General features: G+C 70.5%; 56 protein-coding genes (2 of these 56 cut by a window edge). 30 read left to right on the top strand and 26 right to left on the bottom strand.

What is annotated here, in order from left to right:
* From OWR29_RS08605 to OWR29_RS08595, 3 genes are all read right to left on the bottom strand, one after another.
* On the bottom strand, positions 1 to 1010 hold the 5' portion of the coding sequence (locus OWR29_RS08605; protein ID WP_267562028.1) for a sugar ABC transporter substrate-binding protein. The gene continues 112 nt to the left of window position 1, outside the view; only the first 1010 of its 1122 coding nucleotides appear in the window; it begins with the start codon at positions 1008 to 1010; its stop codon lies off the left edge, out of view.
* Positions 1011 to 1021: 11 nt separating this feature from the next.
* Positions 1022 to 2176: an aldose epimerase family protein gene (locus tag OWR29_RS08600; protein ID WP_267562027.1), complete on the bottom strand. Its 1155-nt coding sequence runs from the start codon at positions 2174 to 2176 to the stop codon at positions 1022 to 1024.
* Between the two features lie 224 nt (positions 2177 to 2400).
* Positions 2401 to 2691 (bottom strand): YiaA/YiaB family inner membrane protein, encoded by a 291-nt coding sequence (locus tag OWR29_RS08595; RefSeq protein WP_267562026.1) that lies wholly within the window; start codon positions 2689 to 2691, stop codon positions 2401 to 2403.
* A gap of 91 nt (positions 2692 to 2782) precedes the next feature.
* Between OWR29_RS08595 and OWR29_RS08590 the strand changes: the two genes are divergently transcribed.
* Genes OWR29_RS08590 through OWR29_RS08580 form a run of 3 tightly spaced genes read left to right on the top strand, consistent with a single transcriptional unit; the run spans position 2783 to position 5056 of the window.
* Positions 2783 to 3964, top strand: coding sequence for an MFS transporter (locus OWR29_RS08590; RefSeq protein ID WP_267562025.1), 1182 nt, complete (start codon positions 2783 to 2785; stop codon positions 3962 to 3964).
* A gap of 10 nt (positions 3965 to 3974) precedes the next feature.
* Positions 3975 to 4640 carry a FadR/GntR family transcriptional regulator gene (locus OWR29_RS08585; RefSeq protein ID WP_267562024.1) on the top strand — a complete coding sequence of 222 codons (666 nt, stop codon included), beginning with the start codon at positions 3975 to 3977 and terminating at the stop codon, positions 4638 to 4640.
* Positions 4641 to 4642: 2 nt separating this feature from the next.
* The gene (locus tag OWR29_RS08580) at positions 4643 to 5056 is read left to right on the top strand and encodes a GNAT family N-acetyltransferase (protein ID WP_267562023.1); all 414 of its coding nucleotides are present in this window, start codon (positions 4643 to 4645) and stop codon (positions 5054 to 5056) included.
* On the opposite strand, the gene OWR29_RS08575 is transcribed toward OWR29_RS08580, so the two are convergent.
* A complete protein-coding gene (locus OWR29_RS08575; RefSeq protein WP_267562022.1) occupies positions 5013 to 5933 on the bottom strand; it encodes a pyridoxamine 5'-phosphate oxidase family protein in 921 nt (306 codons plus the stop codon). The two genes, OWR29_RS08580 and OWR29_RS08575, sit on opposite strands and share 44 nt — an antisense overlap.
* A 99-nt stretch (positions 5934 to 6032) precedes the next feature.
* Between OWR29_RS08575 and OWR29_RS08570 the strand changes: the two genes are divergently transcribed.
* Entirely contained in the window at positions 6033 to 6605 is a 573-nt protein-coding gene (locus tag OWR29_RS08570; protein WP_267562021.1) for a CGNR zinc finger domain-containing protein, read from the top strand.
* A 59-nt stretch (positions 6606 to 6664) separates the two neighbouring features.
* Positions 6665 to 8368: a ThuA domain-containing protein gene (locus tag OWR29_RS08565; protein ID WP_267562020.1), complete on the top strand. Its 1704-nt coding sequence runs from the start codon at positions 6665 to 6667 to the stop codon at positions 8366 to 8368.
* Here OWR29_RS08565 and OWR29_RS08560 read toward each other — a convergent pair.
* Both OWR29_RS08560 and OWR29_RS08555 read right to left on the bottom strand, forming a co-directional pair.
* Positions 8349 to 11321 (bottom strand): alpha-mannosidase, encoded by a 2973-nt coding sequence (locus OWR29_RS08560; protein ID WP_267562019.1) that lies wholly within the window; start codon positions 11319 to 11321, stop codon positions 8349 to 8351. The two genes, OWR29_RS08565 and OWR29_RS08560, sit on opposite strands and share 20 nt — an antisense overlap.
* A 46-nt stretch (positions 11322 to 11367) precedes the next feature.
* On the bottom strand, positions 11368 to 11541 hold the full coding sequence (locus OWR29_RS08555; RefSeq protein ID WP_267562018.1) for a hypothetical protein: 174 nt from the start codon (positions 11539 to 11541) through the stop codon (positions 11368 to 11370).
* Between OWR29_RS08555 and OWR29_RS08550 the strand changes: the two genes are divergently transcribed.
* From OWR29_RS08550 to OWR29_RS08540, 3 genes are all read left to right on the top strand, one after another.
* Positions 11525 to 11770, top strand: a complete 246-nt coding sequence (locus OWR29_RS08550) for a response regulator transcription factor (protein WP_267562017.1) — start codon at positions 11525 to 11527, stop codon at positions 11768 to 11770. The two genes, OWR29_RS08555 and OWR29_RS08550, sit on opposite strands and share 17 nt — an antisense overlap.
* A 64-nt stretch (positions 11771 to 11834) precedes the next feature.
* Complete coding sequence (locus OWR29_RS08545; protein WP_267562016.1) at positions 11835 to 12824, top strand: SGNH/GDSL hydrolase family protein; 990 nt, start codon at positions 11835 to 11837, stop codon at positions 12822 to 12824.
* Complete coding sequence (locus OWR29_RS08540; RefSeq protein WP_267562015.1) at positions 12824 to 13651, top strand: GDSL-type esterase/lipase family protein; 828 nt, start codon at positions 12824 to 12826, stop codon at positions 13649 to 13651. The genes OWR29_RS08545 and OWR29_RS08540 overlap by 1 nt, the downstream gene beginning before the upstream one ends.
* On the opposite strand, the gene OWR29_RS08535 is transcribed toward OWR29_RS08540, so the two are convergent.
* Positions 13644 to 14261: a DUF2461 family protein gene (locus tag OWR29_RS08535; protein ID WP_267562014.1), complete on the bottom strand. Its 618-nt coding sequence runs from the start codon at positions 14259 to 14261 to the stop codon at positions 13644 to 13646. The two genes, OWR29_RS08540 and OWR29_RS08535, sit on opposite strands and share 8 nt — an antisense overlap.
* A gap of 110 nt (positions 14262 to 14371) precedes the next feature.
* On the opposite strand from OWR29_RS08535, the gene OWR29_RS08530 reads away from it, so the two are divergent.
* The 4 genes from OWR29_RS08530 to OWR29_RS08515 all read left to right on the top strand — a co-directional run bounded on the left by OWR29_RS08530 (position 14372) and on the right by OWR29_RS08515 (position 17900).
* A complete protein-coding gene (locus tag OWR29_RS08530) occupies positions 14372 to 15268 on the top strand; it encodes an ABC transporter ATP-binding protein (protein ID WP_267562013.1) in 897 nt (298 codons plus the stop codon).
* Positions 15265 to 16014, top strand: coding sequence for an ABC transporter permease (locus tag OWR29_RS08525; protein WP_267562012.1), 750 nt, complete (start codon positions 15265 to 15267; stop codon positions 16012 to 16014). Before OWR29_RS08530 ends, OWR29_RS08525 begins: the two co-directional genes overlap by 4 nt.
* A gap of 81 nt (positions 16015 to 16095) precedes the next feature.
* Positions 16096 to 17250, top strand: coding sequence for a sensor histidine kinase (locus OWR29_RS08520; RefSeq protein ID WP_267562011.1), 1155 nt, complete (start codon positions 16096 to 16098; stop codon positions 17248 to 17250).
* Positions 17247 to 17900, top strand: coding sequence for a response regulator (locus tag OWR29_RS08515; RefSeq protein WP_267562010.1), 654 nt, complete (start codon positions 17247 to 17249; stop codon positions 17898 to 17900). The genes OWR29_RS08520 and OWR29_RS08515 overlap by 4 nt, the downstream gene beginning before the upstream one ends.
* 63 nt (positions 17901 to 17963) lie before the next feature.
* Here OWR29_RS08515 and OWR29_RS08510 read toward each other — a convergent pair whose 3' ends face one another.
* The 7 genes from OWR29_RS08510 to OWR29_RS08480 form a co-directional block, all read right to left on the bottom strand.
* A complete protein-coding gene (locus OWR29_RS08510) occupies positions 17964 to 19076 on the bottom strand; it encodes a hypothetical protein (protein WP_267562009.1) in 1113 nt (370 codons plus the stop codon).
* The gene (locus OWR29_RS08505; RefSeq protein ID WP_267562008.1) at positions 19073 to 20137 is read right to left on the bottom strand and encodes a helix-turn-helix transcriptional regulator; all 1065 of its coding nucleotides are present in this window, start codon (positions 20135 to 20137) and stop codon (positions 19073 to 19075) included. The genes OWR29_RS08510 and OWR29_RS08505 overlap by 4 nt, the downstream gene beginning before the upstream one ends.
* Positions 20127 to 20342 carry a helix-turn-helix domain-containing protein gene (locus OWR29_RS08500; RefSeq protein WP_267562007.1) on the bottom strand — a complete coding sequence of 72 codons (216 nt, stop codon included), beginning with the start codon at positions 20340 to 20342 and terminating at the stop codon, positions 20127 to 20129. Before OWR29_RS08500 ends, OWR29_RS08505 begins: the two co-directional genes overlap by 11 nt.
* A gap of 119 nt (positions 20343 to 20461) precedes the next feature.
* The gene (locus OWR29_RS08495; protein ID WP_267562006.1) at positions 20462 to 20758 is read right to left on the bottom strand and encodes a TM2 domain-containing protein; all 297 of its coding nucleotides are present in this window, start codon (positions 20756 to 20758) and stop codon (positions 20462 to 20464) included.
* Positions 20755 to 21384, bottom strand: coding sequence for a phosphate signaling complex PhoU family protein (locus OWR29_RS08490; RefSeq protein WP_267562004.1), 630 nt, complete (start codon positions 21382 to 21384; stop codon positions 20755 to 20757). The genes OWR29_RS08495 and OWR29_RS08490 overlap by 4 nt, the downstream gene beginning before the upstream one ends.
* A 93-nt stretch (positions 21385 to 21477) precedes the next feature.
* Positions 21478 to 23760, bottom strand: a complete 2283-nt coding sequence (locus OWR29_RS08485; protein ID WP_267562003.1) for an ABC transporter permease — start codon at positions 23758 to 23760, stop codon at positions 21478 to 21480.
* Complete coding sequence (locus tag OWR29_RS08480) at positions 23757 to 24449, bottom strand: ABC transporter ATP-binding protein (protein WP_267562002.1); 693 nt, start codon at positions 24447 to 24449, stop codon at positions 23757 to 23759. The genes OWR29_RS08485 and OWR29_RS08480 overlap by 4 nt, the downstream gene beginning before the upstream one ends.
* 132 nt (positions 24450 to 24581) lie before the next feature.
* Here OWR29_RS08480 and OWR29_RS08475 point away from each other — a divergent pair, with 132 nt between their 5' ends.
* The gene (locus OWR29_RS08475) at positions 24582 to 25874 is read left to right on the top strand and encodes a sensor histidine kinase (RefSeq protein WP_267562000.1); all 1293 of its coding nucleotides are present in this window, start codon (positions 24582 to 24584) and stop codon (positions 25872 to 25874) included.
* The gene (locus OWR29_RS08470) at positions 25871 to 26530 is read left to right on the top strand and encodes a response regulator (RefSeq protein WP_267561999.1); all 660 of its coding nucleotides are present in this window, start codon (positions 25871 to 25873) and stop codon (positions 26528 to 26530) included. Before OWR29_RS08475 ends, OWR29_RS08470 begins: the two co-directional genes overlap by 4 nt.
* A 1-nt stretch (position 26531) precedes the next feature.
* Here the strand turns inward: OWR29_RS08470 and pdxY are convergent, their stop codons facing one another.
* Complete coding sequence (gene pdxY / locus OWR29_RS08465; RefSeq protein WP_267561998.1) at positions 26532 to 27383, bottom strand: pyridoxal kinase PdxY; 852 nt, start codon at positions 27381 to 27383, stop codon at positions 26532 to 26534.
* Positions 27384 to 27441: 58 nt separating this feature from the next.
* Here pdxY and OWR29_RS08460 point away from each other — a divergent pair, with 58 nt between their 5' ends.
* Positions 27442 to 29025 carry a peptide chain release factor 3 gene (locus tag OWR29_RS08460; RefSeq protein WP_267561997.1) on the top strand — a complete coding sequence of 528 codons (1584 nt, stop codon included), beginning with the start codon at positions 27442 to 27444 and terminating at the stop codon, positions 29023 to 29025.
* Between the two features lie 20 nt (positions 29026 to 29045).
* Here the strand turns inward: OWR29_RS08460 and OWR29_RS08455 are convergent, their stop codons facing one another.
* Positions 29046 to 29723 (bottom strand): DivIVA domain-containing protein, encoded by a 678-nt coding sequence (locus OWR29_RS08455; protein ID WP_267561996.1) that lies wholly within the window; start codon positions 29721 to 29723, stop codon positions 29046 to 29048.
* A gap of 304 nt (positions 29724 to 30027) precedes the next feature.
* Here OWR29_RS08455 and OWR29_RS08450 point away from each other — a divergent pair, with 304 nt between their 5' ends.
* From OWR29_RS08450 to OWR29_RS08430, 5 genes are all read left to right on the top strand, one after another.
* Complete coding sequence (locus OWR29_RS08450; RefSeq protein ID WP_267561995.1) at positions 30028 to 30231, top strand: cold-shock protein; 204 nt, start codon at positions 30028 to 30030, stop codon at positions 30229 to 30231.
* 134 nt (positions 30232 to 30365) lie between these two features.
* The gene (locus OWR29_RS08445; RefSeq protein WP_267561994.1) at positions 30366 to 31877 is read left to right on the top strand and encodes an FAD-dependent oxidoreductase; all 1512 of its coding nucleotides are present in this window, start codon (positions 30366 to 30368) and stop codon (positions 31875 to 31877) included.
* Positions 31878 to 32022: 145 nt separating this feature from the next.
* Positions 32023 to 34278 (top strand): ATP-binding protein, encoded by a 2256-nt coding sequence (locus OWR29_RS08440; protein ID WP_267561993.1) that lies wholly within the window; start codon positions 32023 to 32025, stop codon positions 34276 to 34278.
* Between the two features lie 9 nt (positions 34279 to 34287).
* Positions 34288 to 34668, top strand: coding sequence for a hypothetical protein (locus tag OWR29_RS08435; RefSeq protein ID WP_267561992.1), 381 nt, complete (start codon positions 34288 to 34290; stop codon positions 34666 to 34668).
* Positions 34669 to 34710: 42 nt separating this feature from the next.
* On the top strand, positions 34711 to 36708 hold the full coding sequence (locus tag OWR29_RS08430) for a M6 family metalloprotease domain-containing protein (protein ID WP_267561991.1): 1998 nt from the start codon (positions 34711 to 34713) through the stop codon (positions 36706 to 36708).
* Here the strand turns inward: OWR29_RS08430 and OWR29_RS08425 are convergent.
* From OWR29_RS08425 to OWR29_RS08415, 3 genes are read right to left on the bottom strand one after another with little or no spacing between them, the layout of a single operon-like run.
* Positions 36698 to 37066 (bottom strand): trimeric intracellular cation channel family protein, encoded by a 369-nt coding sequence (locus tag OWR29_RS08425; protein ID WP_267561990.1) that lies wholly within the window; start codon positions 37064 to 37066, stop codon positions 36698 to 36700. The two genes, OWR29_RS08430 and OWR29_RS08425, sit on opposite strands and share 11 nt — an antisense overlap.
* Positions 37042 to 37329 (bottom strand): TRIC cation channel family protein, encoded by a 288-nt coding sequence (locus OWR29_RS08420; RefSeq protein ID WP_267561989.1) that lies wholly within the window; start codon positions 37327 to 37329, stop codon positions 37042 to 37044. The genes OWR29_RS08425 and OWR29_RS08420 overlap by 25 nt, the downstream gene beginning before the upstream one ends.
* Before the next feature lie 5 nt (positions 37330 to 37334).
* Complete coding sequence (locus OWR29_RS08415) at positions 37335 to 38018, bottom strand: alpha/beta fold hydrolase (RefSeq protein WP_267561988.1); 684 nt, start codon at positions 38016 to 38018, stop codon at positions 37335 to 37337.
* Between the two features lie 112 nt (positions 38019 to 38130).
* Here OWR29_RS08415 and OWR29_RS08410 point away from each other — a divergent pair, with 112 nt between their 5' ends.
* The gene (locus OWR29_RS08410; protein ID WP_267561987.1) at positions 38131 to 38775 is read left to right on the top strand and encodes a GntR family transcriptional regulator; all 645 of its coding nucleotides are present in this window, start codon (positions 38131 to 38133) and stop codon (positions 38773 to 38775) included.
* Here OWR29_RS08410 and OWR29_RS08405 read toward each other — a convergent pair.
* Positions 38772 to 39812, bottom strand: a complete 1041-nt coding sequence (locus tag OWR29_RS08405; RefSeq protein WP_267561986.1) for a LacI family DNA-binding transcriptional regulator — start codon at positions 39810 to 39812, stop codon at positions 38772 to 38774. The two genes, OWR29_RS08410 and OWR29_RS08405, sit on opposite strands and share 4 nt — an antisense overlap.
* A 192-nt stretch (positions 39813 to 40004) precedes the next feature.
* On the opposite strand from OWR29_RS08405, the gene OWR29_RS08400 reads away from it, so the two are divergent.
* From OWR29_RS08400 to OWR29_RS08380, 5 genes are read left to right on the top strand one after another with little or no spacing between them, the layout of a single operon-like run.
* Positions 40005 to 40889 (top strand): nucleoside hydrolase, encoded by an 885-nt coding sequence (locus tag OWR29_RS08400; RefSeq protein ID WP_267561985.1) that lies wholly within the window; start codon positions 40005 to 40007, stop codon positions 40887 to 40889.
* A gap of 30 nt (positions 40890 to 40919) precedes the next feature.
* The gene (locus tag OWR29_RS08395) at positions 40920 to 42227 is read left to right on the top strand and encodes an ABC transporter substrate-binding protein (RefSeq protein WP_267561984.1); all 1308 of its coding nucleotides are present in this window, start codon (positions 40920 to 40922) and stop codon (positions 42225 to 42227) included.
* Positions 42228 to 42231: 4 nt separating this feature from the next.
* Complete coding sequence (locus tag OWR29_RS08390) at positions 42232 to 43143, top strand: carbohydrate ABC transporter permease (protein WP_267561983.1); 912 nt, start codon at positions 42232 to 42234, stop codon at positions 43141 to 43143.
* Positions 43140 to 44018 (top strand): carbohydrate ABC transporter permease, encoded by an 879-nt coding sequence (locus OWR29_RS08385; RefSeq protein ID WP_267561982.1) that lies wholly within the window; start codon positions 43140 to 43142, stop codon positions 44016 to 44018. The genes OWR29_RS08390 and OWR29_RS08385 overlap by 4 nt, the downstream gene beginning before the upstream one ends.
* Positions 44015 to 45544: a glycoside hydrolase family 140 protein gene (locus OWR29_RS08380; RefSeq protein ID WP_267561981.1), complete on the top strand. Its 1530-nt coding sequence runs from the start codon at positions 44015 to 44017 to the stop codon at positions 45542 to 45544. Before OWR29_RS08385 ends, OWR29_RS08380 begins: the two co-directional genes overlap by 4 nt.
* On the opposite strand, the gene OWR29_RS08375 is transcribed toward OWR29_RS08380, so the two are convergent.
* The 5 genes from OWR29_RS08375 to OWR29_RS08355 are packed head-to-tail and all read right to left on the bottom strand — an operon-like array spanning position 45541 to position 47753.
* The gene (locus OWR29_RS08375) at positions 45541 to 45984 is read right to left on the bottom strand and encodes a hypothetical protein (protein ID WP_267561979.1); all 444 of its coding nucleotides are present in this window, start codon (positions 45982 to 45984) and stop codon (positions 45541 to 45543) included. The two genes, OWR29_RS08380 and OWR29_RS08375, sit on opposite strands and share 4 nt — an antisense overlap.
* 18 nt (positions 45985 to 46002) lie before the next feature.
* The gene (locus tag OWR29_RS08370; protein WP_267561978.1) at positions 46003 to 46497 is read right to left on the bottom strand and encodes an EndoU domain-containing protein; all 495 of its coding nucleotides are present in this window, start codon (positions 46495 to 46497) and stop codon (positions 46003 to 46005) included.
* 6 nt (positions 46498 to 46503) lie between these two features.
* Positions 46504 to 46998, bottom strand: a complete 495-nt coding sequence (locus tag OWR29_RS08365; RefSeq protein ID WP_267561977.1) for a WXG100-like domain-containing protein — start codon at positions 46996 to 46998, stop codon at positions 46504 to 46506.
* Between the two features lie 3 nt (positions 46999 to 47001).
* Positions 47002 to 47328: a WXG100 family type VII secretion target gene (locus OWR29_RS08360; protein WP_267561976.1), complete on the bottom strand. Its 327-nt coding sequence runs from the start codon at positions 47326 to 47328 to the stop codon at positions 47002 to 47004.
* Positions 47328 to 47753, bottom strand: coding sequence for a YbaB/EbfC family nucleoid-associated protein (locus OWR29_RS08355; protein WP_267561975.1), 426 nt, complete (start codon positions 47751 to 47753; stop codon positions 47328 to 47330). The genes OWR29_RS08360 and OWR29_RS08355 overlap by 1 nt, the downstream gene beginning before the upstream one ends.
* Before the next feature lie 126 nt (positions 47754 to 47879).
* On the opposite strand from OWR29_RS08355, the gene OWR29_RS08350 reads away from it, so the two are divergent.
* Complete coding sequence (locus OWR29_RS08350; protein WP_267561974.1) at positions 47880 to 50111, top strand: putative bifunctional diguanylate cyclase/phosphodiesterase; 2232 nt, start codon at positions 47880 to 47882, stop codon at positions 50109 to 50111.
* A 3-nt stretch (positions 50112 to 50114) separates the two neighbouring features.
* Here OWR29_RS08350 and OWR29_RS08345 read toward each other — a convergent pair whose 3' ends face one another.
* The gene (locus tag OWR29_RS08345) at positions 50115 to 50459 is read right to left on the bottom strand and encodes a hypothetical protein (protein ID WP_267561973.1); all 345 of its coding nucleotides are present in this window, start codon (positions 50457 to 50459) and stop codon (positions 50115 to 50117) included.
* A gap of 229 nt (positions 50460 to 50688) precedes the next feature.
* Here OWR29_RS08345 and OWR29_RS48010 point away from each other — a divergent pair, with 229 nt between their 5' ends.
* From OWR29_RS48010 to OWR29_RS08330, 3 genes are all read left to right on the top strand, one after another.
* Entirely contained in the window at positions 50689 to 53289 is a 2601-nt protein-coding gene (locus tag OWR29_RS48010) for a helix-turn-helix transcriptional regulator (protein ID WP_324291229.1), read from the top strand.
* Between the two features lie 105 nt (positions 53290 to 53394).
* Positions 53395 to 54444, top strand: a complete 1050-nt coding sequence (locus OWR29_RS08335) for an AI-2E family transporter (RefSeq protein ID WP_267561972.1) — start codon at positions 53395 to 53397, stop codon at positions 54442 to 54444.
* A 55-nt stretch (positions 54445 to 54499) separates the two neighbouring features.
* A protein-coding gene (locus OWR29_RS08330; RefSeq protein ID WP_267561971.1) for a DUF1269 domain-containing protein crosses the window boundary here: on the top strand, positions 54500 to 54968 show its 5' portion. The gene runs 17 nt beyond the window's last position; the window shows 469 of its 486 coding nt (coding positions 1-469); the start codon lies at positions 54500 to 54502; its stop codon lies off the right edge, out of view.

Genomic DNA, 54968 nt, shown 5'->3' with positions numbered 1-54968 from the left:
AGCAGCCCGGTGTTCGTCTCGCTGGGCGCGATCAGCCCGCCCGACACCTTGTAGAAGTAGAGCGCGAGCACCGGCAGGAAGCCCTGCAGGTACGGCTGCTGGTCGATGGTGTAGTCGAGGTTGCCGTCCTTGACCCCGGCCAGGCTCTCCGGGATCAGGTCGAAGCCGCCGGCCACCTTGAGGCTCTTCGAGCGCATGTTGTACTTCTTCACGGTCTGCCCGACCGAGGCGGTGGATCCGGCGTCCACGGCTAGCATCCCGCTCACATTCGCATGCCCCACGGCGTACGCGTCAATTATGGAAAGCCCTTTCGTCACGTCGGCGTTGGTGGCCACCGGTGTGAAGGTGATGGGCTTGCCGCTGTCCTGGAACGCCTGCTGGGCGCCGTCGATCCGCGGCTGGATGTTGAGCGCGCCCGGCGTCGCGATGAACCCGGCCACCTCGCCTCCGCTGACGGTTTCCAGCGCTCGCTTGCCGAGCTCGTAGCCCGACTCGTAAAGACCTTGTCCGATGTACGCGAGACGGTTGGTGCCCGGGTCGCCGCGCGCGCCGTCGGCGTTGTACGACACGACCGGGATGCCCGCGTCGAGCGCCTGGTCGACCGGTGCGCGGAAGGCGTCCTTGTCGACCACGGCCACCGCCAGGCCGTCCACCTTGCCGCTGATCGCGGTGTTGAGCGCGTTGACCATCTCGCCCACGATCGAGTTCTGCGAGCCGGTCCACTGCGGCTTCTCGATGCCGAGCAGGGCGGCCGCGTCCTCCATCCCGTACTGCGTCGGGGTGAAGAAGGGGTTGGTGGTCACGTGGTTGACGAAGGTGAACTTCCACTTCGGGGTCTCCGGGAAGTTGCCCATGGCCCCGGCCGCCTCGGCCTTGTCGTCGCTGCACGCGCTGAGCAGGGCGCCGGCGGCCAGCGACGCGCTGAACAAGCCCGCGCCGGAGAGCAGCCGGCGGCGCGACGCGCGCGGCAGATCCAGGGTGGAGACGGCCTCCTCGACTTTCTCATCCATGACAAGCCTCGCTACAAAGTGCCGAATTGGTAGACGGTCGTCGACCGCAGGACCTGGCCCGGCCGCAGCACGGTCGACGGGAAGTTCGCGTGGTTGGGCGAGTCCGGGAAGTGCTGCGTCTCCAGCGCGAGGCCGTCACCCTGGCGGTACGCCTTGCCGCTGGTGCCGTACAAGGTGCCGTCCAGGAAGTTGCCGCCGTAGAACTGGATGCCCGGCTCGGTGGTGCTGATGGTCAGCGTGCGGCCGCTGGCGGCGTCGCTGACCCGGGCCGCGACCTCGAGTCCCTTGGTACGCCGGTCGAGCACCCAGTTGTGGTCGTAGCCACGCCCGTACACGATCTGCTGGAAGTTGCTGCGGTTGCGCGCGCCGATGGCCGTGGGCCGGCGGAAGTCCATGGGCGTGCCGGCGACCCGGTCGAGCTTGCCGGTCGGGATCAGCGTGGAGTCGACCGGCGTGTACCGCGACGCCTTGAGCTGCAGCTTGTGGTCGTCGATGGTGCCGGTGCCCTCGCCGCCGAGGTTCCAGTAGGCGTGGTTGGTGAGGTTCACGACCGTCGCCTTGCCGGTGGTGGCGCGGTAGTCGATCCGGATGCCGCGGTTCTTGGTGATCGTGTACGTCACCGTGGTGCGCAGCGTGCCCGGGTAGTTCTCCTCACCGTTCGGGCTGACGTACGACAGCCGCAGCGCGACGGTGTTCCTGCCGGCCACCGGGGTGGCGCTCCACACCCGCTTGTCGAAGCCGACGTTGCCGCCGTGCAGCGAGTTGGGGTCGTTGTTGATGGCCAGCTGGTAGGTCTGACCGTCCAGGGTGAACTTGCCCTTGGCGATCCGGTTGCCGTAGCGGCCGATCAGCGCGCCGAAGTAGGCCGGGTTCTTCGACGTGACGTAGCCGCCGAGGGAGCCGAAGCCCAGCGTGACGTTGGCCATCCGGCCGTGCCGGTCGGGCGTCTCGACGGTCTGCAGAATTCCGCCGTACGTCAGGATCCGTACGCGGAACTTGCCGTTGGTCAGCGTGTAGCGGTCGACGGTCTGGCCCCCGACGCTGCCCCACGCCTGTTTGGTGATGGTCGGTTTGACGCCCGCCTGCGTCGACGAGCTCGAGGCCAGGCCGAGGCCCAGCCCGAGCAGCAGGACGACCCCGGCGCGCGCGAACGTTCTCACTGTCATGTCGCCTCGTTCCCTAGGCACGACACCACGCCGCCACGGCGTGGCGGAAAGGAGCCTGTGTCGACGCCAGGGGAGGTAGGCGCCGGCCCAGACGGAACCGGCTCGTCAGAGAAAGCTCGGTCCGGACAACGAGTACGCAGCGGACCGTAAGCACGCCCGGGTATCGATACCAATCGTCCGATCGAGTGGTGAACGCTCACATGATCGGTCGAAAAAGCGTTTACTCAGTTCGCGGGGGTCTTGAACGGGTCGTGCTCGCTGAGGAACTTGTCGATGCGGGCCTGGTCGACGCGGCGCACCACAGTGCCGGATTCCTGGGCGTCGCGGATGGTCTTGGCCAGCGTGAACGCGGACGTGACGACGTAGGCCAGGCCGAGGCCGAGGAAGGCCCGGATCCACCCGCCGACCGGCAGATAGAAGATGCCGGCGGCCAGGCCGAGCAGGGCGATGGCGAACGAGGCGGCGGCCTGTATGTAGTAGGCCGAGGTGACCTTGGGAGCAGCTTCGATATCCATGGCGCTCATCCTCGTGGCCCGCCCGTGGGATCCGCGTGAGTGCCGATACTCACTCTGGATTCATCCCATCATCCCATGATTGACTGGTCGCGTGTCCACGACCACCCTTGCCCCGGCCCGGCTGCACCGCGGGATCCTGCTCGCCGTCGCGCTGACCGCCCTCAACCTGCGCACCGCGGTGACCGGTTTCAGCGTGCTGACCGGGGACGCCGCCGACGACCTGCACTTCGGCCCGGTGACGGCGGGCGCCATCGGCACGATCGTGACCGCCTGCTTCGCGGTGGCCGCGTTCGCCGCGCCGCCGCTGGCCCGCCGGCTCGGCCTCGAGCGCACGGCCGCGCTGGCCGTCACCGCCACCACGGCCGGCATCCTGCTGCGGGCCTTCGCCTGGTCGCCGGCCGTGCTGATCGTGGCCACGGTGATCGCGTTCGCCGGGGTCGGCGCGTCCAACGTCATCCTGATCCCGATCGTGAAGCAGCACTTCCCGCAGCGGCTGCACGCGGTGAGCACGATGTACATGGTGCTGCTCCAGGTCGGCCAGCTGGCGGCCCCGCTGCTGGCGTTGCCGCTGGCCAGCGCGTACGGGTGGCGGACGGCCGCCGGCGCCTGGGCCGTCGTGACCGCGGTGGCGGCGGTGCTGTGGTTCGTCACGGTCCCCCGCTCGTCGCCCCGGGCCCCGGCTCCGGCCGCGACGGCGAGCGTTTCCTGGCGTACGCCGCTGGTGCTGGGCCTGATCGGGCTGATGGCCATGACCACGTTGCACGTCTACACGCTGGTGACCTGGTTCCCGGCCATGCTCACCGACGCCGGGCTGAGCGAGACCGCGAGCGCGCTGCTGCTGTCGTGGTTCGCCGGGCTCGGCCTCATCGCCGCCTTCGTGGTGCCGCCGCTGACCACGCGCCTGCGCAACCCGTACCCGATCGTCGTGGTCTGCGTGGCGCTGATGGCGGCCGGCTACGCGGGCATGCTGGCCGCGCCGGCCGCGGGCGCCTTCGTCTGGGCGACCGCCTTCGGCCTCGGCGTGAGCACGTTCCCGCTCTGCCTCACCCTGATCGGCGCCCGCGCGGCCAACCCGCAGAGCGCGTCCCGGCTGTCCGGCCTGGTGCAGGGGGTCGGCTACGGCATCGGCTGCGTCGGCCCGCTCGCGCTGGGGGCCATCCACCAGGCCGGCGACGGCTGGAACATTACGTACGTGCTGCTCGCGGTCACCCTGCTGATCACCCTCGGCGCCGGCTGGGCCGCGTGCCGCCCCACGGCCGCGCCCGCCGGTTAGGCTGCCTGCCGTGCCCTTAGATCGCGCCGGCCTCGGCACCCGCGTGACCGAGCTGTTCCGCTCCCAGATCACCGACGGCCGGTGGCCGGTGGGCAGCAAGATCCCCACCGAGCCCGAGCTGGTCGAGTGGAGCGGGGCCGGCCGCAACACGGTCCGCGAGGCCATCGGCTCCCTGGTCCAGGCGGGCATCCTGCGCCGCGAGCAGGGCCGGGGCACCTTCGTGGTATCGACGTCCGACCTGCGCTCGTCGGTCTCGCGCCGGGTGGCCGCCACCTCCCGCCGCGACAGCCTCGAGCTGCGCCTGGCCCTGGACGCCGCCTCGGCCCGCATCGCCGCCACCCGCCGCACCGAGGCCGACGCCCGGCTGCTGCAAGCTCTGCTGGCCGAACGCGAGGCCGCCTGGACCACCGACGATTTGCACGAGCGCGTACGTGCCGACTCGGCCCTGCACCGGGCGGTCGTGGCGGCCACCCACAACCCGCTGCTGGAGGACGTCTACGAGGGCCTGCTCTCGGTCTTCGAAGAGGTGCAACTGCACGACGTGGCCGGCGACACCGACACGCTGGCCCAGCTGCACGCCGACCTGGTCGACGCCATCGTCACCGGCGACCCCGACCGGGCCGCCGCCACCATGTCCACCCTGCTGCAGCCCCTGATCAACCAGGCCACCCCGTGATAGTGCGCCGGGCGACCGACGCCGACGTGCCCGCCCTGGCCGAGCTCCGCGAAATCAACCAGGCCGACTACGACACGTACGCGCAATGGGTGACCGCCCACGCCGAGACCCACCTGGCTTTCGTGGCCGACCGGGACGGTTCGGTGGCCGGCTGCGCCTGGCTGCACATCGCCGAACGCCACCCAGGTCCCGGCTCGTTCAACCGCCGTTACGGCGACGTGCAGTCGGTGATGGTCCGCGAGGAACATCGCAACCAGGGAGTCGGCAGCGCGCTGATGGCGGCTATCCTGGCCGAAGCTCGCGCCCGATCGCTGCAGCACGTGACCGTCCACTCCGGCCGCCGAGCCGTCGACTTCTACCTGCGGAACGGCTTCACCCACCACCGCCAGATCCTGCTGTGGGAACCGGCGGGTTGAAGCGGGAGAACTCGGGTTCGGTCCAGCGCAGCGGGGAGGCGTTGTCGATGCGGACCACTCGCTCGACGGTGAAGTCGACCAGGCGCTGGGCTCCGGGGGCCTCGAGTTCGGCGTCGGTATCCCAGTCGACGACGGCGGTGCCGGTCAGGTGCAGCATCGTGCCGGTCCACCAGTCGGGCAACAGCAGGCCGGCGCGGGGGTTGAGTTCGAGGTTGCCGAACGTGTTGAACATCGAGTTGCCGACGTAGTCGGGCCAGCGCAGGCGGGTCGGGCTGAGCACGCGCAGGAAGCCGGGGTTGCCGCCGCGATGTGAGGCGTCGGCGTTGCCGTCGGGGTCGGCGGTGGCGATGAAGAACGTGTCGGTGACGCTGGCGAAGCCCATCTCCTCGGCCGACAGCTCGCTGCCGTGCCGGGGCGGGCTCGGGCTGGCCGCGACCGCCACCGGCACCCGCTTCTGGATGTACTTCGGGCAGTTGCCGTAGATCTGGTCGAGGTCGATCCGCAGGCCGTCGGCCGAGGGGCGGGCGGTGCCGTTCATCCGGACGCGGCGGCGGGTGCCGGGCTCGATGGCGATCAGGCCGACCCGGGCCGGGCCGTCGAGCACCGGGCGCAGCGGATCACCGGCCGTGGGCACGGCGGCCACGCTGATCGTCGACGGGCCGGTGACCCGGATGAATCCGGGGTCGCCGGTCAGCATCGTGACCCACATGGCGCCGGCGCCGTCGGCCGCGCCGAGCACCAGCATCGGCTGCTCGGCCAGGAACATCACGGCGCCGCGGGGCATCCGGCGGCTGATCAGCGCCGACACGTGCGCGGCCTCGTCGAGCAGCCCGGCCCGCTTCTGCGCCGTCAGTTCGCCGCGGTGGTAGACCGACATGACCGCCCCTCCTCATCACTTAACCAGTGAAACGTACTTTAGTGGTTAGACCCAGGTCGCGCAACCTGGCAACGTCGTTTTACCGGTTAGGATGGGTGGATGAGCACACACGCGGACCCCCGCCCCCTGATCGGCGAGCCCCTGCCGCTGGATCTGCTGAACACCCGGTGGTCCGACGACGACGGCGCCTACGACCTGTTCGACAGGCCCGACGGCCTGGCCATCTGGCTGAACTCGGCCGGCCTGGCCGGGATCGCCCCGGACTCGCCCGGTGCCCGCGACGCCCTCATCGCGACCCGGGCCGCGCTGTTCGCCCTTGTGCAGCCCGGAACGACCGAGCCGGCCCGGGCCCGCGACATGCTCAACGAGACTCTTGGCCACGGTCACGTCCGGCGGGTGCTCACCGAGGACGGCCCGCAGAGCCCGATCGAGACCGACTCCCCCGACTGGATCGCGGCCTGGCGGGCGGCCGAGCACTACCTGCGGCTGCTCGAAGAGAAGCCCGACCGCATCCGCAAGTGCGCCAACCCCGAGTGCCCGCTGCGCTTCTACGACGTCTCGAAGGCCGGCGCCCGCCGCTGGTGCTCGATGGCCACGTGCGGCAACCGGGCCAAGTACCGCAGCCACTACGCCCGTCAGCACCAGCCGAAGGAGGACCCCACACATCGATGAATCGTGATTGACTAGGGCGCACCCAGGACTCCGACAGCCCCCACTAGTAGGAGCACTGCATGCGCTGGAACAAGGCTGCCGCCTGCCTTTTGCTGACCGTCGCCTCCCTGGCCGCCCCGGCCCCACCGGCCGTCGCCGCCGAGCCGCTCACCGAGATTCTGGTCTTCTCCAAGACCGCCGGCTTCCGCCACGGATCCATCCCCGCCGGCATCGCCGCGATCCGGGAACTGGGCGCGGCCAACGGTTTCGCCGTCACCGCCACCGAGGACGCCGGCCAGTTCACCCCGGCCAACCTGGCCCGCTACGACGCCGTGGTCTTCCTGTCGACCACCGGCGACGTGCTCGATCCGGCCCAGCAGACGGCTTTCGAGTCGTACGTCGAAAATGGCGGCGGCTTCGCCGGTGTGCACGCCGCGGCCGACACCGAGTACGACTGGCCGTGGTACGAGGATCTGGTCGGCGCGTACTTCCATTCGCACCCGGCCAACCAGACCGCAACCGTCCACGTCGAAGACCGCGGCAATGCCTCCACCGCACACCTGCCGCAGAACTGGTCGCGCTACGACGAGTGGTACAACTACCGCACCAATCCCCGCTCGGCGGCCAAGGTTCTGGCCACGCTCGACGAGAGCTCCTACTCGGGCGGCACCATGGGCTCAGATCATCCGATCACGTGGTGCAAGAACGTCGGGAGCGGGCGGGCCTGGTACACCGGCCTCGGCCACACCGATGAGTCGTACGCGGAACCGCTTTTTCGCCGGCAGCTGCTGGGCGGCATTCAGGTCGCATCGGGCAACCGGCCCGCCGACTGCCGGCCCGAGAGCGGCTACACGCCCCTCTTCGACGGCACCCAGGCCAGCCTTGACCATTGGCGGCAGGCCGGGCCGGGCGGCTTCACGCTGACCGACGGCACGATCAGCTCGCAGGGCGGCATGGGCCTGCTGTGGTATCCCGTGCGCACCTTCGAGAACTACTCGCTGAAGCTCGACTGGATGATGCCGGGCGACGACAACGGCGGCGTGTTCATCGGCTTCCCCGATCCGCAGGGCGACCCGTGGAAGCCGGTCGACCTGGGGCACGAGATCCAGATCGACGCCACCGACGCCGACCCGTCGCGCACCACCGGCAGCGTGTACAGCTTCGCCGCGCCGGATGCCGCGTTGCGTGATGCCGCGCTGAACCCGCCCGGCGCGTGGAACACGTACGAGATCGGGGTTCACGGCCAGCGGGTCGAGATCTGGCTCAACGGCGTGAAGGTCAACGACTACGTCAGCAACCGGAACATCGCCAACGGCTACATCGGCGTGCAGAACGACGGCGCGGGCCTGGACATCAGCTATCGCAACATCCGCGTGAAGACGGACGGCCCGCCGGGGGTCGATCTGGCTCATGGCGTACGCGGTGTCGCGTCCAGTGTGGAACCGGGCAGCCTGCATCTGGCCGCGAACGCCACCGACGGCGACCCCGGCACCCGCTGGGGCAGCGCCTACGCCGACCCGCAGTGGCTCCGCCTTGACCTGGGCCGCCGGCAGGCCATCACCCGGGTCCGGCTGACCTGGGAAGCCGCCTACGCCAAGGCGTACCAGATCCAGACCTCGGACACCGGCCGCGCCTGGACCACCATCTACGCCACCACCACCGGGAACGGCGGCGTCGACGACATCTCCGTGGCCGGCGCCGGCCGTTTCCTGCGTGTCCTGGGCACTCAGCGAGCCACCCAGTGGGGCTATTCGCTCATCGACCTCAACGTGTACGGCCCTTGAGGCGCAGCGTCACGATCTCGAACGGGCGGAACGTAACGTGAATAGGCGCGCCGGCCGGCCAGTCGCGGGAACCGTCGTGGCGGCGTTCCAGCAGGTCGGTCGTCCAGGCCTCGGCGGCTGGACCAGTGACCGCGATCCGAGCGCGGGCCCGCCCACCCTGCGCCTCGTAGAGCCGCACGATCAGATCGCCCGACCGGTCCTCGGCCAGTTTGACCGCCTCCACCACGACCGCGGGCGACGACACGGTGACCAGCGGCACCACGGCCTCACCGCCTGTCACCGTGCGGGTGGGCAGATTGAGCCGGTAGCCGCTGTCGAGTGCCTCGAGCACCGTCGGCGCCGGGCCGAGAGACGTACGCAGGACGTGTTCGCCCTGGTCGGCGCTCGGGTCGGGATAGCGGGGCGCGCGCAGCAGCGACTGCCGCACCTGGGTGTAGGTCGTGCCGCCGTCGGTCCAGCGGCGGGTGATGTCGTGGCCGTAGGAGGAGTCGTTGGCCACCGCCACCCCGAAGCCGGGCTCGCCCACGTGCACCCAGCGGTGGGCCACGGTCTCGAAGCGGGCCGAGTCCCACGACGTGTTGGCGTGGGTGGGCCGGTGCACGTGGCCGAACTGGATCTCGGAGGTCGCCCGGTCGGCGTGCACGGCCAGCGGGAAGGCGAGCTTGAGCAGCTTCTGCCGCTCGTGCCAGTCGATCCGGGTCTCGATGTCGAGCTGGGTCGACCCCTCGGCGAGCCGGAACGTCTGGACGAAGGTGGAACCCTGGTAGGAGCGGCGCACCACCAGCGCGTCCGGGCTCTCTTCCACCGAATCGGCCGACCGTAGTTCGGTGACGTTGCGCTGGTAATGGGCGTCGATGTCCCACGCCTCCCAGCGGTTGGGCAGGTCGCGGAACACCTGCAGCAGCGCCGCCGCCTGTCCCTCGGCGATCAGCTCGCGCTCGTCGCAGACGAACGACACCAGCAGGCCCGCGCCGTCGAAGACGGCCCGCACCAAGCCGTTGTCGAGGACCCGATCCACCGGCGCGGTCCAGGCCGGCGGAGTAAGCGGGGCCGCACCGAGCGGCGGAACACCCGCCGCCGGCACCGGCGCGGCGTTGAAGAGGATCGGCGTGCTGCCGGAACCGGCGAGCACCTGCTGCGCCCGTGCGACGAGGTCGCCGAGCGTCCCGGCCAATAAAGCGTAGTTGCGCTCGGCTTCCTGATGCACCCAGGCGATCGACGAGCCGGGCAGGATGTCGTGGAACTGCTGGAGCAGCACGGTGCGCCAGGCCGCCTCCAACTCATCAAACGGGTAATCACCGAGCCCCCGCCAAGCCGCGGTGGCCCACCACAACTCGGCCTCGCGCAGCAGATGCTCGCTGCGCCGGTTGCCCTGCTTCGTCTTGGCCTGCGAGGTGTAGGTGCCGCGGTGCAACTCGAGGTACATCTCGCCCGACCAGGTGGCCGGGGCCGGATGATCGGCCAATGCATCCGCGAAGAACTGCTGCGGCGTGCCCAGCGAGACCCGCGGCGAGCCCTCCAGCGACTTTGTCCGCTCGGCGGCCTCGAGCATCTCGCGCGTGGGCCCGCCACCGCCGTCGCCGAACCCGAACGGCGCCAGCGAGACGCTGCCCAGCGCGCTCTCGGCGTACTGCCGCTGGGCCCGGGCCAGGTCGGCGCCGGACAGGTCGGAGTTGTACGTGTCGACCGGCGGGAAGTGGGTGAAGACCCGGCTGCCGTCGATGCCCTCCCACCAGAACGTGTGGTGCGGCATCCGGTTGGTCTCGCTCCACGAGATCTTCTGGGTCAGGAACGAGTGCGAGCCGGCCGCGCGCACGATCTGGGGCAGGGCCGCGCTGTAGCCGAACGAGTCGGGCAGCCACACCTCGTCCGGCTCGAACCCGAACTCGCGCAGGAAGAACCCTTTCCCGTGTACGAATTGACGGGCCAGCGCCTCGCCGCCCGGCATGTTCGTGTCGGACTCGACCCACATGCCGCCCACCGGCACGAAGCGGCCCTCCGCCACGCGTACGCGAATTCGCTCGAACAACGCCGGGTAGTGCTCCTTCATCCAGGCGTACTGCTGGGCGCTGGAGCAGGCGAAGACGAAGTCGGGATACTCGTCCATCAGCGCCAGCACGTTCGAGAAGGTGCGGGCGCACTTGCGGATCGTCTCGCGGGTCGGCCACAGCCAGGCCGAGTCGATGTGCGCGTGCCCGACGGCGACGACCCGATGCGAGCTGGGGAAGGCGGGTGACGCCAGCGCGTCGGCCAGGGCTTTCCTTCCGTACGTGGCTGTCTCGGCGACTCGGTCGGGGTCCACGGCATCGCACATCCGCTCGAGCGCCCGCAAGATGTCGGCCCGCCGGGGCAGCGACGCGTCGAGCTCCCGCATCAGCCCGATCAGCGTCCAATAGTCCTGGATCAGGTGGTAGACGGTGACGTCTCGCTCGACGATCTCGATGCGGCGCAGGGTGTAAATCGGCTCGGCGCCCGCGGTGGCCGGATCGCCCAGCGGCGTCGGCGTCGCCACGGAGATGTCGGGGTTGGACGCGCCCTCGACGAAGAAGTCGACCGGGCCGGCCTCGACGGCGACCCGGTCGTTCAGCGGCTCGAGGCCCTTGACGATCCCGCCGTCGGGCCGATACACCAGCCCCTCGGCCTGAAACCCGGCCGTCGCGGTCGAGAATCCAAGGTCAACCACCATTTCCAGGACGGTTCCCGGGCCACCCCACCCGGCCGGTGTCGCCCCGGTGACGTGGAACCAGGCGGTGCCCCACGGCCGGCTCCAGGCCGTGCCCGGGGTGATCGGGGTGTACTCCTGCCGTACGGCCTCGGCGAACGCGACCGGCTCACCCGGCGCCTCCCACACCGTCACCTCGAGCGGATGCCGCCGCCGCTCGAGAGCGGGCCGCAGGTGGTCCCGGACGAACCGCTCGACGCGGGCTTCGATGGCAGCGGCGGTGTCATGCATCGGCACTCCTGTGGTCGGGGCGGCGCCCGGTGTCGCGCTCTTCCGCTCAGCGTGCCATTTCCTCCGGCATCGGCACGCGGGCCGAGGTCCCGTGGAGCGCGACCGCCAGCGCCACGCTCCAGATCAGGAACAGGGTGATCCCGGCCGACTTGACCAGCTGCGGCGCGCCGTCCGGGATCGCGAAGTCGCCGGCCGCGGCCGCGATGTTCAGCGCCGGCACCCACCACGGCGCCGCCGGCCGGCCGTTCCCCGAGCTGACCGGCCGCGAGTTCGAGGTGCTGGACCAGATGGCGGCCGGGCGCTCCAACTCCGACATCGCCGAGTGTCTTTTCCTGTCCGAGAAGACCGTTCGCAACCTCGTCTCGATGGTCTTCACCAAGCTGCACGTGCCCAACCGGGCCCAGGCCATAGTCCGCGGCGCGAGGCCGGCCTCGGCCGCCATTGATTGACATCTATCAATAGGAGGCGGACGATACGGACGCTTGGGAGCGCTCCCGGAACGAGGAGGAACCGATGAGGCGACGAGCTGCGGTGATCACCTTGACGGTGCTGCTGGGTCTCGCACCGCCGGCGCCGGCTCGGGCGGCAGCCGACGATGGCAACGTCAGCTTCGTCGGACGCTGGAACAAGTCGAACCCTGCCGCCTACGTCCCCTACTGGGCCGGCGCCTATCTGCGGGTCGGTTTCACCGGCCGGACCGTCAAGCTCAAGCAACGCAACACTGTCGACCTGTGGGCGAGCATCGACGGCAAGCCGTTCACGGCCTTCAAGGGTTCCGGCACGATCAACCTGACGCCGGCGGTGCTGGCCGCGGGCAACCACACGCTGATCGTGAGCTATCGCCAGGTGGCCGGCTCGTACACCGGCGACGCCGTCTTCCAGGGCCTCACCCTCGATGCCGGCGCGACCACGTTCAAGGCGCCGGCCCGGCCCAAGCTGGTCGAGTTCGTCGGCGACTCGATCACGGCCGGCGCCACGAGCAGCCAGCTGGCCGTGACCGACTACGCGTTCAAGGCGGGCGAGAAGCTGGGCTACGACCACACCCAGATCGCCATCGGCGGCATGTGCCTGTCCGAGACGGCCGACGGGTGCTGGGCCCACGAGACGCGCTACTGGATGAGCAGCGGCGGGCAGGCCGGCGCCGACCAGTGGGACTTCACCCGCTACCGGGCCGACGCCGTGGTCATCAACCTCGGCACCAACGACAAGAGTCACGGCGTGAGCGGACCCGACTTCCAGGCCAAGTACGCCGCCTTCCTCAGCCGCGTCCGGTCGAAGTTCCCGAATGCCAAGATCTTCGCCCTTCGTACGTTCATCGGCCGCTACGCCGGCGAGACGCGAGCGGCTGTCCAGGCACGCAACGCCGCCGGTGACACCGCCGTCTCGTACGTGGACACGACCGGCTGGCTGCCGGCCGACGGCCTCAGCGACTCGGTCCACCCCAACGACAAGGGTCATCAGGCCGTGGCCGACCGGCTGGCCCCGATCCTCGGAGCGCTGTGATGAAGACTCTGCGAGCAGCCCTGATTCTGGCCGTCGCCGCTTTCGGCCTGGGCGTTCCCACCGCGCCCGCGCAGGCGGCCGCCCCCGTGTGCAGCGCCGCCGATCCGAGCCCCGCAGCGGCCGCCGCCGTCACGGTGTGGATGGCCGGGGACTCCACGATGGCCAACGCCAGTGCGTGCCCGATCGGCTGGGGCAGCCAATTCGCGCCGTACTTCACCGCGGACGTCACCGTGCGGAACAGCGCCGTCGGTGGCCGCAGCATCCAGACCTGGCTCTACGAGGGCAACGTGACCTCGACCAAGAACGCGGCCGGCGAGTGCGCCCTCAGTTCCACGGCATACAGCTCCCGCTGGACCACGATGCTGAACGGCTTCCGATCCGGCGACTACCTCGTCGTCCAGTTCGGCATCAACGACGGCACCTCGGCCTGCCCCCGGCACGTCGGCAGCGCCCGCTTCAAGGAACTGCTCGGCGTCATGGCCTCGGCGGCGAAGGCCCGCGGCGTACGACCGATCTTCGTCACGCCCGTGGCGGCGATCACCTGCAGCGGCGGCACGGCCGTCGGCAACCGCGGCTTCGTCACCGAGACGAAGGACGCCGCGACAGCCAACGGCGTACCGGTCATCGATCTGCACTCGCGCAGCGTGTCCTTGTACAACTCGCTCCGGCTGTGCCCCAACAACGGCGACTACACCGCGGGTGCGGTCGGCGCCTTCTTCTGCAACGACCACACCCACTTCGAGGCGGCCGGCGCGCGGCAGATCGCGGGCGTCATCGCCACCGCGCTGCGCGAGCAGAACCTGCCGCTCGCGGCCTACCTCAAGTAGCGACGTGGACGGTCAGCCAGGTGAGCAACGGGCTCAGGTCTTTGTGGGCGGCCAGCACGGCGTCGACGGCGGCCGGGGTCCGTAGCCAGTCGTCGGCGCCCAGCGTGCGGATCGCCAGCAGCGAGCGGTGGCGGAGCAGGCCGGCCCGCGGGTGGTCGGCGGGATAGTCGCGGGGCACGCGCTTCATGACGTCGCCGGTGATCTCGTAGCCCCGGCCACGCAGGTCGGCCAGCATGCCCTCGAGGGCCGGGTCGGCGGCGACGGCGGCCCGGAACCGGCGGATCTGATCCGGGGTGCCGTACCACCACGCGCCCTTCACGTGGAGGCCGTCCAGGTTGAAACGCAGGCTGATCTCGACGTTGCGGGCGAGGCGCACGAGGGCCGACTGGGTCTGCCACGGGCCGGGCGTCTTGGCGTACCGCCAAACCGCGTGATCCTCGAATGCCGGATCGGCCCAGGCCAGGTCGTCGAGCAGCGCGACCATCGGCTGCCGGACCAGTTCCTCGCGGTCTTTGCGGAGCGCGCGCATCACCTCGGGCGACGGCTCCCCCTCGAGGCGGAGCAACACCTGGAACGCGGCTTCCGGCCATCCGGTGAAATGCCTGGGCACGGTGGTGGACGCTAGCACCGCCGGCGGTGGTACTCAGGTACCACCGGCGTCCGGGAAGTGGCGACCGCGGTACCACGATCTTGGCGGCCCGGAAATCTAGCGTCGTAGACATGATTCAGGTACGCGAATTAACCAAGCGGTACGGCGCGAAGACGGTCGTCGACCACCTGTCGTTCACCGCGAAGCCCGGTCAGGTCACCGGCTTCCTCGGCCCCAACGGCGCGGGCAAGTCGACCACCATGCGCATGATCGTCGGCCTCGACGCCCCGAACTCGGGCGACGTGCTGGTCAACGGCAAGCCGTACGCGTCGTCCAAGGCCCCGCTGCACGAGATCGGCGTGCTGCTCGAGGCCAAGGCGGTGCACCCCGGGCGTACGGCGGTCAGCCACCTGCTCGCCCTGGCCCGCACGCACGGCATCCCCCGCTCCCGGGTCGACGAGGTGCTGGCCCTGGCCGGCCTCACCGCCGTCGCGCACAAGCGGGTCGGCGCGTTCTCGCTCGGCATGGGCCAGCGCCTGGGCATCGCGGCCGCCCTGCTCGGCGACCCGGCCGTGGTGATGCTGGACGAGCCGGTCAACGGCCTCGACCCCGAGGGCGTGCTGTGGGTGCGCAACCTGCTGGCCGGCCTGGCCGCCGAGGGCCGCACCGTGATGCTCTCGTCGCACCTCATGAGCGAGGTCTCGCTGGTCGCCGACCACCTGGTCATCGTGGGCCGGGGCAAGCTGCTGGCCGACACCACGGTGGCCGACTTCGTCACCGCCGAGGGCGTACGGGTCGTCACCGCCGCTCCCGACGCGCTGCGCACGGCCATCGCGGCCGCCGGCGTCACGGTCACCTCGACCGGCGCCGAGGAGCTGTTCGTCACCGGGCGCAGCGCCCGCGAGATCGGGCTGGCCGCGGCCACCCGCGGCATCCCGCTGTTCGAGCTCACCCCGCAGAACGCCTCGCTGGAAGAGGCGTTCATGGACCTGACCCGCCACGCCGTCGAATACGAGGCCTCCCGATGAAGATCACCCCTGGTGGCGTCGTCGCCGCCGAATGGACCAAGTTCTCCTCCCTGCGCTCCACCTGGATCACCACCGGCATCTCGGTGCTGCTGCTGATCGCCTTCGGCGTGATCGCGTCGGCCTCGTTCTCGGGCGACAGCCTCTCGGCCGTCGACCTGGCGTTGTCCGGCAGCATCCTGGCCGCGCTGACCGTGGGCGTGCTGGGCGCGCTGCTCGGGGCGAGCGAGTACACGACCGGCATGATCCGGGCCACCCTGGCCGCGGTGCCCCGGCGGCTTCCGGTGCTGTGGTCGAAGAGCCTCGTGGCCGGGCTGGCCGCCCTGGTCGTGATGACCGCCGGCGCGTTCGGCGCGTTCGCGCTGGGGTCGGCCGTGCTCAACGACGGCGTGGCCGCGCTGGGCCTGGGCGACGACGGCGTGCTGCGGACGCTGTTCGGCGCCGGCCTCTATCTGGGGCTGGTCGCGGTGCTCGGCGTCGCCCTCGGCATGCTCGTACGCTCCAGCGCGGGAGCGATCGCGATCCTGGCCGGCGTGCTGCTGATCCTGCCCGGCCTGGTCGCGCTGCTGCCCGACTCGATCTCGGACCCGGTCGGCCCGTACCTGCCCAGCAACGCGGGCAACGCGGTCATGACGCTGACCCAGGCCGACGGCTCGCTGGCCCCGTGGACCGGGCTCGCGGTCTTCGCCGGCTACGTCGTGGTCGCGTTGGCCGCGGCGGCGTACCGCCTCAAGAAGACCGACGCGTAAAGGCGCGTAAGGGCGCGTAAAGCTGTGGCCGGCCGGCTCGAGAAGACCGGCGCGTGAGTCTTGGCAGGGGAGAATGATCGGATGAGCACGCAGGGATGGCTGGTCGACCGGCAGGCGCGGGTGCGCGCGTTCGACCGGCGCCGCCCGTGGGTGATGGACACCCTGGTCGCCATCCCGTTCGTGCTGTTCAGCATCCCGAACCTGATCGAGGACCCCGTCCCGGCCACGATCGCGACCCTGACGTTCCTGCCGCCGCTGTACTGGCGGCGGCGGCACGCGTTCCCGGCTTTCCTGGCCGTCGCGGTCATCGAGACCATCCAGGCCCTGCTCGACGTCAGCGTCAACGCCGGCGTGGTCATCCTGGTGATGCTGTTCGGGGTGGCCTCCCGCGCTTCGTGGCGGGCGCTGTCCTGGGCCTCCGTGATCACCCTGGCCCTGCTGATCAGCGAGATCTACTGGCTCAACCCGGTGACCGGGAACCGCACGATCACGCTGTTCCTGGTGATCGGCACGTCGGCGGCCGCGGTGGCGTCCGGCGTCGCGGTGCGCACCCGGCGGGCGTACCTGATCGCCCTCGAGGACCGCGCCGAACGCCTTGAGGTCGAACGCGACCAGCGGGCCCGCCTCGCCGTGGCCGAGGAGAGGGCCCGGGTGGCCCGCGAGATGCACGACATCGTCGGCCACCACGTGTCGGTGATCGTGGGCCTGGCCGACGGTGGCGCCGCACTCGCGACGGCCCGGGAGGAACAGACCGCCGAGCCGCTGCGGCTGATCGGGGACACCGGCCGGCAGGCGCTGGCCGAGCTGCGCCGAGTGGTCGGCGTGCTGCGCGAGGAGGACGCCGATCCGCAGCTCGCCCCGCAGCCCGGCATCGACGACCTCGACCGGTTGCTGCCGAGCGTGCGGGCGGCCGGGCTGCCGGTCACCTACTCCACCTCGGGTGAGCTGCAGGCGCTCGGCCGGGGTGTGCAGCTCGCGGTCTACCGGATCGTGCAGGAGGCGCTGACCAACACCCTCAAGCACGCCGGGCCCGGGGCGGCGGCCGAGGTCACCCTGGCTGCGTCCGGAGGCGAGGTGCGGGTCCGGGTCCGAGACAACGGCCGCGGCCTTCCGGCCGCCCCCAACCACGGCCTGGTCGGCATGCGGGAGCGCGCCGCGATGTACGGCGGCGTGGTGAGCGCCGGGCCGGCCGACCACGGCTGGCTCGTGGACGTCGTCCTGAAGGAGCCCGCATGACCACTGTGCTGATCGCCGACGACCAGCCGTTGCAGCGCCTGGGTTTCAAGATGCTGCTCGACGGCACGCCCGGCATGGTCGTGGTCGGCGAGGCGTCGGCCGGGGCCGAAGCGGTGCGGATGGCCGACCAGACCCGGCCCGACGTGGTGCTCATGGACGTGCGCATGCCCGGCATGGACGGCATCGAGGCCACCCGGCGGATCACCGCGGCCGGTCCGCGCACCCACGTGCTGATCCTGACCACGTTCGACCTGGACGAGTACGTGTACGCCGGGCTGCGCGCCGGGGCGAGCGGCTTCCTGCTCAAGGACGCCCGCCCCGAGGAGCTGATCGCCGGCATCCGGGCCGTGGCCAGTGGCGACTCGGTGGTGGCGCCCAGCCTGACCCGCAAGCTGATGGACGCGTACCTGCACGATGCGAAAGCCGTCGCCCCGGCCGATCCGCGCCTGGCCACCCTGAGCGAGCGGGAACGCGAGGTGCTGGAGGCGATCGGGCAGGGCGCGACCAACGCCGAGATCGCCGAACGCTTCGTGCTCACCGAGTCGACCGTGAAGAAACACGTCGGCCGGGTGCTGGCCAAGATCGGCGCCCGCGACCGCATTCAGGCGGTCATTTACGCGTACGACAACGGTCTGGTCCAGCCGCGCTGAACGCGCCAAAGACGGGCAGCCGCCGGAGAGCGACTGCCCGTCTTCCCCCGTTGCGAGCAAAGATCAGAGGCAGGACGCGCAGACGCCCGGCGGGTACTCCGGATCCGGAACCGGGATGTTGCTCATCAGCGGCTTGGTCACCCGCGGGTCCCGGGTGCTGATCGGCACGAGCTGGTAGCGGTCGGGCTGCGACTTGCTGATGCGCCAGCACTTGTCGTGCACGCCGTAGAGGGCCGCACCGCGCTGCCGCATCCCCGAGGTCACGCAGATCGCGACGGTCTTCTCGTTGACCTGGGCGCCCTTTTCCAGCGGGTACTGGCCGAGGTCCCACCACGGCATGACGACGCCCCGGTCCGGCCAGTAGCGGACGGCGTTCAGCGACGGCATCCGGTTGCCGGCGTCGCAGAAGCCGACGTCCACCGCCATCCAGACGTCGAAGCCGTTGACGTTCTCGTCCGACGGGCCGGCGAACGTGTCCTTGACCGTGAGGCTGTGACAGATCGGCTCGTACGGCTCGAGCGAGATCACCGGATCGCTGATCGGGGTGTCTTTGGTGGTGCGCGGCGGCCCGGCCGGGTCGGTCGTGAAGGGCGAGACCAGGCAGTCGACCGCGCACAGGGGCCCGGTGGCTGGGGCACCGGTGGGATAGGTGCTCAGTGGCGCGGTGACGAGAGCGTCGGTCAGCGCGACCGGCGGGAACGTGGTGACCAGGTGGTCGGCGCCGTCGCGGTGCGGCCGCACGCAGACGGCGTTGCGCGCCCGCACCTCGTCGCCCTGCCGGATCAGGCCGGTGCTGACACAGAGGGCGGCCACGTCGGGCTCGATCCGGCCGAACCGGGAGAACGACGTCGTACCCGAGGCGGCGGCCAGCCACGGCGTGCTCATCGAGGCCACGGTGACCCCGTCCCGTACGTGGTACTGCGTGACAGCCAGGGCGGTGGGGCCGCCGCCGGTGCGGCACGGCTTCGACCGGCCGCGCAGGGTGGCGTCGAACCACGGCTCCCACCACGTGGATTCGGGGCGGTAGACGCCGCGGGCGCTGTCCAGGGTCACGGTGGCGCAGGCCTGCGGGTACGGCCACGGGTCGTCCGCGGCAGCGGCCGCGACCGGCGCCGTCGCGGCGAGCGCCGCCACGGCCAGGCCCGCCAGCACGGCGGCCAGAAGACGTTTCATCATGAGGCTTTGTCCTGATCGGAAGCCGCACCGAGCAGATGCGGCGGAGTGGCGGCGGACATGGCCCCGAGGGCGAGGCCGAGCTGGAACCTGTTCTCCACACCGAGCCGGTCCATGAGCCGGCGCAGGATGTTGGTGACCGACCGGGCGCTGATCCGCAGCCGGGCGGCGGTCGTGGTGTCGGTGTGCCCGAGCGCGAGCAGGTCGACGACGGCCTGCTCCTGCGGCGTCAGCCGGATCGGCTCGACGGCCCCGACGTTGGGGTCGCTGCCCTCGGACCAGTGCTTCTCGAAGAGGTCGGCCAGCGCCCGCACCACCTGCGGGTGGCTCACCTCGACGTACCCGCGCTCGATGCGCTCGGGGTCGGCCGGCACCAGCGCCACCGAGCGGTCGAGCAGGATCAGCTTGAGCGGCACGGCCAGCGACTCCCGCACCTGATAGGCCGGGTGGTGCGCCTCCTGCGGGCTGAACGCGTCGCGGTCGGCCGGCGGCACGCCGAGCACCCGCATCCGGGTGGCCTGGGCGATCAGCTGCTGGTCGAAGGCGGCCCCGGTGCGCGCCGACTCGGCGTCGAACGCCTGCTCCGGGTTGATCGTGAGGGTTTCCCGGCGCCCGCGCAGCAGCTCGGCGTAGCGCAGGCGGGTCAGCTCGCGGGTCGGCAGGTAACGCACCTGGTCGGTCAGCTGCCCGCCGAACGCCGGCACCGGCAGGGCCAGCGCCCCCAGCCGCGCCCGCAGACCGTCGACGACCAGGCGATGCGACACGGCCACGGCGCTCGGGTCGAGCAGGCGCAGGCGGCGACGGCGCAGCCCGGCCACGGCCGCCGCCGGTGTGGAAGCCGACCACACGTCGCCGTCCACCGTCGCCGAGCCGGCCTCCCGCAGCTCGGCCAGCGCGGCGTCGACCCGGCGGGCCGGCATCGACAACTCCACGCCGAGCCGGCGCCGGGTGTGCGGCCCGAAAGTGACCAGCGTGCGATAGACCAGGTCGGCGTCGGGCGTGACGCCCCAGCGCACCAGCGACGGCACCGCCGTGCCGATCCGGAGCGCCGCCTCAATCGTCATCGGCCGGCCCCTTGCGCAGCACTCCCAGGGCCAGCCCGAGCTGGAACCGGTTGTCGACGCCGAGGCGGTCCATCAGGCCGCGGATGAGGGCGGTCACCGTCCGCGGGCTGATGCCGAGGCGGACGGCCGCCTCCTGATCGGTGTGACCCCGCGACAGCAGCGCCACGAGCTCCCGCTCCCGCGGCGACAGCGTGATCCTCGGCATCGTCTCCTCCATGCTGGACGCCCCCCACAGTCCGATGTAGCCGACCGCACTCAACCACACGGGCCGCCCGCCGACCAGAAATTGCGCAATCCCGCAAGATCGATCGACGCCGGTGACGGTCAGGCGGCGTCGACGATGCCGTAACGGGCCATGACGGCGGCCCGCCGCGAGCGGTTGATCGCGCGCACCCGGCGGCCGATCAGGAAGACGTCGGCCAGGGTCCACAGCCCGCAGCCGCCCAGCGTGAACAGCATCGCGATCGACCGCCCGGTGTCACCCAGATAGAACCGGTGCCCGCCGAAGATCCCGGTCAGCAGCCACAGCGTGTACGCCACCCGAGTCTCTTTGCGCACCGACTCGTACGCGAACTCGGCCTGCCGCACCCGCAGCCGTTCCCACTCGGGCAGTTCGCTCATTTCCACAAGGAGACGAGGTGGTGGCCGACGTTGACCGCCTGGTCGGCGTAGCGCTCGTAGAAGCGGCCCAGCAGGGCGCCGTCGATCGCGGCCTCGACGCCCAGGGGCCAGTCGGGGCTGAGCATGGCGCTGAACAGGCGGCGGTGCAGCTCGTCCATGGCGTCGTCGTCCTGGTCGAGCTGGCCCGCCAGCACCACGTCGTCGGCGGTCAGGGCGGCCACGATCTTGCCGGCCAGGCCGTCGGCGACCGTGGTCATCGCACCGAAGTACTCGGCCAGCTCGGGCGCGACGGCGGGGGCGGGATGGCGGCGCAGCGTCGCCCGGGCGACGTGCACCGCCAGGTCGCCCATGCGCTCGAGGTGGGCGGCCACCCGCAGCGCGGTCATCAGCCGGCGCACGTCCTGGCTGTCCGCCTTCGGCCGGCCGACCAGGTCGTACACCCTGTCCTCGACCACCCGGGAGAGCACGTCGATCTCGGCGTCGCGGACGGTCACCTGCTGGGCCAGCGTGGGGTCGGAGGCGAGCAGCGCGGCCCCGGCCTGCCGCATCGCTTCGCGCGCCGCCCGGGCCATCGTGACCAGCGTGCTGCCGACCGGAGCGAGCTCGCCATGGAAACCGTCCTGCATGCCGCGCTCCTGCCCGCCGGGGGAAAGTTGCGAGCGTACAGCTACGTTGTGTCGCCAGTCTCAACGGAAGGCGACGCGTAGGTGTACGCCTGCTCATTCGGTCCGCAGCGCCACGGCAACCCGGGTCTTCGCAGCCCAACCGGCCGGCAGCAGGGCGCCCGCCACCGCGATGACCAGCCCGGCCAGGCCGAGAAGGGCCAGTTCGATTGACCCGTACGCATCGAGCACCGAACTCGGCAGGCGGAACCCGACACTTGCCGCCATCTGGGTGATGACCGTGCGCTGCAGCAGCACGCCGACCGCCGTGCCGGCCACACCTCCGATCACCCCGGTGACGACGACCGAGGCCACCACCATGAGCGTGGTCTGCCGCGGGGTCATCCCGAGCGCCTTGTGCACGCCGAGGTCGTGGACGCGTTCCCGGGTCTCCAGCACGATCGTGTTGAGCACGCCGAGCCCGGCCACGACGATCAGCAGCAGGCTGAGCAGCCCGGTCAGCGTGTTGACGATGATCACCATCTCGTCGGGCTGGTGGTCGAGCGTGTCGGCCATCGCGCCCGCCGGTTCCAGCGCCGCCTTCAAGGCTTGGGTGTACGCCCCGGTGTCGGTGCCCGGGCTCACCGAGACGTAATAGGTCGACGGCTCGGCCCCGGGCAGGGTGGCCATGTCGGTGACGACCTGCATGCCGTCGTTGTCGGTGTTGAACACCTCGCCGGCGATCGTGACCGGGATCTTGGTTCCCTCACTGGTCAGCGTGATGCTGTCGCCGACCTCCTTGCCGGCCGCGGTCAGGAACGGCGTCGAGACGACGATCTGCCCGGGCCCGGTCAGCCAGTGACCCGAGACCATCCGGTAGTAGCGGGCCGAGTCGGGCCCGGTGACCCCGACCGCGTCGAGCTCGCCGGCGATCCCGGCCGCGGTGATCTCGCCCCGGGCCACGCCCATGTACCCGCCGGTGCCGGCCTGAGCGGTGATCACCTTCTCGACCGCGGTCGGGTCGGTGAAGGGCAGCGGCTCCCCCGGGCCCGGCGGGTGCAGGGGACCCACCTGGACGTCGGCGATGTCCTCGACCTCCTGCACCCGGTTGAGCGACGTGCCGAGCCCGACGGCGAAGGTGACCGCGGCCGCGCCGAACGCGATCGCGGCGACGATGCTGACCGCCCGCACCGGCCGGGCGAACGGGTGGGCCAGGCCGAGCGTCACCGGCCGCGGGAACGGCAAGCGGCTGGTCATCCGGGTCGCCCAACGGCCCCGGCCGGGCCGGGGCGTGCGGCCCACGGCGAGCGCGTCGACGCTGCGCAGCCGGCCGGCCCGGGCCGCCGCGGCCAGGGCGGTGAGCGCCACGACGGCCAGGGCGCCACCGACCACGAGGACATCGACGACGAGTGAGACGCCGCTGTCACTCGTACCGTAAATGCGGTTCGTCTGAGCCAGGATGGGGATCGTCAGCAGGTTGCCGGCGACGACTCCGAACGCCGCGCCGACCGTGGCCGGAACAAGCGCCTGACCCACGTACGTCCGCACGACCTGGGCCGGGGTGTAGCCGAGGGCCTTGAGGATGCCGATGCGGCGGGTCGAGGTGGAGACCGCTCCGGCGATCACGTTGCCGATGATCAGCACCGCCATCACCACGCCGAGCATCCCGAACGCGATCAGGAACGGCACCAGCAGAAGCGTGTCGCGGATCGCCTCGCGGCGGACGTCCAGCCAGGAGACGGCACCCATCAGGGCACCGGCGGGAACGCTCGCCTCGATCGCGCTCTTGCCGTTCCCGACCTGCTCCGCCGTGCCGGCCGAGGAGAAGCGGTAAAGCATTTCGTACGTACGTGGCCCGGCCGCCCCGATCCATTCGGTGAGCTGTCCCGGGGTCGTCCAGGCGCCGGCGGTCTCGCTCACCGACCGGGCCAGCCCGACCACTGTCGCCGGCTTCCCGGCCACCTTCCACTGCTCACCGACGATGTTCGGCGGCAGCATCAACCGGCCCCCGGTGGCCAGCACGATTTCCCCCGGCCCGGTCGCCCACCGCCCCTCGTCGAGCACGACCCGGTCGACCGCGCCGCCCGGGTCGGCCCGGCCCACCATCGTGAGCGGCGGCACCTGGTGGCCCATCGGGTCGGTCACCTCGAGCTCCGCGCTCGCGAACGGCCCGGCCGACGCGGTCACCCCGGCCACGCCCGCCGTCGCCGCCACCTGCGCCTGGGTGACCGCCCCGGCGTCGAACCGGGCGGTCAGATGAGCCCCCTGCTGCTGGCCGAAGGCCCGGTCGAACGGCCCCTGCGAGGCCACCATCAGCGAACCGCCCAGCACGGCCGAGGTCACCGCGATCATGACGACCAGGCCGATGACGACCGCCTGGACGCGCCGCCGGCCGGTCATCGCAGCAGCTCCATCGCGCTGTCGCGGGCGATCCGGCCGTCGAGCAGCTGGACGGTCCGGGTCGCGCACGTCTCGGCCAGCACCAGGTCGTGGGTGACCAGGACGACGGTCTGGCCGTCGGCGTGCAGCTCGGTCAGCAGCCGCATGACGTCCTCGCCGGCCGCGGTGTCGAGCGCCCCAGTCGGCTCGTCGGCCAGCAGCAGGGCCGGCTTGTTCATCAGCGCGCGGGCCACGGCGACCCGCTGCCGCTCCCCGCCCGAGAGCCGTCCCGGGTACGCGTCGGCGTGCCGGTCGACGCCGAGCCGGCCGAGCAGTTCACTGGCCCGGCGCTCGGCGACCGCGCGGCTCATCCCGGCCAGCTGGGCCGGCAACATGACGTTGCCGGCCACGGTGAGGTCGTCGAGCAGGTTGAAGAACTGGAACACCAGGCCGATCCGGGCCCGGCGGTACCTGGCCGAGGCCGCCTCGCCGAGCTGGTCGACCCTCACCCCGTCGACGGTGACCGTGCCCGCGCTCGGCCGGTCCAGCCCGGCCATCAGGTTGAGCATCGTCGACTTGCCGCTGCCGGACGGGCCGAGCACGGCCACCGCCTCGCCGGGCGCGATGCTCAGCGACACCTCGTTCAGCGCCGGCGGCCCCTCGTCGTACCGCCGGGTCACTTCCTGCAGTTCGATCAGTGGTGTGGTCATGTCCGCTGACGCTAGGGACGCCCCCGATCCGGGCGCGTCGGCAGCGCGAGGCATCTTGGGCCGGACGTCATCATTGCGATGTAGTCGTGCGGGTGGATGTCCCGAGCCGGGTGGGGCCGCGAGAATCGACCGATGATGCTCACCAGGCTGCGGGCCGCGATCCGGTCGCTGGCCCGTCCGGCCGGCCCGCTGCCCCCGCTGTCGCGCCGGGGGCAGCTGTTCGACCTGCTCGTCGCGGCCGGGCTGGGGCTGGTCGCGCTCGACTCCGGCTCCGACGACCGGCCGGCGCCGCGGCACGTCGAGTTCGAGCCGAGCCTGCCCGGCCTGCCGCGGCCGCCCGTGCCGCCGGATCCCGTGTGGCCGCCCTTCCTTCCGGTCGAGGACGACGGCACCGGGTGGACGGTGGTCCTGATCGTGCTCGTGGTGCTGCCGCTGGTGTTCCGCCGCCGGTATCCGCTGACCGTGCTGTGGACGGTGCTGGTGATGGCCGTGCTGGTGCAGGACAACCCGGCCGCCCTGCGACTGTCCTTCTTCGCCTGTGTGATCGCCGGCTACAGCGCTGCGGTCTTCAGCCCGTACAAAATCCCGGCTCTGGCCAGTCTGCCCGTGGCCGCGATGCTGCACGCCGGGCTGCAGTCGGACGCCAGCTCGGTCTCCGACAGCGCGGTGCCGTTCCTGATCCTGCTGCCGATCGCGGTCGCGGCCGAGGGGTTGCGGCGGTGGAAGAAGCACGCCGACGACGGCCGGGCCCGCATGTCGGCCATGGAGCACGAGCAGATCGAGGCGCTGCGCCGGGCGACCGAGGTGGAACGGGCCCGGATAGCGCGCGAGCTGCACGACGTGGTGACCCACAACGTGAGCGTGATGGTGATCCAGGCCGGCGCGGCCCGCAAGGTCATGGACTCCACGCCCGAGGACGCCCGGGCCGCCCTGCTGGCGGTCGAGGCCGGCGGCCGGGCTGCGATGACCGAGCTGCGCCACGTCATGGGCCTGCTCACGATGGACGCCGAGGAGCACGGGACCGACCTGGCGCCGCAGCCCGGACTGGACGGGCTGGACGCTCTGGTCCGGCGGATGCGCGACTCGGGGGTCGAGGTCGAGCTGGTCGAGCGCGGCGAGCGCCGGCCGTTGCCGTCGGGCATCGAGCTGACCGTCTACCGGCTGGTGCAGGAGGCACTGACCAACACCGTCAAACACGCGGCCGACGCTTCGGTGCGGGTGCTGGTCGAATACGCCGGCGATTCCGTACGGGTGGAGGTGACCGACTCGGGCGGGCGCTCAGGCGCTTCCGCTCCGACCGGAAGCGGGCGGGGGCTCATCGGTTTGCGGGAAAGGCTGTCCGTCTACGGTGGAACGCTGGAGGCCGGCCCCCGGCTGACCGGCGGTTATCGCGTACGGGCCTGGATCCCCCTGGAGGCGGCATGACCACGGCCCCGCGGGTGCTCATCGCGGACGACCAGGCCCTGGTCCGGGCCGGGTTCCGGATGATCCTGAGCGCCGACGGCATCGAGGTGGTGGCCGAGGCGACCAACGGTTCCGAGGCCGTCGAGGCCACCCGGCAGCACCGCCCCGACGTGGTGCTGATGGACGTGCGCATGCCCGGCATGGACGGCCTCACCGCCACCCGCCACATCCTGACCGGCCCGGCCGAGGCGCCCCGCGTCCTCATGCTGACCACGTTCGACCTCGACCAGTACGTGTACGCGGCCCTGACCGCCGGGGCCAGCGGCTTCCTGCTCAAGGACGTCACCCCCGAACAGCTCACGGCCGCCGTCCGCCTGGTCCGCGCCGGCGACGCGCTGCTGGCCCCGGCCATCACCCGCCGCCTGGTGCAACGCTTCGCCCAGCACGACACCGAGCCGCCACCCCCGCACCGCGACCTGGCCGCCCTGACCCCGCGCGAGCTCGAGGTGCTGACCCTGCTGGCCCAGGGCCTGAGCAACGCCGAGCTGGCCGCCCGCCTGCACCTCTCGGAGGCGACGGTGAAGACCCACGTGGCCCGGATCCTGGCCAAGCTGTCGCTGCGCGATCGCGTCCAGGCCGTCGTCGTCGCCTACCGCACCGGCCTGGTCGCGCCCTGACTCAGCGCACCTTTTCGGCGGTGAACTGCATCTGCGGGTGGGCGTAGAACTCCTGCGCCTCGACCAGCTGAAGCTCGCGCTCGCCGGACTTGTAGGTGGTCTCGATCAGGTCGAAGACACTCGAGGCCGTACGCTCGAGGGCCACCTTCGCATCCTTGGTGCCGACGTAGTGGGCGGTGAACAGGGCCGCCGTGACGTCGCCGGAGCCGTTGGCCTTGAACGGCAGGTGCGGGGTGTTCACCAGCCAGGCGCCGCTGTTGTCGACGACCAGCATCTCGATCGTGCCCTCGGGCCGGTCGGGCCGTTCCACGCTGGTGACCAGCACGGTCGACGGGCCCATGGCCCGGGCCAGGTCGGCCGACTCGAGCGTCGACCGGATGTCGGCCGGCTCGGTGCCGGTCAGGAAGCCCAGCTCGAACTGGTTGGGCGTGATGATGTCGGCCACCGGCACCACCCGGTCGCGCAGCAGCTCGGGAATCTCGGGCGCGACGAAGCAGCCCGACTTGGCGTTGCCCATGACGGGGTCGCACGCGTACACGGCAGCCGGGTTGGCCGCCTTCACCCGCCGCACGGCATCGATGATCACGTCGCCGATGCCCACCCCGCCCTGGTAGCCGGAGAGCACGGCGTCGATCCGCGGGAAGATGCCCCGCTCCTCCACCCCGAGTAGGACGTCCGCCACATCGGCGGGCGGGATGAGCGGCCCCCGCCAGGCCCCGTAGCCCGTGTGGTTGGAGAAGTTGACCGTGAGAACCGGCACGACCTCGACGCCGATACGCTGCAGCGGGAACACCGCCGCCGAGTTGCCGACGTGGCCCCAGGCAACCGCCGACTGGATGGACAAGACCTTCATGCTGCCAGCCTAGGCCCTGAGATACCGTGCTGAAGGCAGGGATGTGGAGGAGCGGAACGTGAGTCAGAACGTGCTGGCGCCGAGCGGTGTCGCGGGGGAAGCGGGCCGGCGGCGGACGTTCGCGGTGATCTCGCACCCGGACGCCGGCAAGTCGACCATGACCGAGGCGCTGGCGCTGCACGCGCGGGTGATCGGGCAGGCCGGCGCGGTGCACGGCAAGGGCGACCGCAAGGGCGTGGTGTCCGACTGGATGGCCATGGAGCAGCAGCGCGGCATCTCGGTCACCTCGGCCGCGCTGCAGTTCTCGTACCGCGACACCGTGATCAACCTGCTCGACACGCCCGGCCACGCCGACTTCTCCGAGGACACGTATCGGGTGCTGACCGCCGTCGACAGCGCGGTCATGCTGCTGGACGCGGCCAAGGGGCTGGAACCGCAGACGCTGAAGCTGTTCGAGGTGTGCCGGCAGCGCCAGATCCCGGTGATGACGTTCATCAACAAGTGGGACCGGCCCGGTCACGACGCCCTGGCCCTGCTGGACGAGATCGAGGAGCGGATCGGGCTCAAGCCGACCCCGCTGACCTGGCCGGTGGGCATCGCCGGGCACTTCCACGGCGTGATCGACCGCCGCACCGGCGTGTTCACCCGGATGGAACGCTCCCCCGGCGGCGCCGGCCTGGCCATCGAGGAAGAGATGGACGCGGCCGAGGCGGCCGAGCGGTACGGCGCCGACTGGGCCACCGCGACCGAGGAGCTCGACCTGCTCACGATGACCGGCGCCGACCACGACCAGGATTCGTTCCTGGCTGCGAAGAGCACGCCGGTGCTGTTCGGCGCGGCGGTGGCCAACCTCGGCGTCCGGCAGCTGCTGAACGTGCTGGTCGAACTGGCCCCGCCGGCCGAGGCCCGGCCCACCGCGGCCGGCCCCGATCAGCCGGTCGACGGCGAGTTCTCCGGGTTCGTCTTCAAGATCCAGGCCAACATGAACAAGGCCCACCGCGACCAGGTGGCGTTCATGCGCATCTGTTCCGGCCGGTTCGAGCGCGGCATGGTCGTCAAGCAGGCCGGCACGGGCAAGCCGTTCACCACCAAGTACGCCCAGCAGATCTTCGGGCAGGGCCGCGACACCATCGACGAGGCCTTCCCGGGCGACGTGGTCGGCCTGGTCAACGCGACCGCGCTCGGCATCGGCGACACCCTCTACACCGGCTCTCCGGTGCAGTTCCCGCCGCTGCCGTCGTTCCCGCCGGAGCACTTCGCCGTCGTGCGCACCAACGACACGTCGGCCTTCAAGCGCTTCCGGCGCGGCATCGAGCAGCTCGACGGCGAGGGCGTGGTGCAGGTGCTGCGCTCCGAGCAGCGCGGCGACCAGTCGCCGGTGCTGGCCGCCGTGGGGCCGATGCAGTTCGAGGTCGCGACGTATCGCCTCGAGGCGGAGTTCGGCGTGCAGGTGCAACTCGACCATTTGCCGTACGAGACAGCTGCCCGCACCGACGCGGCCGGCCGGGAGATCCTGCGCTCCGAGTCGAACGTCGAGGTCATGACCCGCGTACGCGACGGCGCCCTGCTCGCCTTGTTCCCCCACCGCTGGCGCATGCGCACGGTGGCCGGCCGCCACCCCGACCTCCGCCTCGACGCCTGATCGAAGGCCGCGCGTTCGGACTACGGCCCGGGCGTGCCGTTGATGAGCTGCTCCTGGCGCTGCAGATGGCCTTGCAGAGCGGCATGGTAGTCGCCGGCGAACCTCGTCAGCTCGTCCATCTCTTGCAGCAGGTCGGCCCGGTGGGTCTCGAGTCCGGCGATCGCCTCGTCATGGTGACGGCGCGCGTCCAGGTCGAGGGTGTGGGCGCGCCGCCTCGCCTCGGCACCCGTTCGCTCGGCCTGCTCGTGCGCTTCGGCCAGCAGCAGCCGCGACTTCTCGTGAGCCTCGCGCAGGTAGGTGTCAGCTCCCCGCCGCGCCATCGCCACAACGGCGCCGGGAGTCGCCTGCTCGTGCTCGGTGGACGGTGCCGCGGCAGCGGACCGGTGCGCCTCGTCGAGCTGCCGCCGGACGAGCCGGGCCTGTTGTTCGGCGTGTCCGCACGCCTGGTTCGCGCGGTCGAGGGCGGCGGTCACGGCGGACAACTCTTCTTGGACGGCTCCTCCGGGTGCTTCCCGCCGGCGGGCCGCTCCGGTGTCGCCCAGCCGGCCCCGCAGGGCCTCGTTCTCCTCCAGCAGCCTGATCATCTCGCCGGTGACGTCGTCGAGCAGGGTGTCGACCTCGTCCTCGTCATAGCCCCGCCGGCCCAGGGAGGACTTCGTGAATTCACGGTTGTGGATGTCAGCTCGTGTCAGAGGCATGGGGCTCCCCGTGTGTGGTGAGGGGACGAGTCGCGGAAGCGAGGCCACTGTACGCGCCCGCCGCACCGTCGCACGAGCCAAACCCCTTTAATTTGCAGCAGTACGGCCGGAAATCGACCCACCATTTCTGTGCTACGGTGGCCCGGTTGCAGTTTTGATTTCCAGTGACGTTTTCGGCGCCTGAGGGTTATCTGAGACCCGCAGGCGCTTTTCGTTTTCGTGTCGTTCTCCGACGCGGGTGATCAACGCGGCGGCGACCCGGGTCCGCACCAGGCGACCCCGGACAGCCTGCGAAGGAGCAGACATGGCTACAGGCACCGTAAAGTGGTTCAACGGCGACAAGGGCTTCGGCTTCATCACCCAGGACGACGGTGGCGCCGACGTTTTCGCTCATTTCTCGGCGATCACGGCCGACGGCTACCGCAGCCTCGACGAGAATCAGCGAGTGGAGTTCGATATCACACAGGGCGCGAAAGGCCCGCAGGCTTCGAACATCCGCGTAATCTGATCCACGCTTCACTGCGGCGGCTCGACTGGTTCAGCGAGCCGCCGTTCGGCTGTTTTCCGTCACTGCCTTCTCCGATTCGCCGGCATGACAGGCTGTCATGGTTGGGCCATCGGTGATCGGGAACTTCAGCAGACATGTCAGCCACCCGCCGTTCCGGAACGGTCAGCCGCCATGCGCACCGGCGCACCCGCATCGACCTGCGCCTGCCACCCCGCGCCGAGGAACCGGTGCGGGTGGTGGTGGTTGGCGGCGGCATCGCGGGCATGACCGCGGCCCTGCTGCTGGCCGAGCGCGGCGTCACGGTCACCGTCCTCGAACGCGACGAGCAGCTCGGCGGACGACTCTCGGCGTGGCCGAAGCAGCTGGCCGACGGTTCCCGCCAGATGGTCGGCCACGGTTTCCACGCGTTCTTCCGGCAGTACTACAACTGGCGGAACATCCTGCGCCGCGTCGATCCGTCCCTGTCGTTCCTGCGCCCGGCGCAGCGCTACCCGGTGGTGTCGCGGGAATGGCCGGACGAGGACTTCGGCGGCCTGCCCGGCCGGCCGCCGTGGAGTCTGCTCGCGCTCATGGCCCGCTCCCCCAGCCTGCGGCTGCGCGAGATGCGCGACGTCGACGGACCGGCCTCGCTGGCCCTGCTGCGGTATTCGCGGGCCCGGACGTACGCCGAGTTCGACGAGCTGCCGGCGGCGGACTTCCTCGACCGGCTGGCCATGCCGGACCGGGCCCGGGCGCTGCTGTTCGACATCTTCGCCCACTCGTTCTTCAATCCCGCGGCCGAGATGTCGGCGGCCGAGATGATCATGCAGTTCCACTTCTACTTCCTGCGCAACGCCGAGGGCCTGAGCTTCGACGCACCGGACGACGACTACGAGACGGCCATCTGGACCCCGCTGGCCGACCGCCTGCGGGCGCTCGGGGCCGATATCCGTACGGGTGTGACCGTCGACCGGATCGAGCCGGGCTGGACCGTCACGCCGGCCGGGGGCGCTCCGCTGCGGGCCGACCACGTCGTGCTGGCCACCGATCCGGCCGCCGCGCGCAGCATCGTCGCTGCCTCGCACGGCCTGCCCGCCCGCCTGGTGAGCGAGATGGCGACGGTGGGGACGACGGCGCCGTACGCGGTGAGCCGGTTCTGGACCGACCGCGACGTCGCACCGGAACGCGCGATCTTCAACAGTGTGGCCCGCGAGCCGCTGCTCGACTCGATCAGCCTGTTCCACCGGGCCGAGCGCGGCGCGGCGCAGTGGGCGCGGCGCACCGGCGGCGCCGTCGTCGAGTTGCACGCCTACGCCGCGGACGCCGGCTTGGACGTGGGCACGGCCGACAAAGAGATGTGGTCGCAACTCACCGGTGTCTGGCCGGAAGCAGCCGATCTGCGCACGGTCGACAGCGACAGCCGGATCGGCTACGACGCGCCGTCGTTCGGGGTGGGCAGCGATGCCACCCGCCCCGGCGTGCACACCGGCGCGGACGGCCTGCACCTGGCCGGGGACTGGGTGCGGATGCCGTTCCCGTGCGCCCTCATGGAACGCTCGGCCGCCTCGGCGGCGACGGCCGTCAACGCGATCCTGGGCCGGCACGGCATCCGCCCGGTGCAGATCTATTCAGTCCCGCCCCGCGGACTGCTGGCCGGACGGGCCTGAAGCGATGACGCCCCACTCCTTTGTGGTTCGTCACAGCCCCCCGTTTTCAGCTGGAGACATCCAGCCGGATCACTGTTCGACCCTGGCAGGCGGGCCGCGGGCGCACCAGGGACTTCACCGGTAACTCATCGGTACTATGGCCCCGGTGACCGGAGGATCGGGGTTCGGGCTCGCCGTCCGGGCGCACCGGCGGCGGCTGGGTCTGTCGCAGGAAGATCTGGCCGAGCGGATCGGCGTCAGCATCAGCACGATCGGCAAGGTCGAGGCGGGCCGTATCAGTCAGCCCCGCCCGGCCACGGTCCGCCTGCTGGCCGACGCCTTCGGACTGACCGGCGACGCCCGGGACTCGTTCTGCCAGGGCGCCGACGAGGTCGCACCGGCGGCCCGGCCGGCGACGCAGCTGCCGCCCGACGTGCATTCCTTCACCGGCCGGGCCGACGAGCTGGCCCGGCTGGACGCCCTGCTGGCCGGCTCGGGGACGCGACCGGCGGTGGCCGTGATCTCGGCGTTGTCGGGCATGGCCGGCATCGGCAAGACGTCGCTCGCGGTGCACTGGGCCCACCGGGTCGCCGCGCAGTTCCCCGACGGTCAGCTCTACGTCAACCTGCGCGGCTTCGACCCGTCCGGGCGGGTCATGGATCCGGCCGACGCCATCCGCGGCTTCCTGGACGCGCTGGGCGTCGCACCCGGCCAGATCCCGGCCAGTCCGGACGCGCAGGCCGCCCGCTACCGCAGCCTGCTCGCCGGCCGTCGCGTCCTGGTCGTGCTCGACAACGCCCGCGACGCCGAGCAGGTGCGGGCCCTGCTGCCCGGCAGCCCCACCGCCCTCGTCCTGGTGACCAGCCGCAACCAGCTCACCGGCCTGCTCGCCACCGACGGCGCCCACCCGCTGAACCTCGGCGCGCTGAGCCCCCGGGAATCCCGCGATCTGCTGAACGACCGCCTCGGCATCGAGCGCGTGGACGCCGAGCCGGGGGCCGTGCCCGAGATCGTCGCCGCCTGCGCGGGGTTGCCGCTCGCGCTGAGCATCGCCGCCGCCCGGGCCCAGCAGTCCGGGTTCCCGCTGGCCGCCCTGGTGGCCGATCTGACCGAGGCGGGCCGGCTCAACGCCCTGGACACCGGCGACCCGCTCAGCGACGTCCGCACCATCTTCTCGTGGTCGTACGCGACCCTCACCCCACCCGCGGCGCGGCTGTTCCGGCTGCTGGGCCGGCATCCCGGCGCCGACCTGTCCACCGTGGCGGCCGCCGCCCTGGCCGGCGCCCCGGTGGCCGCGACGCGCCGACTGCTCGCGGAGCTGACCCGGGCCAGCCTGGTCACCGAACACCGGCCGGGCCGGTTCAGCCAGCACGACCTGCTCCGCGCGTACGCGGCCGAGCTCGTCTCGCCCGAGGAGGCAGGCGAGGCGTTGTCCCGGCTGATCGCCCACTACGTGCACACCGCCTGCACGGCCAACCGGCTGGTCTACCCGAACCTGGACGCCATCGCGGTGCCGCTCGAGCCGCGGCCGGACGGGGTCGAGGCAGCGCCGATCGCCGGGCACGACGCGGCCATGGCCTGGCTGACCACCGAGCACGCCAACCTGCTGGCCGCGGCCGCCCATGCCGCCGGGGCCGGCCTGCACACGTACGCCTGGCAACTGGCCTGGGGTCTGGACACCTTCCACTACCGCCAGTGGCACCTGCACGACCAGGTGGCCACCTGGCAGGCCGCCGTCACCGCGGCCCGGCACCTCGACCGCCCCGGCGTCCTGGCCTACACGCACCGCCGGCTCGGCGAGGCCTACCGCCGCCTCGGACGCCCGGCCGAGGGATCGGCCCAGGCCCGCGAGGCGCTGGCGCTGTTCGACGGTATCGGCGACCAATGCGGCGTGGCCGACGTCCACCTCGACCTCTCGATGCACGCCGAACGTGAAGGCAACCTGGAAGAGGCCCTGCAGCACGCCGAGCGCGCCCTGGCGGCGACCCGGTCGGCCGGGGCCGCCACCGAGTCCGTCGAGCTGCGGACGGCCCGGGCGCTCAACACGGTCGGCTGGTTCCACGCGCTGCTGGGCGACCAGGACGCGGCCCTGACCTTCTGCCGGGAGGCGCTGGCCATCAACACCCGCTGGGGCGACGAGGAGAACATCGCCTTCACCCTGGACAGCCTCGGCTACGCCCACCAGCACCGGCACGACTACGAGCAGGCCGTCGACCACTACGAACGGGCCATCGACGCCTTCCGCCGGCTCGGCTACGCCTCCATGACGGCCGACGCCCTCGAGCGCCTCGGCGACACCCACCACGAGGCGGGTAAGCGGGACGCCGCCCGCACGGCCTGGACCGAATCCCTCGACATCCGGACGAGGCTCGAGCTCGAGTCGGCCGAATCGGTACGCGTGAAGCTCCGCACCCGGAGTTAGCCTGACGAGATGAGCGAAAACGCCTCCGACTGGGCGGCCGACCGGCGGTCGCAGGCCCACAAACGCGCCCAGGAGGCCGGCCACCGCGCGGCCGAGCTGGAGGAGCGCCGGCTCGCCCTGGACGACGAGACCGGCCGCACGACGGGCTCGACCGAGGAGCAGAGCGCCACCGCGCAGGCCCGGGCCGAGCATTCCCGCCAGGCCGTCGACTATGCCGCCGCCCGGGCCCGGGAAGCCCACGAAGCCGCCGCGGCCGCCCACGACCGGGCCGCCGCGGCCCACGAGGACGCGGCCCGCTCCGGCATCGACCCGGAAACCCACCGCCGCAGCGCCGCCACCCACCGGACCCAGGCCGAGGAGGACCGCGAGGCGGCCCGCCGCACGGACTGACCAACCATTGAGGTTTGTCGATGACATTGCCAAGATGGCGGGATGACGAGTGCGCGGCGCCTGGTCTCGGCAACGTCCATCGTGGTGCTGGCCCTGGCCGGCGCCTTCAGTGCCTCGCCGGCGTCGGCCGCGCCGGGTGGTGACGTCGATCCCGATACGCCCTGGCGCATGCGGCACTGGCCGCAGACCCAGCCGTGGCAGGTCGACGAGGCGGTCGCGCTCAGCGGGCGCAGCGGGCCGCAACCGGTCGATCCGCAGCGCTATGAGCTGCCCGACACGATGACGTGGGACGACTACCGGGCGGTGCCCGGCACGAATTGGGCCGACCCGGCCGTACGCGGGTCGGAACGCACTTTCAACGGCGCCCTCGTGCTCGTCGACTATCCGAATCAGCCGTTCGTCGTGACGCAGCCCGCGAACTCCACCATTTTCGGCAACCCGTCCGGCGTCCAAAATCTGGCTCGCGCCGACGCGCCGCGGTTCTACCGCGACTTTCTCAACCAGCCGGGCGAGCTCAACCGCGGCCACACCATTCACGAATACTGGATGGAGGATTCGAACGGGCGGTTCGGCATCGACCTGAGCGCGTTCGGCGTCTATCAGATGCCTGCCGACAGTCACGAATACGGCATCGAGGCGCAGATGCAGCGCGGTCAGGGCTGCCCGGCCGGTGACACCTGCAATCGCAATCTGCGCACCGACGCGCGAGCGGCTTGGATCGCCGCCGTGGGTGAGACCGAGGCCGCCAAGTACGACTTCGTCTTCTTCCTTTCCGCCGGGCAGGACGAGTCGGCCACCTGGCAGGAATTCGGCCAGATGAAGTTCACCACCAAAGAGGACGTGACCGACGACTTCGGCCCGCCGGACGACGCGCTGCCGAACTGGAACGCCACCCGGTACGTCGAATGGACCTCGTGGCAGGCGTCGGCCGCCATCTGGCCCAACGCGTCGCAGGGCAGCTCACTGCAGGCCGAGAGCTCGGGCATGTCCACGTACGCGCACGAATTCAGCCATATCCTGGGCGTCGGCGACAACTACAACAACCCGTACAGCGTCCCGGCCCGCCGCGATTACAGCGGCCCGTGGGAAATGCTCAGCCGGGGCACGTTCAACGGTCCCGGTGGCCCGCACAGCCGCTGGCTCATTCCCGGCACGGCCGGTTCTTCGATGGGCGCCCAGCACATGCTGCGCAACAAGATGAAGCTGGGCATCGCCGGCGACGTCCTCCGGCTTTCCCGGGCCGCGCTGGCCGATTCGGGCGTGGTCGTCACCCGGGTGACGGCCCGGGCGGTCGACCAGGGCCTTTCGGGCATCAACGTGACGCTCGACGGCGGCGACCGTTCACCCGCCTGCGACGCCGCGACCGATCCGCTGTGTGACGGCGGCGGCTACGACAATTACACGCTCGAGGTCGTCGACCGCATGGGCTTCGACTCGTTCACGCCCGATTCCGGCGTGCTGCTGGCCAAGACGAAGAATGCCGACGCGGCGCCGTTCATCTGGACGATCGACGCCAATCCGCAGGACATCGACAAGGTCGATTTCGTCCGGCCCGACGGCACCCCGCAGATGATGACGATCGGCGACTACCGCCAGCTGTCCGACGCTCTCTTGCACGCCGGCACGAACTCCGGAAGCGAATTCGAGTACGTCGACACCGCCAACCGCCTGCACTTCTACGTCCTGAACCGGCACCGGAACAGCAAAGGCATTCTCTCGTACGACGTAGCAGTCCGCTCTCTGGACGGCGCCGGCCCCTCCACCCGCGGCGTCAAGGCGTACCCGGCGCTCGCCCGCCCCGACCGCTCCGGCTGGTCGCGCTGCACGATCCCGGTCCGCAACACCGGCCGCGCGGCCGACGTCTTCCGGATCACCGCCCCCGGCGCGACGCTCCCCCGTACGGTCATCGGCGTCCAGCCCGGCCGCACCGCCACCGCCGAGGTCTGGCTGAAGAACACCCGCCGCGCGACGGTGACCCTGACGTCGGAGAGCAACCCCGCCGCCCGAGCCACCACATCATGCACAGCTGTCAGAGCTTGACCGCCGCCGGAAAGGTCCACCCGAAGCGGACGGCCGCCAGCCGTACGGACGTCGTCACACCCACGCAGACGAGACCCGCGATCGCGACCGGCGTGCCCAGTGCGATGAGCAGAACGAACACCCCGGCCCCAGTTCCGGCGGCCACGGCGTAGAGGGTGCCGACGTGCAGGAAGGAGATCGGCCGGTTCAGGATGACGTCGCGCAGCATGCCGCCGCCGATGGCCCCGATCACGCCGACGACCAGGGCGCCGGCCTCACCGACGCCGAGCGACAGCGCCTTCGAGGCCCCGATCGCGCCGAACAGTCCCATGACGACCGCGTCGAGCACGAGGATCAGCGAGTCGGCCCGCGTGAGCACCGCCGCAGCAACAGCCCGAGGACGGCCGCGGCCGCCGCCACCAGCAGATACCAGTTCTTCCAGATGACGACGGGCCGCTGATCGAGCACGATGTCGCGCAGCACGCTTCCGCCGAGCGCGACGGCGAGCCCGATGACGACGACGCCGAGCACGTCGATGCGGCCACGCCTCTCACCGGCCGCGAACAGAGCGCCCTGAAGGCCGCCGAGCGCCGCGGCCGTTAATTCGATCCACAGCGCTACCTGAAACGGCGGGCCGGACATCCGGGTCAGCCGGCGCTGCCGGCGGCGGTCGCGATCACGTCGGCGACGACGGCGGGCTGGGTCGCGTAGACGGCGTGGCTGGCCGGGACGTCGGTGATCGTCGCACCCGCGCGCTGGGCCATGTGCTGCAGCATGGCCTGGTCGAACGCCTTGTCGTCGGTTGCGATGACGGCCCAGACCGGCTTGTCGCGCCAGGCGGCGTTCTTCACCGGCGTCGCGAACACCGCCATATTGATCGGCACCTGGGAGTCGCGGAGGAAGGCGGCGTCGGCGTCGGAGGCGTCCGCGGCGAAGCCGGCCTGGAACTTGTCGTGGTTGAGGAAGCCGTAACCGTCCTCGGTGACGTCGATGACGAAGTCGGGCGTCGCGGCGAAACCCTCGTACTGCTGGGCGGTGGTCTCGCCGGCGTCGGGGGCCAGCGCCGACACGTACACCAGCCCGGCGACCTTCGAGTGGACGCCCGCCTCGGTGATGACCGTGCCGCCCCAGGAGTGGCCGACGAGGATCGCCGGGCCGTCCTGCTGGTCGAGCACCCGGGTGGTCGCCGCGACGTCGTCCTCGAGCGAGGTCAGCGGGATCTGCACGATCGTGACCCGATAGTCCTGGGCCGTCAGCCTGTCGTAGACGCCCCGCCAGCCCGAACCGTCGGCGAACGCGCCGTGCACCAGCACCACATTGCGAATGCTCATGAGCCTGTCCCTCCGTCATCGCCTCTGATACGCAATATATTGCACGCTGCTTCGACGGTGATCAACGCGTCTTCGGTTTGTGCAAGGAGGAACATTGTGTGCAATATGCTGCATGCCGATTCCTCCGGACAGCGCCGGCGTCGACCGCTCGCTCCTGCGCGACGACGTCTATCGGCGCCTGCGCGACGCCATCGTCGACGGCACCTTCCAGCCCGGCGAGCAGCTCAAGGACGGTGAGCTGGCGGAATGGCTGGGTGTGAGCCGCACGCCGGTGCGAGAGGCTCTGCTCCGGCTCGGCGCGAGCGGCCTGGTGGTGGCGCTGCCGGGCCGGTCGACGCGGGTGAGCTCCATCGACGCCCAGGCGGTGCGGGATGCTCGTGATGTCATCGCCGCCATGCACGAATTAGCCGTACGGCAGATAACGGGCCGGCTTTCCGACCAGGACATCGAGCGCATGCGCAAGGCGAACAGCCGCTTCGCCGACGCGGTCGACGCAGGTGACATCGCCGCCGCCCTCGACGCCGACGAACAGATCCACCGGATCCCGGTCGCCGCCCTGGGCAATCAGGCCATCGCGACCGTGCTGGACCAGTTCGATCCGCTCGTCCGCCGGGTGGAACGCCTGCGCTTCACCACCGACGGCCACGCCTCGGTCGAGGTGCACGCGCGGCTGATCGAGCTGATGGCCGCCGGCGACGCGCAGGCCGCCGCCTCCGTGGCCTTCGAGCTCTGGCACACCCTCCCGGCCGATAGCTAGTCGGAGGTGATGCGCGCGCTCGACTGGCGCGTCACCAGGTTCGGGTGGATCACCTGCCGCGGTACGCGTTCGCCGGTCGTGATGCGTTCGGTCAGCATCCGGAAGCCGATGCGGCCCAGCTCGACGAAGTCCATCCAGATCGACGTCAGGGGCGGCGCGAAGTGGCGCGCGTCGGGCATGTCGTCCACCCCGACGATCGAGTAGTCGGCCGGCGCCACGAGACCCCGGTGCCGCAGCGCGTTCATGAAGCCCAGGGCCATCTGGTCGTTGCCGCTGAACACGGCCGTGAAGTCGCCGACGTCGACGCGGGCGCCGACGTCGTAGCCGGACTGCGCCGACCAGTCCCCGCGCAGGACGGGCAGAGGAGTCGCGCCCGCCTCGGCCAGGGCATCGCGGTAGCCACGTTCCCTGTCCTGGGCCTCGATGATCGGCTCCGGCCCGGCGATGTGGAAGATGCGGCGGTGGCCCAGCTCGATGAGGTGCCGCGTGGCCAGCAGGGCGGCCTCGTACGAGTCGACCGCCGCCGAATCCGCGTTGGGCCACGCCCGTCCGGAGAGGATGACCACCGGCACGGTCTCCCAGACCCGGTGCAGGGCGTCCTCGATGCCGGGGTGGGGCGACGAGATGAGGATCCCGTCGACCCGGGCCGAGAGGAACCGGTCCAGCGCCTCGTGGACCTCACGGGGCGCGTTCGCGTCGCCCGGGTCGAACTCGACCCAGCTGGTGAACAGCGCGTAGCCCGCGTCGTGGGCCGCCTCGTTGAGGCCCTGGACGATCGACCAGGTGCCGTAGACCGAGGGCCCGGTGGTGAGGACGCCGACGGTCCGCGTCGCGTTCACCCGCAGGCTGCGGGCCGACCCGTTGATCTGATAGTTCAGCTCGGCGATGGCCGACTCGATGCGCTGGCGTGTGTCGGCGCTGACGTAGCCCTTGCCGGTGTAGAACCTCGAGACGGTCTGGGCCGACACGCCGGCCAGCCGGCCGACGTCCACCATCTTGGGGCGCGTCTGCGGCTGCCGCGCCCGTGCCTCTGACATGTGACCCCTCCCGTGCACCGGCCCAGTATCGCAAGGCCCGTCCTCGTTACCGACGTGTTACAAACTGGCCTCTTGCGCGACCGTAGGTTATCGATAACCTAACGCGTAGGTTATCGATAACTCACTCTCCGCGGCACTCTCCCCAGTGGTGAATAGGTATTCCACCACGCATCGAAATCTGAAGGAGTTCCGGTGTCCTCTGCATCCCGTCGCCGGGTGGTCATCAACACCGACGCCAAGAACGAGGCCGACGACCAGTTCGCGATCGTGCACGCGTTGCTCTCGCCGACGCTCGACGTCCGCGGCCTGATCCCGGCCCACTTCGGCCAGCGGCGCAGCGTACGCAGCATGGAGGAGTCCCGCGAAGAGATCGAGCTGTTGCTGCGGCTGATGGAGCTCGAGGACGTCGTGGTGGCCGACGGGGCCGCCGAGGCGATCGCCGACGAGGTCACGCCGCAGGACAGCCCGGGCGCGCGGCTGATCATCGAGGAGAGCAAGGGCGACGACACGCTCTACGTCGCTTTCCTCGGCCCGCTGACCGACATGGCCTCGGCGATCCTGCTCGATCCGGAGATCGTGCACCGCGACATCGTGGTGATCTGGATCGGCGGCGTCGGCTACGGCGGCCTGGAGAGCTACTGCGGCATCGAGTTCAACCTGAGCAACGACATCGCCGCCGCCAACGTGGTCTTCGACTCCGGGATCACGGTGTGGCAGGTGCCGTCCAACGTCTACTCGCAGGTCTCGGTGGGCTACGCCGAGCTCGAGGAGAAGATCGGCGGCACGTCGGCCCTCGCCGACTATCTGATCAAGCAACTGATCGAGTTCAACGACGCCCATCACGACGAGCCGATCGAGTCGCGCTCGCTGGGCGACTCCCCGGCCATTTCTCTGATGCTCTTCCCGCGCGGTGGCCAGTTCCGCACGGTGCCGGCCCCGCGCTTCGGCCAGGAGGGCCACTACCTGCCGGGCAGCGGTCATCCCATCCGGCTCGTCGAGACCGTCGACGTCCGCTTCCTGCTCGAGGACATGTTCGCCAAGATCCGCCGCTTCGGCCGCCGCCCCCAGGCCGGCTGACGCGCCCCTCACCCCCGCTAGGAGACAGAGATGAACGACAGCCCCCTCAACCGCCGCAAGTTTCTGAGCCTGACCGGTGGCGCCGCTCTCGCGGCGGGCCTGGCCGCCTGCACCGGTACGGGTGACGACTCCGCCAGTGCCCCGGCCGGCGGCTCCGGCAACGGCTCCAAGGAGCTGCGGCTGTTCACCTACGAGGACAACTCGACCATCGATCTGGTCAAGGCTCAGGTGAAGCAGTTCGACGCGCAGAACGGCACGACCACCACCGTCGACTCGCTGCCCGGCTCGGGCGCGGCCGTCTACCCCGACAAGCTGCGCACCGAGCTGCTCGGCGGCAAGGGACCGGACGTCTGGCGCATCTGGGGCGGCCAGATCGGCGCCCCCTTCGTCAAGGCCAAGCAGGCCATGGACCTGAGCAGCTATTACACCAAGTTCGGCTGGGACGCCAAGCTCAACCAGGCGGCCGTGCAGGGCATGACGTTCGACGGCGTCAAGGGCGGCGTGCCGTTCATCGTGAACGGTCTCGGCAGCTGGTACAGCAAGGCCGCGTTCGACAAGGCCGGCATCAGTGCGCCCCCGAAGTCGTACGCGGAACTGGAAGAGATGAACGCCAAGCTGGTCGCGGCCGGCATCACGCCGGCCGGGCTCGGTGGCAAGTACGGCTGGGACATCATGCGCCTGTTCGAGTACCTGCTCGAGGTCTCGGCCGGGCCGGAGCTGCACGACAAGCTGCTCACCGGCGACGAGAGCTGGGACCGGCCCGAGGTCGTCACCGCGTTCACCAACTTCAAGAAGTGGCAGGACCAGAAGTGGCTGCCCAACGGCGCGGTCGCGCTCGACCCGGCCGATGTCGAGCTCTGGTACGTGCAGGGCAAGGCCGCGTACACGATCACCGGCTCGTGGACCGAGGCCCAGGGCATCCAGGCCGCGAACAAGAAGTCGGCCGACTTCGGCGTCTTCACCCTGCCCACGGGGCACACGCCGGAACGGCACTCGGGCTTCGTCGAGGGCTACATGATCAATGCCAAGGCCGGGAACCCGGACATGGCGGCCGCCCTGCTCGACTTCATCGTCAAGCCCGAGACGCAGAAGGCCCTCAAGGTCACCTCGTCGGCCATCACCGGCGCCGAGCCCGACAAAGCGACGCTGCCGCTGTCGTACGAGTACTCGCAGAGCGCCGGCAAGCAGCCGTTCTACACCATTCAGGACCAGGCGTTCCCGAAGAAGCAGGCGGACCAGTACTTCGCCGTCCAGAGCGACGTGCTGCAGGGCAAGACCAGCCCGGCCGACGCGGCCAAGAAGATGCAGGACGTCATCAAGGCCTGGGACAAGAGCTGACCTCATGGCCGTCCTGACCGCACCAAGGAAAGCAACGAGGAAGAAGACCAGGCACGGGGGCCTGGTCGCCTGGGGGTTCGCCCTGCCGGCCCTGCTCGTCTACGCCGGCTTCCTGGTCTACCCGGCACTGTCGTCGCTGTGGTTCAGCTTCACCGACTGGGACGGCCTGAGCGCCGGCTACAACGTCGTCGGGCTCGACAACTACACGGCCCTGCCCAGCGATCCGGTGGTGCGCCAGGCGGCCCTGAACAACCTGATCTGGGCCGTGGTCACCGTGGTCGCGCCGGTGGTGCTCGGCCTCGTGCTGGCCGTCATCCTCAACGGCAAGGTGCGCGGCAAGCCCGTCCTGCGGCTCATCTTCTACACCCCGGCCGTCCTGCCGCTGGTCAGCGTGGCCTCGATCTGGGGCTGGCTCTACAACCCGGAGTACGGCGCGATCAACGCGGCCCTGCGCGCGGTCGGCCTGGACGGGCTGGCCCAGCCGTGGCTCGGCCAGGACTCGACCGCGCTCGGCGCGACCATGGTGGCCGCGATCTGGCTGCGCGTCGGCTTCCCGATGCTGCTCTACCTGGCCGCCCTGCAGGGCATCAGCGCCGACCTGTACGAGGCGGCGACCGTCGACGGCGCGACCCGGTGGCAGCAGTTCTGGCACATCACGATGCCCGGGCTGAAACCAGCGCACTACGTGGTCATCGCGCTGTCGGTCATCGACTCGTTCAAGGTCTTCGACCTGATCTACGCCATGACCTACGGCGGGCCGGGCACGGCCACCCAGGTCATGGGCACCTGGATGTACTTCAACGTCTTCCAGTACAACCAGGCCGGCTACGGCACCGCCATCGCCGTCGTGATCACCGTCGTGGCGATCGCGGTCAGCATCCCGTACGTCCGCTCCCAGACGAAGGAGCACGCATGACCACCGTCCTGATGCCCGAGGCGACGATCGCCACCACCCACACCCCACCGAAGAAGGCGAAGGGCGGCCTCAGCACGACAGTGGTCATGACGCTCGTGGCGCTGCTGTGGATCTCACCGCTGGTGCTGCTGATCATCACCGCCGTGCGGCCGCTGTCGGACTTCGTGGCGAACGGGCCGCTGTCGTGGCCGAGCACCTTCACGTTCCAGAACTTCGCTGACGCCTGGAACATCGGGAACTTCGCCACGACGTACCGCAATAGTTTGATCTTGCTGATTCTGAAGGTGCCGCTCGGTGTCTTCGTCAGCGCCATGCTCGCCTACGCGCTGGCCAAGCTGCGCATCCGGTTCGGCCGGACGATCATGTACACGGTGTTCCTGGGGCTGACCATCCCGATCTACATCACGATCGTGCCGGTGTTCGTCATGGCCCGCAGCGCCGGGCTCACCGACAGCCTCATCGGTCTCATCGGCCCGTACCTGGCCTTCGGCATTCCCTTCGAGGTGCTGGTGCTGCAGTCGTTCTTCCGGCAGCTGCCCGACGAGATCCTCGAGGCGGCCCGCATCGACGGCGCCGGCGCGTGGCGCATCTTCCTGACCATCGTGCTGCCGCTGAGCGCGCCGGCGCTGGTCACCGTGTTCATCCTGGACGCGGTGGCCACCTGGAACGAGTTCCTGTTCGCGCTGATCCTGCTCAACTCGGACGCCCACAAGACCATCCCGGTCGGGCTGCTCAACTTCCAGGGCCAGTTCTCCAACAACAACACCGGGCTGGCCGCGGGCATCCTCATCGCCGTCGTGCCGATCCTGATCGCCTACACCTTCCTGCAGCGCTGGATCGTCGGCGGCCTCACCGCCGGAGCGTCCAAGGGATGAGAGCTCAGCCCTGGCGCGAGGCCGAGGTCACTCTCACCGCTTCGCGAGCGCTTACTGATCCGTACGTGTCGGTGGAGGTCTGGGCGACCTTCACCCACACCGACGGGGCTGTCCTGCGCCGCCCGGCCTTCTACGACGGCGGCCGCACCTGGCGCGTCCGCTTCGCCTCGCCGATCGGGCACGGTTCCTGGCAGTGGAGCACCACCGCCAACGTGCCCGATCCCGGTCTGCACGACGTGTCCGGGCGCCTCGACGTCGTACCCGCCGAAAGCTCCAACGCCTTTGACCGGCACGGCTTCTGGCGGATGTCCCCCGGCGGCCGCAACCTGATCCACGCCGACGGCACTCCCGCTCTGCTCGTCGCCGACACGGCGTGGGCGCTGCCCTGGCGAGCTACTGACGATGACGTACGGGTCTACGCCCGCGACCGTGCTGCCAAGGGGTTCAACGCCGTCCTGCTCATGACGGTGCAACCCGACATGCGGGCCACCGGCCCGCGCGACCGCAGCGCCGACGAGGGCTTCGACGTCGGCTTCGAAGACCTGCCCGCGGGCCGACTGAACGAGCTGAACCCGGGCTACTTCCAGTACCTCGACCGGCTGCTCGACATCCTGGGCGAGCACGGGCTGGTTCCCGTGCTGCAGCCGGTCTTCCAAGGCTTCGGCTGGAAGGGCCTGGACGTCGCCGGTACGGTCGTCCCGTCCGGCGAATACGCGCGGTACTGCCGCTACCTGGTGGCCCGGTACGGCGCCCGACCGGCCATCTATCTGGTCGGCGCCGACGGAGCCGGCAGCGAGCCCCAAATCGAAGCCGGCGGCCAAGCGGTCCACGACAGCGACTGCTACGGCCAGCCGACCGGCATCCACTATCGTCCGCACGCCCGTCCCAATGCCCACCAGGACGCGCCGTGGTTGGATTTCCAGTGGTGCCAAACCGGCCACGGCGGCGAACACGTGCCGGAACGGGTCGCCGACATGTGGCGTTCGGAGCCGGTCAAGGCAGTGGCCAACGGCGAACCCACCTACGAATGCACCGGCCACCAGGACAACGCGGCCGGCTGGTGGCAAGGCCACGAGGCCTGGAGCAACCTGTGCGCCGGCGCCACCATGGGCGTCGTCTACGGGGCGGCCAACATCTGGCAGTGGGTCCACCGAGACGCCGAGCCGGGCCACGCGCCGTACTTCCTGGCCCCGAAGGGCAGTTGGCGGGACGCGCTGGACTACGAGGGCTCAACCTACGTGGGGCTGGTCGGCAAGATTCTGCAGGACGTGGCCATCACCGACATGGCCCCGGACTGGGAAACCTTCTTGAGCCCCCGCAGCCTGCGAGTCCCAGGCCGGTTGCACATCGTCTACCAGGAGAATGGCGGAGCCCTGCGCATGCTGCAGGACCGCCAGACCCCGCCGAACTACCGAATCGTCGACCCGAAAACCGGCCGGGTGACAGCCACCGGCCACCTGCACCCAGACGAAACTATTGACGCCGACCCCGACCGACAGCCCCGCGTCGTCATCTTCGAAGCCTAGAAAAGCCGTCCCCGGTACGGGTGGGGGCGGCCCCAGGACTCTTCCCACTGCAGCAGGTCGGCCTGCCACCTCGGGAGATCGGGCCGGTACTCCCGGACGGCCGGGCGTTCCGGCTGAGCGACCAGGAAACGCCAATAGTCCTCGATCGCCGACCGTGCTGTCTCGGCCGGAAACTCGCCCTCCGCCCCCGGCACCCACAAGTTCTTGATCAGCAACGCCGACGGTGTGAACGACACCTCGTAGTTCTCGCTGCTCCACTCCTCGAACGGCGGCTCGCCGCGAGCCACGTCGTCGGCCATCGCCAGCGCGTCCAAGGTGACCGGGAAGAACCTGTCGAGGTCAGCGGACAGCCATTGACCCAGCAGGTCGTACCGCTGGTCCTCGACCTGGTAGACGGGCAGGCCGTACGTGGGATCGATCCCCCAGCTGACAACACCCACCGCAAGCCTCTCGATGCGCTAAGGAACAGGCCAGCCGTGTGTGAAGCCACCGGCCTCGTCGTAGTAACCCCTGATCGTGACGCCATTGTAGGTACCGGCCCACATGCCGCCCGGAAAGGGCGTGGAGTTCTTGAATGCACCGGACACCGCGTTGTCCACCTGGGCCGGCGTCCAATCGTCCGGAAAGAAGGTGCTGAAACCTTTGTTACCGGCCTTCCCCTTCCAGGCGCCGGCCGGCGGATTCAGGGTCGGGTCGAAGAACTCAACTTTCGCCTCGTACACGCCGTTCCCGTAGGTGACCTTCGTACCGGGCATGAGTCTGCGGCCGGGGAAGTCCTGCCCGCCGGGGCGGTAGTGATACCCAGTGCCTTTGGTCTTGCCAGGCTTCAGGTCGCCGCCGCCGATGGTGTGGGTCGTGAAGTGGGGGTTCATCCGATCCGGGCGGGCGCGCTTCTTCGTCCTGCGGAGGAACCGCAGCGCGGCCCGCATGAGGCGTCCGGAGCCCTTCGCCATGTCCGGTCAGCCGTCCAGCAACTTGACCATGGCGTCCTGCACGAGGTTCCCGACGATCGTCCGGCTCAGCTGCTGGAAGAGCGGTATCTCGAGCAGGCTGGCGCCGAACGTGGGCGCCGCCGTCGCCACCGCCTGCGCGATCTGCACGGCCAGGATGGCCAGCTGGGCGATGACCGCCACCTTGAGGGCGAGCACGATCCCGCCGCAGATCATCAGGCCGGTGCCGGTCAGCGTGGCCCCGTTGGCGCCGTCGAGGAGTGCCTTGGCCGGGCTGTCCTCCCGGGCCCACCAGGCCTGGAAGGCGGCGACGCTCTCGCCCTCGTGCTCCGTCCACACCTCGGCGGCGGTCGACGTCGCGTCCGACACGATCGCCTCGAGCCGGTCGGAGAACGCCATCCACGCCCGACCCATCTCGGCCAGGGCGGTCTCGTCGGCCTCCGGCCAGCTGAAACCGAGGATGTCGAGCAGCGACCGCAGCTCGCCCGGGATCTCCATGCCCACGCGTCAGCGCCCCAGCTCGCCGAGCAGCCCACGGAACCGCCGGCTGACGTTCTCATCCACCTCGGCGTGCTGAGCGCTGATGTCCACCACGTCGGCACCGGCTGAGGCCATTTCGTCCAGAGCGTCCTGATAACACTCGAAGGCCCACGAGGACACCTCGTCATGGGCGGCGCCGATCAGCGAGCCGATGTCGTCACTCCCCCAGGGCGCGCCGAACCCCGCCAATTCGGACTGGAACGACGCCAGCTCCGAAGAAAGTCGCGAGGCGACGCTCTGCAGGGCCGACCCGGAGGCCGACAGCCGCTCGGGATCGATCCGGAAGCCGCTCATCAGTCACCGGCCCGGCGGGCGATCTGCTCCTGCGCCTCGATCAGCGAGGTGGTCAGCTTCGCGAACTGACGCTCCGCGTCGGCCTGGATGTCCTTGAGCTGATCAGTGAGCGCGCCGAGGTCGGCCGGACCGGCAGCGGTCACGGCCCGGCCTTGCAGGTCGGCGAGCGCGGCGTTGACGGCCGCCTCGATCTGCTGCGCCAGCTCGTCGCCACCGAGCCGCAGCACCGACGGCTCCAGCTCGAGGCTTTCGATCCGCCCCGGCAGCGTCGCCCGCACCCGGATCCGGCCGTCGGCGGCCTCGCCCGTACCGACTGGCGGTTCCTGCGCCTTTTGATCGCCGGAGGCTGCCTGAGCCTGGCCGAGCGCAGCCACCACATCGGCCAGTGTGCCGCCCAAACCGGACGAATCGATCGGCCTGGTCATGTCCAACCTCCTCGCGCGGACAACCGCGCCCGGACTGCGACGGTATCGAAGGACGTCCACATGAGAAGGCCGGCGCCGGCACGGGAATCTTGAATGCGACCGCCGGTGCGTGTGAGACTGCGCCGCGTGAAAGTGAATGGCGGTCAGCAGCCCCATGCGGCCGCGCTGGTTGCGTTGTGCATCGTGGCCGGTGTACCGATCTTCTTCCTGTCCGGCACGGCCGCGGCGCCCTACACGCAGCTGGGCAGCAGCCTTCTGGCCTGTCTGGCCGCCATTCCCTGCAACACCGCGGCCCGCAAGGTCGACGGCAAGGAGCGCATCGGCTGGCGTCTGCTGGCGGCCGGCACCCTGAGCTGGGGTGTGGGCAACTTCTACTGGTCGTGGAACGAGCTGGTGGTCCACGCCGAGGTGCTGTTCCCGTCCCTGGCCGACGTCGGCTACCTGTTGTTTCCCCTGCTCGCCACGGTGGGGCTGTGGCTGATCGCGGGCTGGGCGTCCGTCGGCTCGCGCCTGACCGTGCTGCTGGACGGCCTGATCGTCGCCTGCGCGCTGTTCGTGATCGGCTGGTCCCTGACGGTCCGCGAGGTGTGGGAGGCCGGCGCCGATTCGCTGCTCGCGTTCGCCGTGTCGGTGGCCTACCCGGTCGCCGACATCGTGATGGCGACCGTCGTCGTGCTGCTTGCCGCCCGTACGCGTCGCGACAGCCGCGGCGTCGGTCTGCTCCTGCTCATGGGCCTGGCCGGGATGACCGTGAGCGACGTGCTGTTCGCCCTGGACACCTCGGCGGGCACCTACGCCACCGGGCAGAACTCGGACGCCGGCTGGTTCATCGCCTTCGCCTCGTGCGCGGCCGCCGGCTGGCTGGCGACGCGGCGGCCGATGACGTTCGACCACACCGGAGTGACCGCCCGATGGCAGACGGGTCTGCCGTACGTGCCGTTCGGTCTGGCCGCGCTCGTGGTCGTCGGTCAGACGCTGGCCGGAGTCGAGGTCGACGCGCCCGAGGCCATCCCGCTGATGATCGGCCTGCTGCTGATCCTGCTGCGGCAATTGTCGACGTTGCTGCACAACTCGACGCTGACCCGGCGGCTGCGGCACCAGGCCTACCACGATCCGCTGACCGGCCTGGGCAACCGCGCGCTGTTCCTGGAGCGGCTCGAGGGTGCGCTCGACGCCGGTCAGCCGGTCGCCATCGCGTACCTGGACCTCGACGACTTCAAGATGATCAACGATTCGCTGGGGCACGACGCGGGCGACATCGTGCTGCGGGTGGCCGGCGAGCGGCTGCGCGCCTGCTTCACCGAGCCGGACACGGTGGCCCGGTTCGGCGGCGACGAGTTCGCCGTGCTGACCGCCCGCGTCCACGACCTGACCGGGCGGATCCAGCGGCTGCTCGAACTGCTGCACGACCCGGTCGAGGTCGGCCCGCGCACGGTGCGGCTGGGCGCGAGCGTGGGCATCGCCTTCTCCGACGGCTCGGCCGGCTCGGCCGATCTGCGCAAGAACGTCGACCTTGCCATGTACGCCGCCAAGACCCAGGGCAAGGACGCGTACGCGATGTTCGAGCCCTCGATGCGGCAGGGCTTCGACCGTGAGGTGATGTGGCGGGCCGAGCTGCAACAGGCTCTGCAGCACTCGGCCCTGCATGTGGTGTTCCAGCCGATCGTCACCCTGGCCGGCCGGCGCGTCGCCGGCGTCGAGGCGCTGGCCCGGTGGAACCACCCGCACCTGGGCGTGGTGCCGCCGGACGTGTTCATCCCGGTCGCCGAACGGGCCGGGCTGATCGGCGACCTCGGGCTGCTGGTGCTCCGCCGGGCGTGCGCCGAGTTCGCCTCGTGGCCGGGCTCGCAGACCGCGTACCTGTCGGTCAACGTCTCGCCCTCGCAGATGCTCGACGCCTCGTTCCCGTCGAAGGTCGCGGCGACGCTGTACGAGGCCGGTCTGCGCCCCGGGCAGCTGGTGCTCGAGGTGACCGAGAACGCGCTGGCCGACGAGTCCGAGGTGATCGGGGCGCTGCGCCGGCTGCGGGAGTTCGGCATCCGCATCGCCATCGACGACTTCGGCACCGGCTACGCCTCGCTGCGCTACCTGCACCGGTTCCCGGCCGACATAGTCAAGGTCGACCGGACGTACGTGCAGGACATCGCGCGCGACCCGGCCGCCGTTCACATCCTCGGCACGCTGTGGCAGCTCTTCGGCGCGATCGGCCTGACCGCCGTCGCCGAGGGCATCGAGGACCAGGCTCAGGCGGCGATGCTGATGGACCTGGGCTGCCGCGTCGGGCAGGGCTTCCTGTACGGACGTCCCGGCCCGCTGAGCGCCATCACCACCGAGCCGGCGACCGCGGACCAGTCATAGGCCTCACTTCACCACCCGGCGCTTGGCCGTCATGACCTCCGACAGCGTCAGCACGCCGTCGAGATGCAACTGCGCCAGCGCGACCAGGTGATCGACTATCCCGGCCGACGACCGGTGCGGCCCGGGTCCCGGACTCCCGGCGATCAGTCTCAGATCATTCGCCGGCAACGGCGTCCACGCCCCGGCGACGTCGTCCCCGCCGCCCGGCGTACGGGTCAGCAGAGTGAGGTCGTTGATGCGGATCAGACCGTCGTCGACGAGCCTGCGCAGCGTCGGCAGAACCGCCGCGGTGTCCACATCGGCGGCGAAGGCGAAGCACAACACCTCGACCGCGCCTCGAGTCTTCACCTGACCGACGGTAGGAACCGGATGGGCGGGGCGGCTCCCCCGGTTCGGCGGATTACCGGCGTGCCACGCTGAGCCATCAATCGATGACTCTTTGACAGGAGATCGAGTTGTGACTAAGAAGGAGGAGGTTGCACCGGACGCCGACTCGGCCAGTAGCACCTGGGGGAACGACAGCAGCAAGGCTGGCCACGGCTGAGCATCCGGCGTGTCCGCAACCCAGGGGGTTCGGATGATTCACGCCCAACTACCGCTTTCGCTGACTCGCCCGGCGCCGCCGCTGCCGGCCGCGTACCTGCCTCGCCGTCGCTTGTGGGAACGGCTGGAGCAGGTGCACGACAGTGCCGTCGTCGTGCTCGTGGCCCCGGCCGGCGCCGGCAAGACCGTCGGTGTCAGCGGGTGGCTGCGCCGGGACAGGCCATCGCGGCCGGGGGTCATCTGGATCTGTGCCGACGCGGGCTACAGCGCCGCGACTCTCCGGAATGTGCTCGACGCGGCCGCGGCGGCCGGCGGATCGAGGCCGGCGCTGGTGGTGATCGACGACGCGCACCGGCTCCCCGCGGATGCGTTGCTGCTCATCGATCACCGGCTGCGCCATGATCCGGCCAGCCTGCACCTGCTCCTGTTGTCGCGGACGCCGCTGGCCCTGCACCACCTCGTACCGGCTCTGCTCGGCGATCTCGCCGTCCTGCACGGCGATGTGCTCCGATTGACCCCGGACGAATCGCGCACCTTGACGCTCGCGCACGTGCGCATCGACTCCGCCGACCTGGCCGAGGCGGTGGCGGAAAGGGCGCAGGGCTGGTGCGCCGTCCACGTGCTGACCGCGCGGAACGTCGCCGCCGCGGCCGACCCGCTCGGCGCCGCCCGCGCGGGTCTCGACGGCAGCCGGGCCGAAGCGGCGCGGCAGATCGTCGACGAGACCTTCGCCGGCCTGAGCGACACCGAGCGACATCTGCTGTTGTGCATCGCCGGTGAACAGGTCGTCACCTCGGACCTCGCCGAGCATCTGACGCGGGACGCCGCGGCCCCGGAAGCTCTCGAGCAGTTGGAGGCCACCGCGCTGCTGGTTCAGCGGGTCAGCGGCCCGGCCGAGCCGGCCCGGTACCGCGTCCACCCGGTCCTTCAGGAAGTCATCCACCGGCGGTTGAGCAGGCCGGGAAGCGACGAGGACAGGGCACGCGCCGCGGTACGACAGGCGGTACGGCTAGATCTCGCCCGCAACGACCACGAGCGGGCCTTCGGGCGGCTCGAGCACGTCGGCGATCACGAGGGCGCCGCTCACCTGCTGGCCACCGAGGGCCTGTCGATGGTGCTCCGCGGAGAAGGCGAACAGATCGCGGCGTTCGTCGCGCGGCACAGCGAAGCCGTGCTGGCCGCCGAAGATTGCTGGTTCACCGTGGCCGTCGAATGCTGGCTCCGGGACGACGTGGCCGGAGCGCGGTACTGGATGAACTTGATCCTCGACCGGCCGCCGCTCGACTCCGTCGCGGCCGGCGTGCAACGGGCGTGCCTCCGGCTGATGCGGGCCCGGCTCGGCCAGGAGTCCATCGCGGCCGCCGTCGCGGACGGCCGGCGGCTGGTGGCCGACGTCCTGCGCCGGCCCGCGGCTCAGGAGTGCCTTCCGTTGCTGCTGCTCGAGCTCGCCGTGACGCAGATGTGGACCGGCGACCTGGACGAGGCCGAAGTTCATCTGAGCAGCGTGATCGCGCTGTCCCGCAGCCATGTCCTGCCCGCTCTCGAGGCGGCCGCCACGTCACACCTGGCGCTGAGCCAGTACATGCTGGGCCGGGAGCGGGCGGGCGTCGAGGTGGCGAACGTCGCTCTCGCCGCGGCGGCCGGGCTTCCCGAGCCGGCCGTTCGCTTCTCCGTACCGCGAGCCGGTCTCGCCCTGAGCCTGAGCAGGATGAGCGCGCCGCCGTGGCTGATCAATTCGCCGGATCGGACGCCGCCGTCGATCCAGGCCGCCGACCTGTGCACCCTGTTCTGGCTGACCATCGAGGGCGTCGCCCTGGCTCTGACCCGGGCCTCCGTGGCGGACGCGGCGGCCGTACTGGATCCGCCCATGCCGATCCTCGAACAAACCGAGATAGTCACCGCAGCCGGAGCCCTGCCTTTGCACCTGCAACGAGCGCTGCTGGTGAACCGGGCGCTGCTCGCCGCACTGGCCGCCGACAGCAACCGCCTGACCGGCATCGGTCACACACTCCAGCAGCTCGGGGCGGCCGGCGAGGCGGCCCTGGTCCAGGCGTTCCGGGCGGATCTCCACGGCGATCGCCGAGCCGCGTATCAGCATTTCTCCACGGCGGCCCAGGAAGCCACCTGTCTGCAGCCTCCGGTGGCCGCGGTGGCGATGGTCTGCGCGGCCCAGCTCCGCGACTCGCTCGGCGACAACGCCGGCGCCCTGGACGACCTCGAGAAGGCCGTCGCCCTGACCGAGGTGCGCCGCAACGCTCTGCCGTTTCTCGGGTGGTTGCGGCACGGCACGCCGATCAGCGACATGCTGCTGCGGCTCAGTGGCTACACCGCTTCACCCTGGCTCAACACCGTCGTACAGGCAGCAATCAGCGGCACCGACATCGTCGACTACTTCTCGGCCCGGAGCTCGCGGGCCGAACCGGTCCGGGCCGACGCCGGCCGTCAGGCGTTGACACGGCGAGAGCGAGACGTCCTGGCCGAGCTGGCGCGCGGCGCGACCTACGCCGACATAGCCGCGGCTCACTTCATCGCCGAGAGCACCGTCAAGACCCACGTCTCCAGCCTGTACGCCAAGCTCGGCGCCTCTCGCCGCAGCGAGGCGCTCGCGACGGCCCGCCGGGAACGCCTCATCTGATCGGCGCCGCCACCCCCGGTTCCCCCGAAATGGTGGAACAGCGCACCACCGCCGTACGGAATGGTGATCTCTGTGGCCTCTCCCGCCGGGCAAGTTCCGCGTGCCGTGAGCGTGTTCGTGGTGCTCAGCGGCATCGTGATCACGGTGCTGGGCCTGCGGGAACTGGCCTGGCTGGCCACACCGGCCGCGTTCGCCCTGGTGATCGTCATTCTGGTTCATCCGGTGTACGCGGGACTGGCCCGCCGGGGAGTTCCGGCGATCATCGCGCTGGCCGGCCTGATCCTCTCGATCTTCGCCGTCATTCTCGGTCTCGTGGCGATCGTGGTCTATTCGATCGCCCGCCTGGCCACTGTATTGCCTACGTACGTCGATGAAGCCGCAGTCACCACTCAGGACCTCGCCGACCTGCTGGCCGGCCTCGGCGTCGGCTCCGAGCAGATCGCCGCCATCACCGGCGACTTCGACCTGCGGGTGGCCGCGGGCTGGCTGACGGCGCACATTCCGTCGCTGCTGGGCGTGGCCACCAGCCTCGTCCTCGTCTACAGCCTTCTGCTCTTCGTCGGTGTCGAGTCGGCCCACATCGGCCGTCGTTCCACGGCGATGCGGGAGGACCACCCTCGGCTGGCCGGGGCCCTGGCCGGATTCGTGGCCAACACCCGTCGCTACGTCGCCATCACCGGCCTGTTCGCGATCGTGGTCGGGCTGCTCGACACTGTTTTCCTGCTGATTCTGGGCATCCCGCTGGCGCTGCTGTGGGGTCTGCTGGCGGCGGCGTGCAACTTCATTCCGTACGTCGGATTTCTGATCGGATTGGCGCCGCCCGCACTGCTCGCGCTGCTCACCCAGGGCTGGCAGAGCATGGTGCTGGTCATCGTCGTCTACGTCGTCCTGAACTCGATCATCACCACCATCGTGCCGGCCAAAGTGGTGGGCGACGCGGTGGGCATGTCCATGACGGTGACCATGGCGTCGGTGGCGTTCTGGTCCTGGGTCATGGGCCCGCTCGGCGCCGTGCTGGCCATTCCGCTGAGCCTGCTGATGAAGGCGATCTTCATCGACTCGGTGCCGTCGGCCCGCTGGCTGGCCGGTTTCGTGGACGGCGGCGGTCGACCGAATCGGCGGAACCGGGCCGCGGGCGACGCGCCGACGATGTGAAGGCGTGCCTTTCGTTCGCCGGAACTTCGACCGACCCGTAGAGAAGAGGAAAGCCATGTCCGACCTCATCATCCTCGGCTACCAGGACCACGACACCGCCGTGAAGGCCTACGAGGAGGTGCAACGACTGCAGAACGACCACATCGTCGACCTGTCCGGCCTGGCCGTCGTGACCGTCGACGACAAAGGCCGGAGCCACGTGGACACCCCCGGAAAGGTCGTCTCCGGCTCCGCCACGTCCGGCGCGCTCTGGGGCACGCTGATCGGCCTGCTCTTCCTGGCCCCGATCGGCGGCTTGATTTTCGGCGGCGCCTTGGGCGCGCTGATGGGCAAGCTGGGCAAGTCCGGCATCGACGCCTCGTTCCGCGAACGCGTCCAGGGAATGCTGACTCCGGGCCGCGCGGCCGTTGTCATCATGACCACCAAGATCACCGAGGACAAATTCGCCTCGGCGCTCAAGCCGTACGGCGGAGAGGTTCTGCAGACCTCGCTGTCGGAGGAGGACGAGAAGGAACTGGCCGGGG

It is taken from the genome of Paractinoplanes pyxinae (assembly GCF_026626335.1).
Taxonomy (GTDB): Bacteria; Actinomycetota; Actinomycetes; order Mycobacteriales; family Micromonosporaceae; genus Actinoplanes; species Actinoplanes pyxinae.
This window is presented reverse-complemented; position numbering and strand designations above follow the sequence as displayed.

Excerpts from the sequence above, each read along its gene's own strand:
- OWR29_RS08600 (WP_267562027.1), bottom strand. The coding sequence starts at position 2,176 with ATGACAGTGAGAACGTTCGCGCGCGCCGGGGTCGTCCTGCTGCTCGGG.
- OWR29_RS08595 (WP_267562026.1), bottom strand. The coding sequence starts at position 2,691 with ATGGATATCGAAGCTGCTCCCAAGGTCACCTCGGCCTACTACATACAG.
- OWR29_RS08575 (WP_267562022.1), bottom strand. The coding sequence starts at position 5,933 with ATGTCGGTCTACCACCGCGGCGAACTGACGGCGCAGAAGCGGGCCGGG.
- OWR29_RS08570 (WP_267562021.1), top strand. The coding sequence starts at position 6,033 with ATGAGCACACACGCGGACCCCCGCCCCCTGATCGGCGAGCCCCTGCCG.
- OWR29_RS08565 (WP_267562020.1), top strand. The coding sequence starts at position 6,665 with ATGCGCTGGAACAAGGCTGCCGCCTGCCTTTTGCTGACCGTCGCCTCC.
- OWR29_RS08560 (WP_267562019.1), bottom strand. The coding sequence starts at position 11,321 with ATGCATGACACCGCCGCTGCCATCGAAGCCCGCGTCGAGCGGTTCGTC.
- OWR29_RS08550 (WP_267562017.1), top strand. The coding sequence starts at position 11,525 with ATGTTCAGCGCCGGCACCCACCACGGCGCCGCCGGCCGGCCGTTCCCC.
- OWR29_RS08545 (WP_267562016.1), top strand. The coding sequence starts at position 11,835 with ATGAGGCGACGAGCTGCGGTGATCACCTTGACGGTGCTGCTGGGTCTC.
- OWR29_RS08540 (WP_267562015.1), top strand. The coding sequence starts at position 12,824 with ATGAAGACTCTGCGAGCAGCCCTGATTCTGGCCGTCGCCGCTTTCGGC.
- OWR29_RS08530 (WP_267562013.1), top strand. The coding sequence starts at position 14,372 with ATGATTCAGGTACGCGAATTAACCAAGCGGTACGGCGCGAAGACGGTC.
- OWR29_RS08525 (WP_267562012.1), top strand. The coding sequence starts at position 15,265 with ATGAAGATCACCCCTGGTGGCGTCGTCGCCGCCGAATGGACCAAGTTC.
- OWR29_RS08520 (WP_267562011.1), top strand. The coding sequence starts at position 16,096 with ATGAGCACGCAGGGATGGCTGGTCGACCGGCAGGCGCGGGTGCGCGCG.
- OWR29_RS08515 (WP_267562010.1), top strand. The coding sequence starts at position 17,247 with ATGACCACTGTGCTGATCGCCGACGACCAGCCGTTGCAGCGCCTGGGT.
- OWR29_RS08510 (WP_267562009.1), bottom strand. The coding sequence starts at position 19,076 with ATGATGAAACGTCTTCTGGCCGCCGTGCTGGCGGGCCTGGCCGTGGCG.
- OWR29_RS08505 (WP_267562008.1), bottom strand. The coding sequence starts at position 20,137 with ATGACGATTGAGGCGGCGCTCCGGATCGGCACGGCGGTGCCGTCGCTG.
- OWR29_RS08500 (WP_267562007.1), bottom strand. The coding sequence starts at position 20,342 with ATGCCGAGGATCACGCTGTCGCCGCGGGAGCGGGAGCTCGTGGCGCTG.
- OWR29_RS08495 (WP_267562006.1), bottom strand. The coding sequence starts at position 20,758 with ATGAGCGAACTGCCCGAGTGGGAACGGCTGCGGGTGCGGCAGGCCGAG.
- OWR29_RS08490 (WP_267562004.1), bottom strand. The coding sequence starts at position 21,384 with ATGCAGGACGGTTTCCATGGCGAGCTCGCTCCGGTCGGCAGCACGCTG.
- OWR29_RS08485 (WP_267562003.1), bottom strand. The coding sequence starts at position 23,760 with ATGACCGGCCGGCGGCGCGTCCAGGCGGTCGTCATCGGCCTGGTCGTC.
- OWR29_RS08480 (WP_267562002.1), bottom strand. The coding sequence starts at position 24,449 with ATGACCACACCACTGATCGAACTGCAGGAAGTGACCCGGCGGTACGAC.
- OWR29_RS08475 (WP_267562000.1), top strand. The coding sequence starts at position 24,582 with ATGATGCTCACCAGGCTGCGGGCCGCGATCCGGTCGCTGGCCCGTCCG.
- OWR29_RS08470 (WP_267561999.1), top strand. The coding sequence starts at position 25,871 with ATGACCACGGCCCCGCGGGTGCTCATCGCGGACGACCAGGCCCTGGTC.
- pdxY (WP_267561998.1), bottom strand. The coding sequence starts at position 27,383 with ATGAAGGTCTTGTCCATCCAGTCGGCGGTTGCCTGGGGCCACGTCGGC.
- OWR29_RS08455 (WP_267561996.1), bottom strand. The coding sequence starts at position 29,723 with ATGCCTCTGACACGAGCTGACATCCACAACCGTGAATTCACGAAGTCC.
- OWR29_RS08450 (WP_267561995.1), top strand. The coding sequence starts at position 30,028 with ATGGCTACAGGCACCGTAAAGTGGTTCAACGGCGACAAGGGCTTCGGC.
- OWR29_RS08445 (WP_267561994.1), top strand. The coding sequence starts at position 30,366 with ATGTCAGCCACCCGCCGTTCCGGAACGGTCAGCCGCCATGCGCACCGG.
- OWR29_RS08435 (WP_267561992.1), top strand. The coding sequence starts at position 34,288 with ATGAGCGAAAACGCCTCCGACTGGGCGGCCGACCGGCGGTCGCAGGCC.
- OWR29_RS08430 (WP_267561991.1), top strand. The coding sequence starts at position 34,711 with ATGACGAGTGCGCGGCGCCTGGTCTCGGCAACGTCCATCGTGGTGCTG.
- OWR29_RS08420 (WP_267561989.1), bottom strand. The coding sequence starts at position 37,329 with ATGTCCGGCCCGCCGTTTCAGGTAGCGCTGTGGATCGAATTAACGGCC.
- OWR29_RS08415 (WP_267561988.1), bottom strand. The coding sequence starts at position 38,018 with ATGAGCATTCGCAATGTGGTGCTGGTGCACGGCGCGTTCGCCGACGGT.
- OWR29_RS08410 (WP_267561987.1), top strand. The coding sequence starts at position 38,131 with ATGCCGATTCCTCCGGACAGCGCCGGCGTCGACCGCTCGCTCCTGCGC.
- OWR29_RS08405 (WP_267561986.1), bottom strand. The coding sequence starts at position 39,812 with ATGTCAGAGGCACGGGCGCGGCAGCCGCAGACGCGCCCCAAGATGGTG.
- OWR29_RS08395 (WP_267561984.1), top strand. The coding sequence starts at position 40,920 with ATGAACGACAGCCCCCTCAACCGCCGCAAGTTTCTGAGCCTGACCGGT.
- OWR29_RS08390 (WP_267561983.1), top strand. The coding sequence starts at position 42,232 with ATGGCCGTCCTGACCGCACCAAGGAAAGCAACGAGGAAGAAGACCAGG.
- OWR29_RS08385 (WP_267561982.1), top strand. The coding sequence starts at position 43,140 with ATGACCACCGTCCTGATGCCCGAGGCGACGATCGCCACCACCCACACC.
- OWR29_RS08380 (WP_267561981.1), top strand. The coding sequence starts at position 44,015 with ATGAGAGCTCAGCCCTGGCGCGAGGCCGAGGTCACTCTCACCGCTTCG.
- OWR29_RS08370 (WP_267561978.1), bottom strand. The coding sequence starts at position 46,497 with ATGGCGAAGGGCTCCGGACGCCTCATGCGGGCCGCGCTGCGGTTCCTC.
- OWR29_RS08360 (WP_267561976.1), bottom strand. The coding sequence starts at position 47,328 with ATGAGCGGCTTCCGGATCGATCCCGAGCGGCTGTCGGCCTCCGGGTCG.
- OWR29_RS08355 (WP_267561975.1), bottom strand. The coding sequence starts at position 47,753 with ATGACCAGGCCGATCGATTCGTCCGGTTTGGGCGGCACACTGGCCGAT.
- OWR29_RS48010 (WP_324291229.1), top strand. The coding sequence starts at position 50,689 with ATGATTCACGCCCAACTACCGCTTTCGCTGACTCGCCCGGCGCCGCCG.